The sequence below is a fragment of the Streptomyces pseudovenezuelae genome (genome assembly GCF_029892565.1).
Taxonomy (GTDB): domain Bacteria; phylum Actinomycetota; class Actinomycetes; order Streptomycetales; family Streptomycetaceae; genus Streptomyces; species Streptomyces pseudovenezuelae_A.
Genome location: NZ_JARXVH010000007.1, coordinates 449263 through 506933, shown reverse-complemented (window position 1 = coordinate 506933; position 57671 = coordinate 449263). Strand labels below are relative to the sequence as shown.

Here is a 57671-nt window from a genome sequence, read left to right as displayed (position 1 = left end):
CTCAATGGCCGCGACGGAATCGCGGGGCAGCTGCCACAGCTCTTCGGCAGGAGCCGGGGCGACGGCCGCCGCGTCCACACCGAGGACGAGCAGCCGCTGATCCGTCAACACGAACTCCGTGCGGTACTTCTTGGGCCGGCGAGCGAGGTCGAGCTGCCAGGGCAGCGTGCGCGCAGTGGTCCCCGGGTCCGCCCACATCACGGGGAAGTCGTCCACCTCGTTCTCGGATTCCTGCGGCTCGCCGGGACCGCTGGGTTCACCGAAGGGGGAGCCGCTGGGGGCGGCGACATTCGCGACCATGTTGAGCAGCCGCGGAATGCCGAGCAGGACGATGTCGATGGCGCGTACCCCGGCCCGGTCGACCTTGTCCCGGGGAGTGAACCCAGGGCCGGGCGGCCAGCCGAGATCAGCCTCGATGTCGTGCCGCTCACCGTCGCGGAAGGAACGGAGTCCCGCCACGCGCGGTGCCACTCCGGTCGCGAAAGCGGCGTTGGCCCGCATCAACAGCGTCTCGCCGGGGGGCGTATACCAGTCCACAGCCTCGAGTCCTCTCAGTGCGCCGCGGCCGACTCATCGAAACGATCCCCCAGATGCATCGCCTCGCCAATGTGCGACGGGATCGAATACGCCTTCGGGGCGATCTTGATGGCCGCGTCGATCCCGCGTCCCAGGGCGCTCATGGAGTCGATCTTCTTGAGACCTGGGATGCTACGGGTGCCGAGAAACTGCCCGTTACGGATATTGTTCTCGGCCACGAGGCTCATCCGGTTCATGATGCCTTCGGCCTTGATGAGACCTCCGGTCTTGGTGCCGAAGAGGCCGATCGTCTTGCCCTTGATCGTGTAGCTCACAGCTCCGGCGACGTTCTCGCCCACGCCGACGATGTTCCGTCCAGTAGTGGCCATACCCTCGAAGCCTCTGCCGAGTTCCGTCGCGCGGGCCAGTGCCGTGGCCTCGTCGGCGACCTTGACGCCCTTGCTGAAGGCACCGATGCCAGGGATGGATCCGAGCGCGTCGAAACCGATGCTCACCCAGCTGACGTCCGCTCCCGCTGCCTTCGCCACGAGGTGTGAAACGAGGGCCAGGCCGCTGGTGACCACCGTTGCGGCGGCGAAGATGGCGCCGATCGGCTCGAACGGCGCGGTGATGATGGCCAGCATCCCCAGGACGCCGCTCAGATCGCTCAACAGATCACCGACGAGCTTGATCATGTCGGCGTGTTCCTTGAGCCAGTCGCCGGTGGCGTCCCAGGCGTCCGCGATTCCGTGGCCGAGCTTGTCCCAGAAGCCGGGTTCGTCAGGGGCGATGTCGCCGGCCTTGTCGAGTTCCTTGCTTATCTTCCGGGCGGCTTGTCGGTAGTCCTCTTCCAGGTCGTGGACCTGTTGGATGACTCCGTCGACGGCGCTGGAGGTTTTGGCGAGGTCGTCGCTGCCTTTGCCGTCGGCCTTGGCTTCGGCCTTCGACTTGGCATCGAGTTTCTCACCGGCACTCTTCTCCAGGCGGTCGGCCCGCTGCTGGAAGTCCTGGAGTTCGCCGGCCCAGCGGTGCAGTGCGCGTGAGGCCTTGTCGAAGGAGTCGTGGCTCTTGCGGATGAGGGGAGTGACGTCCTGGCCGATGTACTCGGTGAACGCGATCGCGGTCTTGCCTTTCCAGGCGCCGCACTCGATGCGCTCCAACTCCCCCAGGGCCGTGCCCAGTTCACCGGCGAGTTTGCCGAGCTGCTTGGCGAGGTCCCGAGTGTCCTCCACGTTCCCCGGCGTGGGGTCCCAGCCTATGTGGGGGAAGGCAGGACGCTGCCCGGTCACGTCACTTGCCCTTCTTCTGGGGGGCCTTGAGGGATTCGGCCAGGTCGAGGTCGAGCTTGCCGAAGCTTTCCCCGATCTTGTTGATCATCTTCACGGCGCCCTGGGTGTGCTTGCCGAGCTGCTTGATCCCGTACTGCCAGTCGTCGGCGAAGTCCTGAACGTCCTCGACGAGCTTGCCCTCGCCGACGGCGGAGGCGTCCGTGCCGCGGAGGGTACGGCGGGTGGTCTCCATCCGGTCGCTGATGGACGAGAACGTCTTCTTCAGATCCTGGAAGATCGTGTCTTCGAGCCGTAGGTCACTCACGATGATCACTCACGATGCGCTCGGGGTGGCTCGGGGGTCGCGCCGGCTTCGCAGGAGCGAAAAGGTCGGCAGGGCGGCCAAGGGGCGAGGTCGGCCTTGGTGATCTTAAGTAGAACGCGAGAGCGATCGAACTGACCAACGGAGTGTTGGGGGTTAATTGGAGGAGAGATGAGGGGTGCTTTGCCTGTCCTTGGCGGAGTGAGGCTTCTGGATTCCGGATAGCGAAGAGGCGGTACGGACACCAGGGGGTGGCCTGGACCGGTCGGCTTTGCCCTTCGCGTAAGGCTCGCCGATGGAGTGGTCGGCGTTGAGCGTGCACACCCGGGAAGCCGGGTAGGTCTCGGCGTCGCCGGTGCCTGGCCTGAGCTTCAGGGAGATCGGCTCGGCGGTGGTCGTCGGCCTGGATGGTGAGGCCGGCGACATTGAGGGGACGCGGTCACGGATACGTCCCTGAACCGGTCCGGGCCGTACCCCCGAACTCCGCGACGGAGCGGGGCTCGTGCCAGCATGCGGGAGGGGTCCAGCCGGTGACCGGCTGGACGGAGGTCCCGCTGCCGCCGGAGCGTGTGGAGCGTACGGAGCCGGAATACGTCACCTTGGAGATCAAGGTGCCGGCGCTGGAACTGCCGGTCTGCTGGTGTCGCCCTGAGTGCCCTCGGCGGGTGGCCAGGTCGCGAACGACGTTTCCGATGCGGTGAGAGCGAGTCTTCCCGCGAGGAGGCCGGCCAAGGCGAATCGTCCTCGGGAGGTCACGGCGTGCACGACTTGTGACCCCGCGCTGAAGTGAGCTCCGTGGTCTGCCACACGCCCTGCGTCGTCTTCTCCAGGCGCGTTGAGTACATGACGTACGAGTCGTCGTTCACTTCGGTTTTGTAGACCTTGCTCGTCTTGCGGTCCTTTGCGAAGGCCCTGCTCTGGTCCTCGCAGTAGACGACGCCCGCCGACGCCGAGTCGAAGACGTCGACCTTGGCGTTGTAGTAGCGGTTGACGCCGGTGATCGAGTAACCGTCCTTCATCAGGGACTCCACCCAGTCCTGGGCGTCGGCCAGGGCGCCACCGCTGTAGTAGAACGTGAGCGCGGGCAGGTCGGGATTGCCTTGTGTGATGGCGTAGTTGGTGGCGTCGACCCGTTTGGCGACATCCTGAAGAACCGCGTCCTTGGGCGCGTCCCCGGTCGTCCAGCTCTCGAAGGTGTCGGTGAGGTCGCCCGGCAGGGTGATCTTGGGCCGGTCGGCTGCGTTGCTCGTGCTGGGTGACGCAGACGTCTTGGAGTCGCCGGTGGCGGCCCCCACGATCCTGTCGTTGGCCTTCGAGTTGTCATCCCTGCCCCCGTCTCCGCAAGCCGTCAGCAGCAGGCCTGCGGCCGCGGTGAGTGCGGCAGTGATGGGCAAAGTGAGGCGCTTCACTGTGAACTCCCCGTGAGACTGATGTTCAGCGACAGAGCGAACGGTACCGAGAGCAAACGGTATCGACAGGGTCCTGATTGTCGGCAGTGCGAAGTTCCTGCCAAGACGATTGTCTGGCGACGAACGGGTTGTGCTTGCGTGCGGTTGCGTCCTGATCGCACTCGTACGAGTGATGGCCCCGGTGTGGCCTTGTGCCACGGCCAGCGCTGGGGCGACGAGTTGCGAGCCGGGCGGCGAGCGGTCGTCGCGCCTGATCCGGGTGATCTCGGCTGCTTCTATCACGTCTGCTGCAACGAAACGACCGCAACCATCGTGCTCGGGAAGCCCAGTAGAATTCAACGGTTGAATTTCCGAAGGCAACTCGTACTGCGAACGCCTGTTCTGGTCCATTGGGGGAAACGGACATGGCTAAGGGTGACCTCGTCCTGAGCCTGGCAGGGCTCGACGCCTTGGCGGTCCAACTGCGGTCGATCAAGCGGCGCATGGACGACACCGGGCAGGTCGATCGCAAGCTGGGCCATGGGGAGCTCGGCTCGAACTCCGCGTTCGACGCCATGGAGGACTTCATGCGCGGCTGGAAAGACGGCCGCAAGGAGATCGACGTCGGCCTCGACAGCGTGGCGAAGACGGCGCAGGAGATCGTCGACAAGATGACCAAGCTCGACGTCGAACTCAGAAACTCCCTCCGCGAGCATGAGAAGGAGGTCAAGGGTGGGAAGTGAGCGGCTCCTCGCCGAGGACTCCTTCGTCGGCGCCCTCCCCGCAGATGTCATCGGCATCAACATCCAAGTCCCCAGCACGTGGTACGAGTTCGACGTCCGTCCCGCCACGGTGAAGCTCTCGATCCGTGATGTGGTGGCGGAGCGGGTCAAGGAGAAGCCTGAGTTGGCCGAGTATCAGGCCGATCTGGTCAGGACTTTGAAGAAGGTGGCCCGAGAGTCCAGGAAGAACAACGTCGTCTACTCCGGCTCCATGTGCGAGATCGTCGACAACGAGCCGATGGTGGCCAGCCTCGTGGTCAGTGTGACCGAGGCCCTGAACGAGACCACCGGCGAGACAGCCCCCACCAGTCTCGGCACACTCATGGGAGTGCTGACTCCGATCGCCCCCGGCCGTCGGCCCACGGATACCTGGCGCCGCGTGCAACCGGTGGATCTGCCCGAGGCAGGCCAGGCGGTGCGCACCGAAGGCATCGAGGACATCGAGATCCTCGATGACAACCGCAGCTATCGCGCAGTGATGATGCAGACCTTCGTGCCTTTCCCCGGGAGTAATCCGAAGGTCGCCGTCATCAGCGCCAGCACACCCCAACTAGCCCTGGTCGAGCCGATGCTGCAGCTCTTCGACGTCATCACCGGCACCTTCCGCTTCGTACACCGCGCTGACCTCGACACGGAGAACTGAGCTCGATGGCCCGCCCCGCCGACTGGCACAACCTCGACCTGCACGACGATCCGACGCCCGGTGATCCGTATGAGGTCAAACTCCAGGGGCAGCGGTACAAACTCTTCGTCGAGGACATCTCCACAGCGCTCAAGGGCATGCGCTCCGCCTCGAAGGACTCCGCCCTTCAGGACGCGGCAGGCAAAGCCATGGACGCGTTCAAGGGCCGGATCGGCAAGCTGCCCGGCCAACTGCAGAAGCTGCACGACTCGTACGACGTTGTCGCGAGCGCCCTGGCGACCTACGCCGGGAAGTTGGAGCACTGTCAGACGACGGCGGACCACGCGCTCGCCAAGGCCCGGACGCTGCGCGGTGACCTCTCCAAGGCGCAGTCCCGGCTGGCCGGCGCCATCGCTGCGGCGAGCAACGCCAAGTCGGCGCAGAGCAAACTGGAGAATCCCGCTGGCGACACCCCTGCGCCCGACCCGGACAAGGTCCGCAGGGCGACGCGCGACGCCCGGCATGCGAACGAGCACCGGCAGGCGACGCAGGGCCAAGTCGACCACTTGCACACCCAACTCGCGGAGCTGAGGACGAAAGCGGAGAACGCCGGAAAGGACCAGGACAAGGCTGTCACGAAGCTCGTCCAGGACATCCATGAGGCGTCTGATGCTGGCATTCACAACAAGAAGTGGTACGAGAAGGCCGACGAGTGGTTCGCGGATCACTGGGACGACATTGTCACCGGCTGCAAGTTCGTTGTAGCGATCGCGGGTATTGTCGCGCTCTTCGTAGCGGCCCCCTGGCTGGTGATCCTCATTGCGGCTGCGGCGTTGGTTGTTCTGGCCGATACGGTCGTCAAGTTCACGCAAGGCAAGGCCGGTTGGGGAGATCTGGTTTTCGCGATACTGGACTGCATCCCCCTGGTCGGCAAGCTGGCCATGCTGGCGAAGGCAGGCAAGCTGTTGGGTGGGTTCAAGATGGCGCTCAGGGTCAGGAAGGCGGAGATCGCCGCCAGCCGACTCATCAAGGTGTGGCGTATGGGCGAAGACCTCAAGGGCTTCCGCAAGATTGGCTACGCGTTTGCCGTGGGGGAGCTCAAGACCACGCTTAAAGACGCATTCAACGGTGGCTGGAGTGAGCTCCGGAAGAACGCACTCGGCAACCTTGTCGGAAATGCCATCGGAGCCGGCATGACCCCCTTGGTCAGCAAGGGCTTCAAGAGGCTTCCAAAGATCATCAACGACAGCAGCTTCACCAACCTAACCCGCAAGGAGTACAGCGAACTCAGCATGACCCTTGCTGGAAAGAACGCCAAAGGCGAGATGATCACGGGTGGCGCCGAAGGATTGGTGAAGAGCTTGACCCGAGCCACCGTGAGCTCGGCGTTCTTTGGTGCGGACTTCGACACGAACGGCGTCGTTCTGGATGGTTTGGGCGGTGCCGGTGGCAGCGGGGGATACCGTCCCGGAATCCTGCCTGCCAAGGCGCAGTTCAGCCGGTGAACGACTTGCGTGCGTCCTGGAATCTCGACATGGCCGCCGGTAGCTGTACGCGGAAGTCGATGTACTCGACTTCGCCGTCCGCCGTAATATCAGTGTGTTCAGTCGCTGTTGCGACGCGTGCCAGGTGACTGCCCGACAGTGTCTGCGCCGCGACCCACACCGCGTCCGCGACCGCTTGTGGTGACGACTCATCGATTACCGTCAAGCGCCGCCTGATCGACATGACCTGGCCTTTCAGCTTGAAGACCAGGGGTAGGCCGCTGTCGGAACAGGCGAATCTGCCGCGCCCGCGTCGTAGTAGACCTCCCACGCCGTCGAGGAGGTCCACCAGGGCAGGGAAGAGGATGATCCCCATGCCGTCGTCCGGCCGACGGGGGGTGCGCGTGGTGGCGGTCCCCGCATTTCCCGTGACGTCGAGGTGTCCCAGGAAGAGCCCGTCGTCGACGTCCTCCTGATCGGGAAGCGGGGTGTAGACGAACTCAGGCACCGGAACCCCGCTTCCCTGGGTTTTGCAGTTCCTTCAACTGCTCAGCGGTGAACGGCGATTCTCCGGAGATACCGGCCGCTCGGGCGCGCTGCCAGGCCGCCTCGCTGACGCCGTCCGGCCGGTCTCCCTTGCCCGCGCTGAGCGCATGCGCGGGCCGCGCGGTGCCCAGCTCGCCCGCTCCCTGGAGTGCGATCACCGTTGCGAACCGCGGATCTCCGGCGTACTTGAAGCCACTGGTACTGGCGTTGGCCACTGCGTCTCGCCGACGCTTGCTCAAGAGCCCGTATCGCCGGACAACGACACTGACGCTCTTGTCCAGGTCATCGGGGTTGGGGATTTTCAGACGGCTGAGATCTGCCGGAGCAATGCGTTTGAGCGGGGAGCGATCCTGCCAGGGGTAGGTGGCGAGGATTCCCCGCATGTTCTTGAGCTGCACCCGGCGGGAGTCGGACACGGTGATCCCGATGACCGAGACCAGGATGGGAACGACCATCACGTATGCCGGAAGTGAACCGCCCACCAATGATTCCCAGCCAATCGTCTCCAGTACAAAAAAGCCCGGAACGGACAACACCCAGAAAGTCGTCGCCGCGGTGGCCCGCCGTCGCGCACGCTGCCATGCGCGCAAGGTGTCCGGATCATCGAAGGCGGTACGAGGTGGCTCGTCCCCCATGGGGTAAGTCCTCCCTGCAGCTGATCAATTGTTCTGGTTCGTCGTGGGCTTGACGGGATCTGTGAATTCTCGGCTGCGACCGGCCGCGGTCCACTTTTCTATCATCGGTTGACGGCCTGGATCTCTTGGACGGTGACGTCCTGGGTGGTGCCGAAGGTGGCGTCGGGCAGGGCGTCGCCGGCGCCGCCGGTACCAGCCCAGTGGATCTTCCAGGTGGTGGTGGCCCTGAGAGGGTAGGAGCCGTCGCCCGAGGAACGCAGATATTTCACTCCGCACGGCGGGGTCTTGTCCGCCTTGCCCTTGGCGTACGGCTCGCCGATCTGTCCGTTCTTGATCTCACAGATGCCGGAGGCCGGGTAGACATCCGCATCTGTGGTGCCGGGGTGGATCTTCAGAGAGACCGGCTCGGCGGTCGTCGTCGCGGAAATCCCCAGAATGGGCACGGAGGCGGTGACGGACACCGGCTTGAACGCTGAGCCGTCCAGCCACGCCCAGGTCGGCAGATTGACCTTGGTCGCGCCGACCGGGGCGAGAGCCACTTTTCTGCCGGGGACGCGGATCTCGTTGTACGCGAGCTCGGCCAGGATCCTCGGGGTCACGGCGTTCTCGATGTCGGCCGGTGGAGGACTGCCCTTGTCCACCCAGAAGATGGGCTTGGTGCACCTGTCCCAGCCGGGAGGAAAGCTCTCATTGACATACGCGTCCCAGAAATAGCCCTTGCCGGATTTTTCCCTGTTGAATTCCTTGTACGTGCCGGCGGTCGTGCCGCCCTTCTCGTACTTGCTGCGCTGCTCCAGGTCCCACTGGGACCCTGTTGAGTCGGCCTCCCAGATCGGTTCCAAGTACGCCTTGAGCTGCGCGGGCGTGTACTTCGGGGCGTACCAGCAAGCAGGCGGGGTCCAGGAGGTGGTGGAGGTGACGGGGCCGACGGAGATGCCGGTGCCGTTCTTCGAGCGGTCGTAGACGATGGCGCCGGCGGCGACGGCGGAGAGAGTCCCGTCGTCAACGGCATTGCCATGCTGTTCGGTCTGACCGACGGTGCCGGCGCCATCGCGGTTGCCCGTATGGGCGACCGGGGAGACGAGCACGGGAGCACAGGTCAGCGAGACCACGATCGCGGTTCTGGCCAACTTCCTTACGGCTGGCAAGCCTTGTCCCCCCGATTGGACACGATGTTCGTGGTCTGCCAGACGTCCTGGGCGTTCTTGGCGAGCGAGGTGTGATACAGCACGTAGCTGTCGGCTGAAGTCGGTGTCTTGTCGACCTTGTGGGTCTTCGTGTTCTTGAGAAAAGACTTGCTTTCGTCGGAGCAGTAGGTCACGTACGCCTGACGATCTCCGGACAGAGTCACCTTGCGGTCGAAGTATCGGGTTTCACCGATCCAGACATCGTTCTTGTCGATATACCCCTGCACGTAAGTGATCGCGGCGTTCAGGGCTTTGTCTGTATTGAAGAAGCCGAGGACTCTCGTGCCCGTACTTCGCTTGAAGATCGCATCGTCCATGGAGTCCACGCTCATGGCGCTGTCGGCAAGAACCGCGTCCTTCGTCACGTCACCTGTCTTCTGATCCTCGAAGACGTTCTTGGCGTAGGACGGAAAGGCGATCTTCGGGCGATCGGCCCCGCCGGAAGCCGAAGTGCTCGGCGAAGCCGCTGCAGCGCTCCCTGTGTCCGCTCCCGCGATCTTGTCGTTGGAGGCGGAGCTGTCGTCTCCGCCCCCGCAAGCCGTCAGTAGCAGGCCTGCGGCTGCGACCAGCGCGGCGGCGGTGGGCAAAGTGCGGCGCTTCACAGTGGACTCCCCGTGAGACTGATGATCAGCAAGAGAGCAAACGGTATCGGTGGGGTTCTGCGCTTCGCCCCCGCGAACTCCCGAGCGAAGCTGGGCAATTGTGGACATAGTGGTCTCTTGTGGTGGTGTCGTGTACCCCGATCGTGCTCAAACGGTTGTTGGTGCCAGACACGATCGAGTGGCGACCGGTACCGGCCGGGACCTGCCTTGCCGGGAGATTCCGTATCGCGATCGCCGCGGCTCACCCCCGCTATCCCCAACCTCACCTCTGTCTTTGCGACCGCACCCCCAGCAACCCGTTCTAGACACTCCCTTTGCAGTCCATTGGTTGCTGCAACGACCCCCCGGAAGCACAGTGACCCTGGCCGTCCCTCAGCTCAGGGGGCGGGAGCGATGCACGGGGGTAGGCAGAACGGTGGCGGATCACGTCAAGGTGTCCACGGCCGAGCTGAAGGAGATCAGCCGGTCGGTGGGGAAGTTGAAGGCGAACTTCGAGCATGCGCGGGACCTCGTCGATTCCTACGACGCCGAGATGGGGTCCGGCGATGTCGCGTCCGCGCTCGACGACTTCGCGGATGACTGGAAGAAGAAGCGGAAGCAGCTGTGTGACGGGTTGGAGTTTCTCGGGAGGACCGCCGGTGCGGCGGCGAAGGCGTACGACGGGCTTGATCAGCATCTCGCCGGTGCCTTGTTGAACGCGCAGTCCGGAGGGACGAGGGCGCGGTCCGGGGGCGCGGGGGACAAGTGAGTGATCGCGACTTCTCCGGGGTGGACTGGCAGACGGCCCGGTACGACGACAGGGAGTTCGCGCCGGGGGACCCGTACGAGGTGGCCCGGCTCGGCAAGCGGATCGCCGATACCGCCAAGCTGATCGAGGAGCAGGCCGGCAAGCTGCGGAATCTCGTCGACGGGAACGGGTGGGACTCCGATGCCGGGCGGGAGTTCCAGAGGAAGACCGAGGACACCGTCGGGCTGCTCACCGCGTCGCATCAGCGGTACGCGGCTGCCGGTGCCGCGCTCGGTTCCTCGGTGGCGTACGAACCCGTCTCCGACCAGGCACGGGAGAACTGGGCCACCGCCCTCAACCACGCCCAGAACCTGGTGCGTTCGGCGCTCAAGAAGGCCGGGGACGCCGATGCCGACGGCAGTCGGTATCGGCAGCAGATCGACCAGCATCCTGGCTCTGACCAACACCCCGACAAGCAGAAGCTGAAGCGGCAGAAGGACGCCGCGGACGGGGAGTTGGACGCCGCGAAGCGGGATCTGCGGCATGCGCTCGACTATCGGGACACCCAGGCGGGGTACGCCGCGAAGGCCATCCGGGACGCCGTCGACCACGACGGACTGAAGGATCCCAAGCATCACTGGTGGGACAACTGGAAGGACTGGGTCGCGGAGGTCGGGCACTGGGCGGGAGCCATCGCCGGGGTGTTGTGCCTCCTGGCCCTGGTGCTGAGCTGGGTTCCCGTCCTCGGTGAGGTGCTCGCCGCGCTGGCCCTGATCGCCTCCGTCGTCGCCCTCGTCTGCGACACCGTCTCCGCCCTGGACGGCAAGGGCACCTGGCTGGACGTCGCCATCGACGTGGTCGGCGTGCTGTCGTTCGGCGCCGGACGGATTCTGGGGACGGCCGCGAAAGAGGCGGCCACCGCCGCGCGAGGATCGGCCGCGCTGCGGCAGTTTCTCGCCCTGAGAGATCTGGGCGTGGACGCGAAACTGGCCGGTGAGAGTGCCGAGGCGCTCACGGGGGTCAAGGCGGGCAAGATCGGCGAGGCGCTGGCGAAGGGCCCGAACGGCGTGCTGCCGAAGATGCGGTCGATCGTCAAGGACTCCCTCGACTTCAAGGCGTACTACAACGACGTCCGAGAAGCCGTCACGAAGACGGCCCAGGATGACGGAATCCTCGCCGAGGGCAAGCTGCCCAGGCTGAGCGGCCTCGCCGACTCCGCCTTCAAGACCGTGGCTCAGTCGCGGAACGCCCTCTACCAGGCGAGCCAGATCCTGCCGACGGCCGCGGGCATCCTGAACGTGTCCCCCATGCACGACTGGGAACCGAGCTGGTTGGAGGCCAACGCCTTCGACGGGCTCAAGCACACGGCCGGTTGGGGGGCGAACGGAATCCCCTTCTACAACGGGCACTTGAAGGTCGCCGGAGGCTGAGACACCGGACGAGGCCGGACCACCGCGAGGCCCGTGAGGGCGAGGAGAGTACAGAGATCGTGGCACGTGAAGACGGCCCGACAGCCGACGAACTGTTCGCCCGGCTCGAACCGGGCAAGCAACGCGCGTTCGAGGAAGCCGGGTTGGGGCTGCCGGAATTGCGGCGGATCTCCGAGCAGGACGGCGACACGCGGCGCGTGCGGCTCATTCTGGACCACGCCGACGCACGTCCCCCGGACGACAACTCCCGTGTGTGGCCCTGGATCCGGCTGCCGCTGATCGCAGTCGTGGGCGTGGTCGTCTGCCTGGCCTCCACGTATCTGATCGACAAGTACGCCGTGTTCGTAGGCGTGGTCCTGGGCCTGGCCGTGATCCGGGGGGCGGTCAGGGCCCCTTCGGCGCGCGGTGGTCTCGTCGTGCGGGTTCTGGTGGTCGCCGCCTATGTCGTACTGATCTGGCCGGGGTCCCAGCAGGCCGACAAGTGGTATCTCCAGGTACGCGGGCAGGAGACCGCGGTCACGTACGCGAAGCCCGTCGACCGTGGGTCGCACGGCGTGACCACCCTCTACTGCCGGGTCAAGCTCCCTGACGGATCGATCCATCAGGTGTTCGAGAACGACAAGTGGTGCACTGACGAGACCATGGTCGGTACGAGGGCACAGGCGGTGGTCGATCCGGCGGGCCACTACCGGCCGTTCCTCGGGCGCAAGTCGGACCTCGACGACGGCCTCATCGACTATCTCTGCCTGGGTGCCGCCGCCGTCCTCGTCCTCGCACCGCTGACCGCCGCCGCCATGAGCCGGGCGAGTGGGATGCGGGGCAATCGGGGCAATCAGGACGGCCGGGCGCGCGATGCGGGCGGGGCGGCCGTATGACCGACGGACGGGCGCCCGGCGGACGTACGATCCGCGATCCGCGGGCCCGAGACGCCGCCACCCCCACCACGACCCCTACCCACGTCCCGCCCCCCTCCGACTACCGCCTCGCCGTGCCCGACGGCTGGGAGCGGATCGTGCTCGACAACCCCGAGCGCTGGACGCACCGCGTCGACAAGCTGGTCAAACGGGGGCTGCGGCGTACGCAGGCCACCCCGCAGCTCGAAGCGGCGCTCGCGGAGCGGATGCGGGCGCAGGCCGAGGCCGCGTATGCCAACGGCGGCGTGGAGATGTACTTCGCCCAACTGGTCCTCGGCCAGGTCCCCGTGTCCGCCGGCCTGGTCGTGACCGTCCTGCGGCCCGCACCTGGCACCGACCCCGGTGACCTCGCCGACATCGCCCGCTCCCTCGCCGTCCGCGCTGCCGAGAACGACGACGTCACCCTCGTGGACCTCCCCGCGGGCCCGGCCGTACGCCACCGCTACCTCCGGCGGCCCGCGCCCGACGACCCCGACGGCAACAAGCTCGCCGTCGCTCACCTGGACGTCCACCTCGCCGTCCCGCACAGTGACCAGCGGCTGCTGTTGTCCTTCTCCACGCCCACCGCGCCGCCGATGGAGCCGCTCGTGGAGGCCCTGGTGACGCTGTTCGACTCCGTCGCCCGCACCTTGCAATGGATGGCCTGATGCCCGAGTTCGCCGCCGCCACCGTTCGTCTGCGGGCGCCGGAGGACTCCGTCGCGCTGCCCGTGCGTACGTCCGTCGAGCTGGGCGCCTGGGCCGCGGAGGCCGCCCGGCGGCTCGCCGGCCCCGACGACGAGCCGAAGCTGCTCGACGCCCTCGCCGCGGAACTCCACGAGGCCGCCGCCGACACCCGCACCCGAGCCCCGATCACGGCCCTCTCCTACGTCCCCGAGCCCCGCCTCGGCGAACTGGCCCGCATCGAGCTCTCCGCGCTGACCGCCGACGACACGCACCCGACGATGACGGTCGACCTCCTCCACCGCTACCTCACCACCCCCTCGCCCCTTTCCTACCGCCCACCCGCCTCCGAACTCCGCCCCCTCCCCACCGGCCCCGCGATCCGCGTCCGCCACGCCCACGTCCAGGACCCCGACCGCGGCGGCACGGGCACGGTCCTTGAGACCTGCGCGTACGGAATCGTCCCGGACGCGAACTGGGGCCTCGTGCTGGTGACTTCGTGGCGGGCGTTGGCGTACACGGACGCGTTGTGCGAGCTGACGGACCGGCTTGCGTTGACGGTCGAGGTGACCTGAGCCGAGGTCGTGGGGGGATCATCGCTCGGCGCGTCGTTCGTCTATCTCCGAGGACACACCGCGTTGATGCCAACCACGCGACGGGGGACGGCCGCGGCCTGCCTCCTTGTCGCCCTTGCCCTCTCCGCGACCGGTTGCGGAAGCGACTTGAGCAACAACGCGGCCGACGGTACGGGCCTGGAGGCGGCCAAGCATGGCGCGTCGGGTTCCGCTTCGCCGTCCGCCGCCTCCTCCTCCGCCGCTGAGGGGAGCGCGCCGAGTTTCGACCTTCCGTCGGACATCACGGTGGCCGTCGAGAGGAAGGCGACGGGGGACGCCGTCAAGGACGCGATCCTGCGGGACGTCGCGTATTCGGCCGTCGTGAACGGGAGGGCGGCGGCGGTCCGTTACTGCGAGGACCAGACCACGGCGTACAGCAAGGGGATCAAGACGCGGAAGGTGCTGCGTACCCGGCCGAGCGACAAGGACTTCATCCTGTTCGCTGTGCAGGCGCAGAAGGACTCCGCCGGTGACTGGCAGGTGACGCAGGTGAGTTGGAAGAAGGCGGACGTTGCGTGCGTGCGGGGTTAGGGCTTGTTCTCGGCGCGCTCCGTCGGCTGTCGGTGACGTTCCGTTCGCGGGGGAGTCGCGTCCGCGAGCCAAGGTCATCGCGCCGCGTTGCCTCAGTCTCGTGAGTGATTCGTGCAGGCCTCATGGCCACTCAGTGACGAACGTCCCGCTACGGGCAGGATGTCGGGGCGGGTGCGGATTCGCGACCGCACAGACGGTGGGCGCTTCGGGGGGCGGGCGTAACGGGGAAATGTGCACCTCGCGTTGCGGATGGATAACGGTGGGCCCGGGGCGGAGCGAGGGCTGGGACGCGCCTTGAGGGGCTTATGTGTGGCTGATACGGTGCGATGGCTTGACACTCACCCCCGGCGATGGCATTCGCCCAGGTCGCAAGGGGATCTGGTGAAGTGTCCGGTTTTGACGAGAGTTTGACAGACGTGGCAGACACCATCGTGGTGGCAGAAACCATCTGGGGCGTACGGGGAGCGGTTGCGTGAAGATCCAAGAGCGTACGGGGGCGGGCGCGGGGCGTTCCGCGGTTCCGGCTCAGGCGGGGGTCGGTGACCGGCTTCCCACTCCTCCTCGCGAGCGCAAACCCGCGCTGGCCGCGTTGGCGGTGCTGCTGATCCTGGTCGGCGCGCTGGGCGCGACGATGCTTGTGCTGCAGGCCGGCGACCGGATCGAGGTCGTCAAGGTGACCAAGGAGATCCCGGCCGGGCAGTCGGTCAGCAGCACCAACGTGACCTCGGTGATGGTCGCCCAGGACAGTGGCATCCACTACATCGAGTGGTCCCAGCTGGGTGACCTGAAGAAGCTGAAGGCCATCAACACCATTCCGGGCGGCGTCGTGGCCGTCGGCGAGATGTTCGGCAGCCAGACAGGCGTCGCGGCGGGCAAGGCCACCGTCGGCCTCTCCCTCAAGGAGGGCCAGTACCCCGCTTCCGGCCTGAAGGTCGGCTCTGTTGTGGCGGCGTACCGGGTCGGCAGCGACAGCGGGTCGTCCGACTCCGGCAGCTCCAGTTCCTCCTCGGCGAGCAGCAACAGCCTGATCGTCGACCAGGCCCGGGTGACCTACGTGCCCCAGGGGAAGAGCGACGACCTCGTCAGCAGCACCAACCTGGCCGTCACCCTGACCGTCGACAGCGACAAGGCCGCCGTCCTGGCCCAGGCCGCCTCCAACGGCGAAGTGGCCCTCGTGCTCGTCCCCGGCAACTAGAAGGCGATCCCCAGACCATGGCCCTCATCGCCCTCGCCGCCGACAAGGGTTCCCCCGGCGTCACCACCGCGGCCGTCGCCCTCGCGGCGGTCTGGCCGCGGCGTGTTCTGCTCGCCGAGACCGACCCGGCGGGTGGGGACCTCGTGTACCGCAGTGCCGCCGCGCACGGCGGGCCGCTCAATCCCAACACCGGGATGTTGTCCATCGCCGCCACCGCCCGGCGCGGACTGGTTCCCGATCAACTCTGGGACCACGTACAGCCGTTGAGCGGTGGGCTCGAAGTGCTCGTCGGGCTCGGGATCGCGGAGCACGCCGCCGGTCTGGCCGGGCTGTGGCCCACCCTCGGGCACGCCTTCTCCGCGCTCGCCGACTCCCCGAACGCGCCCGCCGACGTCATCGCCGACTGCGGACGCATCAGTGGGGACACCCCTGCCGCCGAGCTGTTCCCGCATGCCGCACTGGTGTTGTTGATCAGCCGGACCGAGCCGGAGGCCATCGCGCGCGTGCGCGACCGGGCCGCCGCCCTCACCAACAAGCTGCACGGCGGTCCGCGCGGTGCCGCGAGCCTCGGTACGCCGCTGATCGGTGTCGTCCTGATCGCCGACCCGAACAACGCCGGCAAGCTCGCCAACCAGGTCAACGACATGCTCGTACACGCGCAGACCGGTGCGCGCGTGGTCGGCACCATCGCCGACGACCCGGCCGGGGCCGACCAGTTGGCCGGTCGCAAGCGCGGGCGGCTTGAGAAATCGCTGCTCATCCGGTCGGCCCGCAAGGTCACCGCCGATCTGTACCAGCAGTTCGGCGCCACCTGGTCCGCGCCCACCCACGGTCATGTCAACGGGCATGCGGGGGCCGGGACATGACGGCTGTCGACCACCAACTGGTCAAGCGGTTCCGGCAGGACGCCGGTGACCGTATCTCCGAACAGCGTCGCCTGGACCAGACCGACGGCGTCACGCCGATGTCCAACGAGGACGAGCGGCAGTACGCCCGCGCGGTCATAGCCCAGATCCTGGAGGAACACGCGCGGACGGAGATCAACGCCGGCCGTACGCCCCTGGACGCGGAGACCGAGGAGCAGTACGCCGCCGCCGTGCACGCCGCGCTCTTCGGTGTGGGGCGCCTGCAGCCGCTGTTGGACAATCCCGAGGTCGAGAACATCGACATCAACGGGTGCGACCAGGTGTTCGTGGGATACGCCAACGGGCAGGAAGTGAAAGGCGATCCGGTCGCCGAGTCCGACGAGGAGCTCATCGAGCTCATCCAGGTGCTCGGCGCGTACTCGGGTCTGTCCTCCCGGCCCTTCGACTCCGCGAACCCGCAGCTCGACCTGCGGCTGCCGGACGGTTCGCGTCTGTCGGCCGTCATGGACGTGGCCCGGCGGCCCGCGCTCTCCATCCGTCGCGCCCGCATGGGCAAGGTCTTCATCTCCGACCTCGTCGGGAACGGGACAGTCACCCCCGAGGTCGCCCACTTCATGGCCTGCGCGGTCCGCGCCCGCAAGAACATCATGATCGCCGGTGCCACCAACGCCGGTAAGACGACGCTGTTGAGGGCGTTGGCGAACGAAATCCCGCCGCACGAGCGACTCATCACCGTCGAGCGCGCCCTTGAGCTAGGCCTCGACACCTTTTCCGATCTCCACCCGAACGTCGTGGCGTTCGAGGAGCGGCTGCCCAACTCCGAGGGCCAGGGCGCCATCGCGATGGCCGAACTGGTCCGCCGTTCGCTGCGTATGAACCCCTCCCGCGTCATCGTCGGTGAGGTGCTCGGCGACGAGATCGTGACCATGCTGAACGCGATGTCGCAGGGCAACGACGGCTCGCTGTCCACGATCCACGCCAACAGCTCCAGCGAGGTCTTCAACCGTATTTCCACCTACGCGCTGCAGGCCAACGAGCGACTGCCCATCGAGGCCAGCCAGATGCTGATCGCGGGCGCGGTGAACTTCGTCGTCTTCATTCAGCGGCGGAACGAATTCCAGACGGGCGGCCGGCTCCAGCGCATGGTCACCTCCGTCCGTGAGGTCAACGGCGTCGACGGACGCGTGCTGTCCAGCGAGGTGTTCGCCGAGACCCCGGACGGCCGGGTCGTCCCGCACGCGCCGCTGGCCTGCCTGGAGGATCTGATCGCACAGGGCTACCGGCCCTCGGGATGGGGGTGACATGACCAACGAGGCTCTCGGCTCGCTCGGTTCCCTGGGCGGCCTGTTCTCCACGACCGTCCTGTACTCGGTCGGCACCGGTGTCGCCGTGGGCGGCGGACTCGCGCTGCTCATGATCGCCGTACGCGGGCTGCCCGTGAAGCCCGCCCACGAGAAGCAGAAGGCGGCCGAACGCGCCAGTGAGCTGATCCGGTTCGCCGGACAGCGCGGCTCGCTCGCGGCCATCGTCGGACTCGTCGTGCTGCTGCTGACCCGCTGGGCGGTGGCCGGCATCGCGGCCGGCATCCTCGTCTTCTTCTGGGACCGCCTCTTCGGCGGCGCCGGGGAGGAACGGGCCGCCATGAAACGGGTGGAGGCCCTCGCCTCCTGGACGGAGTCGCTGCGCGACACCATCGCCGGCGCGGTCGGCCTGGAGCAGGCCATCCCGGCGTCCGCGCGCGCCTCCGCACCGGTCCTGCGGCCCCATCTGGACGCGCTGGTAGACCGGTTGCGCTCCCGCACCCCGCTGCCCGAGGCGCTCCAGCACCTCGCCGACGAGATCAACGACGCGTCCGCCGACATCATCGTCGCCGCGCTCATCCTCAACGCCCGCCTGCGCGGCCCGGGTCTGCGCCAGGTCCTCGGCGCGCTCGCCAAGTCGGCGCGCGAAGAGGTCGACATGCGCCAGCGCGTGATGGCCCAACGGGCCTCCACCCGCCGCTCGGTGCAGATCGTCGTCGCCGTCTCGATCGCCTTCGTGCTCGGCCTGTCCATCTTCAACCGTGAGTTCGTCTCGCCCTACGGGACGCCCGTCGGCCAGCTCGTACTCGCCTGCGTCTGCGGCCTGTTCGCGCTCGGCTTCTGGTGGCTGCGCAAACTGTCGACCATCGAGACACCCGAACGCTTCCTGGTCCGCGACGAGTCGGCCGTGCAGTTCGTCCGGCCGCGCACACCGGCCGGTCCTGCCGGGACGCCCGGGGCACCTGGGCCGGGTCACCAGGAAGAGGGGGTACGACGATGAGCCTGACGATGCCGATCGTCGTCGGCGCGGTCCTGGGCCTGGGCATCTACGCCCTCGTCCGCGCCCTGATGCCGTCCAAGCGCAGTGCGGTCGCGCAGGTCGCGCGGATCGACGCGATGCGGGCGCGCGGGGCGGCGTACGAGTCGTCCCGCACGGCTCCCGACACGGGCCGGATCGGCTCGCTGCGAGCCCAAGTCGGCGCGCGCGTCTCGGAGTTCTACCTTCAGCAGGGCTGGGAGCAGCGCTCCCTGCGCGCGGACCTGGCCGTCCTGGACCGCAGTTGGGAGAACTTCCTCGCGACGAAGGTGCTGCTGTCCGTGGCGGGGCTGTTCTTCGGACCGTTCCTGTTCGCGGTGGTCTGGACGCTGGGCGTGGGCAGCAGCCCGATGATCCCGGTCTGGCTGGCGCTCGCGTTCGCGCTCGTCTTCTTCCTCCTGCCCGATCTGGAGGTGCGGCGGGACGCCGCCGAGAAGCGGCGCGACCTGCGGCGCGTGATCGGGGCGTACCTGGACCTGGTGTCCATGAGCCTGGCCGGCGGCCGCGGTCTGCCCGAGGCGCTGATGGCCGCCGCCGAGGTCTCCGACGGCTGGGCCACCCAGCGCATCCGCAACGCTCTCGCCGACGCCCGCATCACCGGCATCAGCCAGTGGCAGGCGCTGGGCCAACTCGGCGAGGAGATCGGTGTGGAGGAGCTCAAGGACCTCTCCGCCTCCCTGGCCCTGGTGGCCGACGACGGCGCGAAGGTCCGCGAGTCCCTCTCCTCCCGCGCCGAGACGATGCGGCACCGCGAACTCGCCGAGATCGAGGGCAGCGCGGGCGAGAAGTCGCAGTCGATGCTCGTCGCGCAGCTGCTGCTGTGCGCGGGCTTCCTGGTGTTCCTGATCTTTCCGGCGGCGATGCGGGTGTTCCAGGTGTCATGACGCGAGCTGTGACAACAGCGACAGCCGACCGGCGGCAGTCCGCCGGCGACCTGCTTCCTAGAACTCCCGAGCTCTCCGAGATCTCCCGAGAGGACAACTCACCATGAACACACGGAACTTCAGCACCGGCATCCCGGCCATGGACTTTCTGGTCACGTTCCTTCAGGGCCGCGTCCAGCGGGCCCGCTCCGGCGAACTGGACCGCGGCGCCTCCGCGGTGGAGTGGGTCATCATCTCCGCCGTCGTGGTGGCGATCGTGGGCGTGGTCGCCGCGATCATCAACGCCGCCCTGAGCGACGGCGCCAACAAGGTCGGCAACTGCATCAAGGGCGCCGACGCGGGCAAGACCTGCTGAACGCCCCTACAGAGCCTGTCAGTTCTGCACATACGTCGAATTCTGCAACGGGGATGTCGGTGCGCGTACGTCGCTGGGTACGCCGTCGGGTGGAGGCCGCCTCCGCCCGCGGTGAGTCCGGCATGACCGCGATCGAGTTCGTCCTGCTCACGCCGGTGCTGTTCTTCATGATCTTCGCCACGGTCCAGTTCGCGCTGTACTTCTTCGCGGACCACGTGGCCCAGGCGGCGGCCCAGGCCGGTGCCCGCAAGGCCCGCGCCACCGCGCACGACCAGCCGGGCGCCTGGCGCGGCGAGGCACAGGACGTGGTCGACAGCTACATCAGCCAACTCGGCCCGCAACTGGTCCTGTCGCCGCGCGTGACCATGCTCCAGCCGGAGCAGAACACGGTCGGCGTGGAGATCACGGCACGGGTGCCCACGGTCTTCCCCGGACTGGATCTGACGGTGCACGCGCAGTCGCAGGGGCCGGTGGAGAGGTTTGTGCGGGAGGGGGACAACTGATGCGGTTCGCTGTCCCTCGCCGGGTTCTTCGGCGGATTCCTCGCCGGGACGACGACCGGGGCCTGTCCACCATCGAGGTCGTGATCCTGGCGCCGGTGATGATCCTGTTCATCCTGGTTTTGGTGGCCTTCGGGCAACTGGTCGACGGGCGGGGCGCGTTGGACGGCGCCGCCCGGGACGCGGCGCGCGCGGGCTCGATCCAGAAGGACCACGGGACGGCCATGGCCGAGGCGAAGAAGGCGGCTACGGCCGACCTGGAGGACGTCTGCTCCGGTCCGGTGACCGTCGTACAGACCAGCCAGGGCTTCGAGGCGGACACCATCTTCACCGTCGAGGTCAGCTGCGAGGTGCGGGGCCTGGCGATGCTCGGCCTGGACGTGCCGACGCGGCTCACGGCGAGCTTCAGTTCGCCGCTGGATCCGTTCCGGAGGACGGTGTGAGCGGCGTGAGGGGGCTGAACGGTGTGAGCGAGCACGTGCGTACGTGGCTGTCGTCCCGTCGCGCCCACCTGGACGACCGGGGTTCGGGCGCCGGCGCGGTCATCATCTTCGCGCTGGTCTTCCTCTCCCTGTCGGCCTTCGTCATCGACGGCGGCCTGTCCATCTCCAAGCGGGAACGCGCGGCGGACATAGCGGAACAGGCCGCCCGGTACGCCGCCCAGGACATCGACCGCGACGCCCTCTACGACGACGAGGGCGGCCCCGCACCGATCAACTACGAGGACTGCGACGCCCGGGTGAAGACCTTCGCCCGCGAGATGGACATGCGGGGCGCGGACATCGCGGCGACCCACTGTGTGCTGGCGGACGCCGAACAGGTCGAGGTCGAGGTGCAGTTGACGTACTCGCCCGTCTTCAGCGGCATGTTCTACGGCGGGGACGTGGTCGTGCACGGGCAGGCGGTGGCGCGGAACGAGGTGGGGTGAGGCGGAGGCGGGTGAAGCGGAGGCGGGGTGAAGCGGCGAGGCGCCGGGTGGCCCTGCGGGGAGCGGCCGGTCACTTCTTCTGCTCCTCCTCCTTGACCCCGTCCTTCACCTTCTTCTCCAGGTCGAGGTCCAGCTTGCGGAACTCCCGGACGACCGCGTCCGACATGTCGGCGAGGGAGTCGAGCTGCTGGGTGATGTCCTCGCGGCCGTCCTCCCAGTTGGACTCGAAGTCGCCGAGGGCGTCGTTGACACTGCCGTCGCCGATGTCGTCGCGGTAGGACTCGAAGAGCTTCTTGGTGTGGTCGAGCCGGGTCTTGAGGGAGCGCAGTTTGCCCCCGTACTCCTCCAGCTCGCTGAGCGGCAGCGCGAGATCGCTCTTGCCCTTGCCCATGTGACCTCCCCCGATCCCGATCTCGTAGTCTGGCGGCACCGTACAACGGAACGGAGACCGACGTCATGGCCCGATACATGGAAGCGCTCACGATCGAGCGCGGAGGGTTCCTGATCAAGGTGCCCGAGTCGTGGTGGGAGTTCGACGTACGGCCGGAGTCACGGGACGACTCGATCCGCCGCATGGTGACCGAACGGGTCGAGCAGCACCCGGAGTTGGCCCAGTACCGGGACACGTACACCGCCTTCCTGCAGAAGGCCGCCGCCGAAGCCTGGAAGTCCGGCGCGCTGTACTGCGGTTGCATGGCGGACACCTTCGGCGGCGCCACCCCGATCACCGCGTCGGTGACGGTCTCGATCGTCGGCGGCCGCACCCGCGACGGCGCCCCCCTCTCGACGGACCCGGCCGCGATCGCCGCGGGCCTGGCGTCCAAGGAGGCGAAGAAGGAGGGCGACTCCTGGCGCAAGGTGACGACGGTCGACCTGCCGGGAGTGGGGCCGGCGGCCCGTACCTTCGGCATCGAGGACATCGTCGTACCGGACGACGCGCTGAACCGCACGGTGCGTGCCGTACTGATGCAGACGTTCATTCCGGTGCCGGGGCAGGAGGGGAAGGCGGCGTTGGTGGCGGGGAGCAGTCAGGTGCTCGACCTTGCCGACTCGTTCTTCGACATCTTCGATGCGATCACGTCTACGTTCCGGTTCACGGGCTGATGGGTTGATGCGCTGATGAGGCATGGGTTGGTGGGCTGACGGGCCGATGGATGTCACAGGAGTCTCAGCACCGTGGGTCGTCTGCGTCCCGCACGGGGCGGCCGAGGTCCAACGGCAGTTGTCGGCGTTGGAGGCGAGGGGCGGGCGCGTCCACCACTTCGACGCGCGCGACCTGACGACCGAGCAGGGGATCCACGGTTCGTTCGCCGAAGTCCTGCAATTCCCGGCCTACTTCGGCAGGAACTGGGACGCCTTGGTCGACTGCCTGGGTGATCTGTGCGGTGCGGTCACGGGTGGTGGCGTGGGGATCGCGGGCGTCATCCGTGATGCGGATCGGCTCCTGGAGGCGGAGTTCTTCCCGCTGTTCGTGTCGGTCCTCTGCCAGGGGGCGGATCGGGCGAATGCCTCGGTGGACCTCGACGGCTTGCCGTTGGACCGACCCGCCCTTGCCGAGCACTTCGTTCTTGAGTTCAGGGACTTCGATCCTGGGGCGATCGAACTCCGGATCAGGCAGCCCGAGTTGGCCGTCACCGTGGGGGACGGGTTCGTCGGCGCTGCCCTCGATCCCGAGGAGTGGCGTTGACCCAGGTCGACTGGCTGACCGGCGAAGGGCTGTCCGGCATCGACGACCCCGCCGCGGTGGACGCCGCTTTCGAACGCCGTGAGGAGCATCTCGGTACGGCGGTGATCGGGCTGGCGCTGACGTGCCCGCCGGACGTGGCGTCGCCGCGCATCGTGCGGGCGATGCGAGTGCTGGAGGCCCCTCGGCGGGAGTTCGCGTTCACCGCGGCCGGCACCGTGGCGCGGCTTCACGGCACTCTGACACCGGAGTTGTACGCGGCACTGCGTGCGGAGGGCCCTGGTGGCGTCGCCGAGAACGCCATCCGGGACGTGCTGACCTTCGTACCGTTCCGACAGTTGCCACCGTGGTTCAAGTGGCGGTTGCTGTGGACGACAGTGCGGGACACAGCGCTGGGCTGGTGGCTCCGTTTGTCCTCTTCGCTTCGAACCTGAGTGCCGTGTAAGTTCGCGTGTGCATACGGTTGTTGATGGCGTTGTGCGCGTGACGGGGGTTGCGGGATGGTTGGGTATCGGCCGGCGGACTGGCATGTGCTGGATCTGGACAAGGACCCGACCCCTGGCGATCCCGATCGTGTGCGCTCGCTGGCCAAGGAGTTGCACGACTTTGCGGACGACGTCTCCGATGCCCTGCGTCTCGTCAAGGGGATGGCCGAGGATGACGCGACGTTGCAGTGGGCGGGGAAGTCGGCGGAGGTGTTCCGGGATCAGTTCTCGGGTGTGCCGAAGAATCTGAAGAAGCTGAAGAAGTCGTACGAGTTGTGCGGGAACGCTCTGACCGATTTCTGGCCGAAGTTGGAGCGGGCGCAGGCGCTGGCGGACAAGGCGTTGGTGAAGGCGCGGGAGGCTCGTAACAACCTGTCCTCCGCCCAGTCCCGGCTGTCCTCCGCCGACTCGTGGGTGACGCGGGCGTCGAAGGAGTCGGACAAGTACAAGGACGACCCGACGGGCAGTAAGTCGGATGCGGACAAGCCGGATGAGGCGAAGGTCCGTGCCGCGACGCGTGATGTGCAGAACGCCAAGTCGGCTCATACCAAGGCTCAGTCGGATGTCTCCGACGCTCAGGATGCTCTGGCTGCGGCGAAGAAGATGGCGGCGGATGCGCGCCAGATGCGGGATGAGGCTGCGCGAGACGCCAAGCGGAAGATCGATGAGGCGTCCGATGCCGGTATTCAGAACCGGTCGTGGTGGGAGGACGTAGGCGACTGGTTCGAGGACAACTGGGACACCATCGTCACGGTCTGCAAGGTCGTCGTGGCGGTGCTCGGCATCGTCGCGATGATTATCGGTGGGCCGATTCTGGGTGCGATCGTGCTGATCGCCGCGCTCGTCGTGCTGGCGGACACGCTCTATAAATACTCGAAGGGCCAAGCGTCTCTGTGGGACGTGGGCTTTGCCGCCTTGGACTGCATACCCGGCATGAAGGGCCTGACCTCGCTCGGCAAGCTCGCCAAGGGCATGAAGGTCCTCGGCAAGGGCGGACTCAAAGGTATGGCGCTCGGTGCGAAGGGCCTCGGCAAGGCCACCCGCTCGCTCGGCCGCCCGATGAAGAAGCTCATCACCTGCGGCGACCCGATCGACATGGCCACGGGACAGATGGTCATGTCGGAGACCGACATCCTCTTGGACGGCATCCTTTCGCTGGAGTTGGAGCGTCATCACCGCTCCGGTCTACGGTCCGGCCGGTGGTTCGGTCCCAGTTGGGCATCCACCTTGGACCAGCGACTCATCCTCGACCCGGACGGCGTCCGGTTCACCACGGCGGACGGGATGATCCTCATCTACCCGGTGCCGGAACCGGACATCGCCGTGCTGCCGGTCGAGGGTCCACGCTGGCCGTTGGAATGGGACGCGGCCGAGTCCGGCACCATGATCGTGCGGCAGCCGGACTCCGATCTGAGTCTCCGTTTCCGCCCGTTGCCCGGCAAGACGCTCGCCGAACTGCCCCTGGCTGCCGTCACCGACCGCAACGGCAATGCGATCACCGTGGCCTACGGGGCGGACGGGGCCCCGCAAGAGGTGGCGCACACGGGCGGTTACCGCGTAGGGGTGAGCGTCGACCAAGGACGCATCACAGCGTTCACCCTGCTCAGCGATCCCGAGCAGCCGGTCGTCGTGCGCTATGGATACGACGCCCACGGCAACCTCACGGAGATCTACAACTCCTCCGGGCTTCCGCTGAAGTTCTCCTATGACGAGCAACGTCGCATCACCGGGTGGGAGGACCGCAACCGGACGTGGTACCGCTACACGTACGACTCCGAAGGTCGCTGCCTCCGCACCGAGGGCACCGACGGAATCCTCGACTACGCCTACTCCTACGACCTGGAGAGCCACACCTCTGTGGCGACGAACTCCCTGGGACACAGGACCACTTACCACTTCAACGACGCCTACCAACTCGTGGCCGAGACGGATCCGCTCGGACACATCACGAGCCGGGCCTGGGACCGCTACGACAACCTCCTCTCGCTCACCGATCCCCTCGGCCGAACCACCGCCTACGAGTACGACGCGTCGGGCAACACCGTCCGGGTCGTCCATCCCGACGCCGGCTCCGCCCGCTACGCGTACGACGCTCACGGCCAACTCATTTCGGCCACGGAAGAGGACGGTGCGTACTGGCGGTACGACCACGACGACCGCGGGAACGTAGTCGGGATCACGGATCCTGTCGGGGCCACCACCGTCTACACGTATGACGAGCGCGGTGCCGTCGCATCGGTCACCGACGGGCTCGGCCACGAGAGCCGGGTGCGCAGCAACGAAGCCGGTCTGCCCACCACCGTTGTCACCCCCGTCGGAGCCGTCACCCGATTCGCCTACGACGCGTTCGGCCGTGTCCGTCAGGTCGTCGAGCCCGACGGTGGAACGACGGTGGTCGGCTGGACGATCGAGGGGCGTCCCGCCCGCCGGAGCTATCCCGACGGTCTCCGTGAGACCTGGGTGCACGACGCCGAGGGCAACCTCCTCACCCACACCGATGTCCGTGGTCGCGTCACCCGATTCGAACCTGCCCCCTTCGACCGGACCGCCGCCAGGGTCGACCCGGACGGTGCGCGGATCGAGTTCACCCACGACACGGAGTTGCGTCCCATCCGTGTTCGCGACGCGCAGGGACACAACTGGGCCTACGAGTACGACCCCTTGGGCAATGTCGTGCGCGAGAAGGACTTCAACGGCAGGACCGTCACCTATCGCTACGATGCCGCCAACCGGATCACGGAGCGGACCAACGGCGCAGGCCAGACGGTCCGTTACCACCATGACCTTCTTGACCGGGTCATCGAGCAGCGAGACTCGGAGGGCCGGGTCACGCAATTCGAGTACGCCCAAGGCGGCGGCCTCGTCCGCGCGGGCAACCAGGATGCCGAGCTGCTCTTCACGTACGACGCCCACGGCCGCGTCCTGACGGAGACCTGCAACGGTCGGGTGCTGACCAACACGTACGACATCCTCGGCCGACGCGTGCGACGACGGACTCCCGGTGAGGTGGTCAGCGAGTGGCGATACGACGCGGCGCACCAGCCGGTCGAACTACGCGGCTCCGGCAGGACCGTGGCGTTCGGGTACGACGTCGCCGGGCACGAGATCCTGCGCTCCCTTCCGTCGGGTGCATCGCTGGAGCAGGAGTGGAGCGCCGCCGGGCATCGCCTGGTGTCCCAGACCGTACGTGCTCCCGAAACGGCGTTCGGCTCCCGTGGCCGGTCGTACTCCTACCGCTCGGACGGCCTGCCCAACTCCGTCGTGGACTCCGTCACGGGGCCGGCTGCGTACGAACTGGACGCGACCGGCCGGGTCACGTCCGTCACCTCCGGCGACCGGCAGGAGAAGTACGCGTACGACACGGTGGGGAACCTCGTCCGTTCCGAGCTGTCGTCCGCGACCGAGGACCAGCCGAGCGGTGTCCAGGGGCGGATGACGTACAGCGGGACGCTGGTGCAGACGGCCGGGCGGTCCAGGTACGAGCACGACGCCCAGGGCAGGGTGGTGCGTCACACGCGGGTACTCCTGTCGGGCGGATCGCGGACCTGGCTGTTCACATGGGACGCCGAGGACCGTCTGAGGAGCGTCACCACCCCGGACGGAAGTCGCTGGCGTTACCGCTACGACCCGTTGGGCAGGCGCATCGCCAAGGAGCTTCTCGCCGCGGACGACGAAACCGTGGTCGAGCGTACGGATTTCGTCTGGGACGGCACTCGGCTGGCCGAGGAGAGCCGGTCGAGCACGATCGGGAGCGGCGAGAAGAGCGTCACCACCTGGGACTGGGAGCCGGGCGGAGACCGTCCTCTGGTCCAGCGCACCGGTTCCGGAGGGAATCCCGATGACGAGGCGTGGGTCGACGCGCAGTTCTATGCCATCGTCACCGATCTCGTCGGCACCCCCACCGAACTCGTCGACGACTCGGGGGACACGGTCTGGCGGTCCCACCACACCCTCTGGGGGCTGCCGCTGCGTACGCCGGCGCAGGGTCTCGCGAACTGCCCTCTGCGGTTCCCGGGTCAGTACTTCGACGCCGAGACGGGGCTTCACTACAACCTCCACCGCTACTACGACCCTGGCACGGCGCGCTATCACAGCCCAGACCCACTGGGTCTCGAACCCGCCCCGCACCACCACAACTACGTGGTCAACCCGCTCGTCTGGCTCGACCCGCTGGGGCTCGCGCCCTCTTGCAAGGCCGTCATCCGGCACTACACGGACAAGACGGGATACAACAAAATCATGGGCAGCGGCGGTAAGGACGGCATCACCCTCAAGGTCCCGAGGAGCACAAAGGGCAAGAACGCGGCGGCGGTTTATGTCAGCCCCATGAGCCCCGCCGACGTGGCGAAGAAGCCTGGCGGGTTCAAGTCCTACCTCGGTCTCACGAAGGAGAAGAGCGAGTACATGATCGAGTTCGAGGCCGAGAAGAAGTTGTTCTCGGGACGGCTGAGGGGCGGTCGTGAACATATCTGGTTCTCCAACAGCGATGTGGCCATCCCGCGTGACGCGATCAGGTATCACGGCCCGACCTCGGGCTGGAAAGGCTGAGTTCCATGGAACTGACCGGACACTCGACCGACTACATCGTGGACGGGTCCTTCCCACAGGCCATGAGTCGCTTCGTCCGGCGCGCGCACCAGCGATGGCCCGGGCTCTTCGTGTACGGGGAGCCGGTTCACCCCGCGGCAGCGGCGGACTGGCAACTTCCCGAAGCGGACGCCGACGACTACGCGAGCATCGTCACCTTCTCGTCGGGTTCGGATATGGAGGAATTCTGGGAGGAGAACGGCTACGCACTCGATGCCTCAAACCAAGGGCCGTACGCCGTCTTCTACCGACTCCACGCGGAGCCGTTGCAGGCCACGAAGGTCTCCGGGGTGCGGGTCGGCTCGCCGGAGGCGGCGGACACCGTCGAAGGGACGGCGTTGCTGATGTCCCAGTACTACGCCGTCAGCCTTGTCACACCTGCCGATCCCTCGGTCGACCAGTTCTCAAAGGCGGTCGTGGACGACTTCGCCGAGTCGTTTCGGGAGACTCCGCTCGCAGGTGAATAGGAGGTGGCGGGGTGATCGACGTAAGCGCCGAATTGGATCAGCTGCCCATCCTTGACGAACTCACCGGTCCGGGAGCCGGGATGACGCCAGTGCGTGGACTCAGGGTGACGGGCCGTCCGCGCGGGTGGAGTTCACGGTCTGGTACCGCGAGGTCGAGGACGAGTGGCCCGACCCGGATACGTACATCGACAGCCTTTACGACGCCGCCTGTGCCGAACTCCCGCGTGGTGTGTCCCAGTTGCGTCCGGTGCTGTCGGAGGGCGACTTGAGACGGTCGACGACGAGGACCGTCCTCGTCGGCGTCAAACACGATGACACCGAGGTGCAGGTGCAACTCGTCGTGGTGGTGGGGGAATCCTCCCGTTGCCGAGTGACCGGGTCGGCGAGTTCATGACCGGCGAATTCCTCATGCGTCTCGACGAGGGCATGCTCGCCTACTTCAGGGACATCGTGGAGGAGATGGTCGCGAGGTTCGGCATCTCCAGGGCCGAAGCGGTGGCGAGGGTCAACGAGCGGTACCGGCACGCGGAGATCTCGTCGTATCCCGACCTCATGTGCCACGAGTTTCCGGAGTACTGGGCCTATGGCCTGTACTACTACCCCGACGAGACCGGCCGGCTGCCGACCGGTGACGAGGACGATGACCAGGGCCTCGACGTCACCGCGTTGTCAGTACGACCGGCACCGCCGAAGGGCTCGCCGGAGGTATTCGATTCGAGGTTCATTGGGATGGCAGAGCAGTACGCTCCGGTGTCGGAAACGGGGCTCGGCTACGACGTGTTCGCTCCGCTGTGGGCGATCCTGGAGTTGGGGGCGGTCAGGGATGCGGGGGCGCGGCCCCTGCGGGACGCCTCACTCACCGAATTCGTGGCGGCTCGCCGGGACAAGGTGGATCGACTTCTCCAGGTGGTCCGGGACATCGGTGACTTCTCCGCCGAGACCATGTCCATTTTCGAGGGACAGGGCGGGTGGAACGACGGCCGTGAGGTGACGGCCGAGTACCTGATGATGTATTCGGGCTGCATCGAGGCCTACCCGCCCGACACCGATGACCCCGCCGTCCTGCGCCGCATGCTGGACATGGGCAGCGACCTCCAGTCGGCCACTCTCCTGCACGCCCTGGTGGCGACCGCCACCGTAAGAGGCCCCGGCCTGGCGACGGCACCACAACTCATCATCTCCGCCGTGCGTATGGCGGGGTCGCTGGTGGGTGCCGACGGCGACCGAGCGATGGCGGACACCTTCCGAATGTGGCGCGTCAAATTCCTGCCGGACCTCTTGCGCCCTGACGCGCCGGCGCGGCCGGGCGCCAAGGAGAGTCTGCGGAAATACGCGCACGAGTTGGGGCGGCTGGTCGAGGCTTAGGGCGGACGGGGTCAATGGTTGACGTAACCGGGGAATCGGATCGGTTGGTCGGGCTTGACGAGTTCACCGGCCGGCCGTGGAAGCGGTTCTCGCCGAGTCGGGGTGGATGGGCGAGCGCAGGTGCGGACTTTGTTGACCACACCGCGTGGAGGGTTTCGGGGATGGTGGTCCTGCTCGGCGTCAAGCATGACGACGCCGAGGCTCGTACGAGTGGTCTTCGCCGGCCTAGCGGTTGATCGCCTGGATCTCTTGGACGTTCATGTCCTGGGTCGTCTCGAAGGTGCCGTCGGGGAGGTCGCCGGTGGCGCCGTCGGTTCCTTCCCAGGTGATCTGCCAGGTGATGCTGGCCTTCAGGTGATACGGCTTGCCGTCCGTGGCGTGGAGGTAGGTGATGCCGCACGGCGGGGTCTTGTCGGCGCTGCCCTTGGTGTACGGGGTGCCGATCGAACCGTCGTCGTTGAACTTGCAGTTGCCCGAGGCGGGGTACGTCGTGGCGTCGTCCGTGCCGGGGTCGAGGTGGAGGGCGACCGGCTTGGCGGTCGTTTCCGCCCAGAGGTTCGTGCGGGGGAGTTCGGCGCGGACCTTGATCTCCTGGAAGGTGGCCTTGTCCAGCCAGACCCAAGTCGGCAGGTTCACCGTGGACTTGGCGGCGGGCTTCACCTCGATCTCGGTACTGGGGACCTGGATCTGGTTGTAGGCGTAGTCGGCCAGCATCTTCGGCGTGGGGGCGTTCGGGACCTTCGGGACCTGGCCGGGGTCCTGCCAGAACATGATCTTGCCGCAGTCCCAGGAGTCGGGGTCCTCGACGTCTGGCGCGACGCTGCGCCAGAAGTAGCCGTCCTTGCCGACGTTGTAGTCCTTGTACCCCGGGGCCGTCGACCAGGTGTCGTCGAAGTTCGTCTCGGGCTTGCCGTCCTGGTAGTGGTCGGTCCACAGCCCCTTGCCGACCCACGTCTCGTGGATGCCGACGTCGCCCACTCCGTCCGACTCGTCCACGAACGCTTTCAGCTCCTCGCCGGTGAAGACGGGCTCGTACCAGCAGGCGGGCGGCTTCCAGTTGACGTCGACGGAGGAGAGCCGACCGCGCTTGCCTCCGGTGGGGCCGCTGACTTGGCGGACCTTGATGCGGGAGTAGCTGGCGGAGGCGTAGATGTTCTTGCCGTCGGCTCCACCGTCGGTGGGGGCGGAGGGCTTGGTCGTCTTGCCAGGCTGGGTGTTGGCGTTCGAGACGCCCCCGCCGCACAGCGCCAGGGCGACGGCGGCGACCGGAATCAGAAGTCGTGCGGGAGTGGTCGACATCCTCATGCCTGGCACTCCTTGGCCTTGCCCGTCACCTCAATGACGGATGCCTTCCAGACCTTGGAGGAGCCGGACGGCGGGAGCATCAACACGCTGTACTTCAGGTAACTGTCCAGATTGGCGTCCGTGTAGAGGACTTTCCCGGACTTGATTTCCTTGCTGTAGAACTTGGCCTGGTTCTCGCAGAAACGGACGAGGACCCGCTTGCCGTCGTTCAGCGTCTTGACGTCCTGGTCGTAGAACCTGTCGGTTCCGGAGGGAGTCCAGCCACCCTTGACCCAGGCCTGGATCTGCTGCTTCGCGTACGTCGCGGCCTGACCGCCCGAGTAGTACTGGTACGCCGGGTCTTCCGGGTCCTGCTTGACGATGCCGTGGTTCAGCGCGCGCAGGTAGTTCTGGGTGTTGGTGAGCGCTGCCGCCTGCTTCGCATCGGACGGCTCGGTGAAGTCGAAGACCAGCTTCACGTCCGAGGGAACACTCACGTCGGGCGCGTTGCCGTCGGCTGCCGCCGAAGCCGACGGACTGCTCGACCCCGTATCCGCCCCCTTGATGTCCCCCGAAGACGAGTCATCCCCGCCACCACACGCACTGAGCAACAGGCTCGCTGCGATGGTGACGGCGGCGGCGGTCGTGGTCAGAGCGCGGCGGGCCACGTTTGATCTCCCCCGAGGTTGGCGTGTGTGCAACAGAGAACGAAGCTATCAGGGGTGGGTAAGGGGGCCTTGGGGGCCGGTGGGGGGATTGTGTGGGGAACGTGGGGGGTGAGTCGGGCTTTTGGGGCGGGCGGTGCGGTATCGGGCAGGGGCGGGTCTCACCTCCGTATCAGACCTTCGACGATGCAAATAAGAGTCAATAGGATCTCTGTAGGCTCAGTACCCACCCCGAACCCCGCCTCCGCACCACAGCCACGCACCACAGCCACGTACGACCCACACACCTCGACACGACCCAGGACACCCGCCATGCCGCGACGCCGCACCTCAAGCTCATCAAGCTCGACGGGCAACTCGACCGGCAACTCGTCGGCACCCAGGAATCGGACGCCGCAGCCTGTCCGGATCCGGCGGCGCAGTTTCGGGGACTTCGTCAAGGCGTTCTTCGCGTTCGTGGCGCTGCTCGTGCTGGTCGTCGGGGTGCCGGGGGCGCTCGCGATGTTCATCGGGTGGCCGTTGCCGAACGGGGCGCCGAGCCTGGACTGGTTGCAGAACGAGATCACCGTCACGACCTTTCTGCACATCCTTACGGTGATCGTCTGGCTCGCCTGGGCGCAGTTCACTGCGTGCGTGCTCGTGGAAGTCAAGGCCGCGATGTCCGGCGTCGGGGTGCCGGGGCGGGTGCCCGGGGCCGGGGCCAGTCAGTTGCTCGCCCGGCAGCTCGTCGCCGCGTTGCTGCTCGTCGGGGCCACCGCGGCCAGCCTCACGCCGGGGCTCTCGCAGCTCGGGCACAGCATCGAGGGGAACCAGAAGCCGTCGGTCGCCGCGGCGCAGCAGACCCCGGGGCTCTTCGCGCAGCAGCAGGAGCAGGCGGCCGGTACCGCCGCCGCGCTCGCCGAACAGGCCTCCCACGCGGCCGCGCAGGCCGACGCCGACGGCACCGCCAAGCACGCGGACACGAAGTACTACCGGATCCAGCCGCCCGAGGGGCGCCACCACGACTCCCTCTGGGAGATCGCCCAGCGCCACCTCGGCGACGGCCGCCGGTACAAGGAGATCTACCAGCTCAACAAGGACCGGGTGCAGCCCGACGGGTCGAAGTTGTCCGAGGCCAGTCTCATTCGGCCCGGCTGGATCATGGAGATGCCCGGCGACGCCCACGGCGGCGAGCTCGTCGAGATGCCCGACGCGGCGGCGCCCGACGGGGCCCATGCGTCCAACGCGTCGCAGCAGGTTCAGCAGCAGATCCATGACTACGCGAAGAGCGGCGATCATGCCCAGGGGAGCGGGGGTGAGCAGGCTCAGGGGAGTGGCGGTGAGGGTGCCGCGCACGTCTCCGTGCCCTCGCAGCGGCCCGCCGGCGACGCTGGTGGCGGACAGCAGCACGCCGGTTCCACCCAGGGCAGTAGCAGCAGTGACTCCTTCGGGCTGCCCGAGGCTCTCCTCGGTGCTCCCCTCCTCGCCGCCGGTCTTCTCCTCGCCCTCGGGCGCCGGCGCAGGCAGTCCCTGTGGCAGTCGGCGTTCGGGGCCGTCGGTGGGCGGCGCGGGATGGAGCCGCCCACGCCGACCGGTGACGCCGCCGACGCGCAGGACGCCCTTCTCGTCGGCGCCGACCCCGAGGGCGTACGACTGCTCGACCGGTCGCTGCGGGGGCTGTCCGCGCAACTCGCGGCCGAGTCACGGGCGTTGCCGACCGTCTACGCCGCCTGGCTCACCAATGGTGATCTGCATCTGCAACTCGCCCAGCCCGCGGGCAAGCCGCCGGCTCCCTGGCAGCTCGGGCAGGACCAGACGTTCTGGATGCTGTCCCGTACGGACGGCGAGCGGTACGAGGACGTCGACACGGCCGCGCCCTACCCCGGGCTCGTCAGCCTCGGCACGATGGACGACTCGCGGCTGCTGCTGAACCTGGAGTCCGTGCCGGGCATCGTCTCGCTGAGCGGGCGGGAGGCCGACCGGGCCGCCGTATTCGCCTCCGTGGCCGCCGAGTTGGCGACGAACGGGTGGTCGGACCGGATGACCATCACCCTCGTCGGGTTCGGCGAGGACCTCACCCCGCTCGCGCCGAACCGGCTGCGCCACCTCGACGGCATCGACGATCTGATCGAGACGATGGAGGCGGAGACCCGGCAGCGGCGCGGGGCGCTCGGCGCGGCCGGGCACCACTCCGTACTGACCGGACGCACCGGGCCCGCCCAGCACACCCGTTGGGCCCCGCACCTCGTCCTCCTCGCCGCCACGCCGTCCGCCGAGGACGCCGTCAAGCTGGCCGAACTCGCCTCGGGCGCCGGTCACTTGGGCATCGGATACCTCGTCGGCACCGAGACCGGCGAACTGCCCGGCGCCGCCTGGGAGATGGAGATCACCGGCGAGGGCAAGCTCCTCGCGCCCCTCCTCGGGCTCGAACTCGACGCCCAGATGCTGCCGTCGGCCCAACAGCGCGCCGTCGTCGACCTGTTCGTCGAGGCCGACCCCGAGCGCGATCCCCAAGGGCCCACGACCACACCGCCGTTCCTCGTCGACATCAGCGAGCAGGGACGGCCGGCGGTGTACGCGCGGCTCGTCGGCCCGTACGAGATCATCGGTCTCGACACCCCGGACGGCGAGCGGAGCGCACTGCTGCACGAGGCGCTCGCGCTGCTGCTCCTGCACCGCGAGGGCGTGCACCCGCGCGTGCTGTCCTCCGCTCTGTGGCCGCGGGGCGTCACCGAGGACGTACGGGACTCGCTCCTCGACCGGCTGCGCGCCTGGCTCGGCGCCGACCCCGACGGCACCCCGCGGCTGACCGCCGACTCCACCGGGCGGCTCGTGCTCGCCAAGTCCGTCGTCTCCGACCTCGACGTACTGCGCTCGCTCTACCACGAGGCCACGCAGGGCAAGGGCGTCGACAGCCGGGCCGTGCGCGGGCGCCTGCTGACGGACGCGCTCGTGCTGGTGCGCGGGCCGCTGCTCGCCGACCGGCCCGAGGGCCGCTACCGCTGGCTCACCCACGAGATCATCGACGCCCAACTCCCGCTGCTCGTCGCGGACATCGGGCTCGCCCTCTCCGCGTTCCACCTGGAGAAGAACCGCGCCGAGAAGGCCATCGAGGCCCTCAACGCCGCCCTCAACTCCGCCCCCGGCGACGAGCGTCTCTGGAACGAACTGCTCCGCGCCACCCACGCGACCGGCGACACCGCCCGCCTCCAGTCCGTCGCCGCCGACCTCATCAACCGCAGCGGCGCCCGCGGCCTCCCGCCGCGCACCGAGGCCCTCCTCGACGAACTCCTGCCGACGTGGCGCAACGGCGTCGCCGCCGTGGGATGAACGCCGGGTCGAGCAGCGAATGAGTGACGGATTGAGTACGGGGGTGCTGATCGCCGTCGCCGCACTGTGGGGCGCGGCGACGGGAGCGCTGCTGCCGCGAGCCGCCTACCGTTTCGCCGCGCCGATGGGCGAGGCCTGGCGGGACACGTGCCCGCACGGGCACGCGATCGGCGGGTGGATCGGGCGCGCGCGGTGCGGGCGGTGCGCCCCTGAGGAAGCGGCCTACGGCGCCCGTACCCCTACCACCGCCCTGGCCACCGCCCTCGTCTGCGCCGCCCTCGCCGCCGCCACCGGTACCCGGCCCGAGCTCGGGGCGTGGCTGCTGCTCGCGCCGGTCGGGGTGCTGCTGACGATCGTCGACTTCCGGGTGCAACGGCTGCCCGATCCGCTGACCCTGCCCCTCGCGGGCGCCGCGCTCGCCCTGCTGGGGATCGTGGCGTTCGTACCGGAGCATGCCGGGGACTGGTGGACGGCGCTGTACGGCGCCCTCGCGCTCGGTGGTGGTTTCTTCGTGTTGTTCCTGATCAACCCCGGTGGCATGGGCTTCGGCGATGTGAAGCTGGCGCTCGGGCTGGGGGCGGTGCTCGGGTGGTACGGGTGGGCGACGGTGATGCTGGGCACGTTCGCCGCGTTCCTGTTCGGCGGGTTGTACGGCGGTGCGCTGGTCGTCGGGCGGCGGGCGGGGCGCAAGACGGCGATCGCGTTCGGGCCGTTTCTGATCGCGGGGGCGTTCGTGGGGCTGCTGATCGGGGCGTACGCCGCCTGACGTCGGGCTTGTCGGAGGGCTGGCGTAGGCTGGCTTGGTCCGTGTACCGCGGATGGAACTGCCCACAACCCTTGACGAAAGGGACGCCACGGTGACCGAGAAGGCCGACCTCCAGTCCGTGCTTGACCGTGCCGCCGCCGGCGGGCGGATCACCCCGGAAGAGGCCCTCGACCTCTACCGCGACGCCCCGCTGCACGCGCTCGGCGCCGCCGCCGACGCCGTACGCAAGCGCCGGTACGCGGGAACCGAGCACATCGCGACGTACATCATCGAGCGCAACATCAACTACACGAACGTGTGCGTCACGGCGTGCAAGTTCTGCGCCTTCTACGCCGCTCCCAAGGACACGGCCAAGGGCTGGACGCGGGACATGGACGACATCCTGCGCCGGTGCGCGGAGACCGTCGAGCTCGGCGGCACGCAGATCATGTTCCAGGGCGGCCACCACCCGGACTACGGCGTCGAGTACTACGAGGAGCACTTCGCCGCGATCAAGGGCGCGTACCCCCAGCTGGTCATCCACTCCCTCGGCGCGTCCGAGGTCGAGCACATGGCCCGGATCTCCAAGGTGAGCGTGGAGGAGGCCATCACCCGGATCCACGCGGCCGGTCTCGACTCCTTCGCGGGCGCCGGCGCCGAGCTGCTCCCCGCGCGCCCCCGCAAGGCGATCGCGCCCCTCAAGGAGTCCGGCGAGCGCTGGCTGGAGATCATGGAGGCGGCGCACAACCTGGGCGTCGAGTCCACGTCGACCATGCTCATGGGCACCGGCGAGACCAACGCCGAGCGCATCGAGCACCTGCGGATGATCCGTGACGTACAGGACCGGACGGGCGGCTTCCGCGCCTTCATCCCGTACACCTACCAGCCCGAGAACAACCACCTGAAGGGCCGCACCCACGCCACGCTCTTCGAGTACCTGCGCATGATCGCCATCGCACGCCTCTTCATGGACAACATCGCCCACATCCAGGGCTCCTGGCTGACCACGGGCAAGGAGGTCGGCCAACTCTCCCTGCACTACGGCGCGGACGACCTCGGCTCGATCATGCTGGAGGAGAACGTCGTCTCCTCCGCCGGCGCCAAGCACCGCTCCAACCGCATGGAGATCATCGACCTGATCCGCAAGGCCGGCCGCGTGCCGGCCCAGCGGGCCACGACGTACGAACACCTCGTCGTCCACGTCGACCCGGCGAACGACCCGGTCGACGAGCGGGTCATGTCCCACATCTCGTCCACGGCGATCGCGGGCGGCACGGCTCACCCCGAGTTGAAGCTCCTCGCCTCCAACTGACGTTCCCGTGCTGACGATTCACACGGCGGACGAAGGCGGCGCGGTCGCGGTCGAGGGCAGCCGGATCGCGGGTGTGGGGACACTGGCGGAGGTCCAGGAGCGGTTTCCCGGTGCACGGGTGCGGAGTTGGCCGGGCGTCCTGGGCCCGGCCCGCATCCACGAGGGCCCGCTTCCGGACGCCCCGAGCCCGCGCGAACGGATCCACGGGGTACTGAAGTTGGGGGCGACGGCCGTCTTGGAACGGTACGTCGATTCCGTCGAACTCCGAGCGGCGGCGACCCGAAACGACGTGCTGGTTCTTCCGGCGACCCGTCCGACGGCCATCGCGGTGGACGCCCGTGCCGACTTGGCAGTACTGGACGAGACGGGCGCCTGCATCGCGACAGTGTGCGCAGGCCGACTGGTCCACAGGCGCCGCTGACAACGCCCTGCTTCTTGCTTGGGGGCGCGGGGCTGTATCGATGTGCGGCTCCGCCGCGTGGGCGCGACCAGCCACACACAACCCGCACCCACCCACTCAGCCCGCGAACGCTTCCCCGAACGCCCCCGCACTCTGATCAACCCCACTGCAATCGGTAGCCGCATCGTCAGACGCAGAGTCCCCGTCGTCACACTGCTGATCCCGAAACGTCGACCACATGGACACCCACGCGATGTCCTTCTCCTCGGAGAACGTCCGTACTTGCGCGGCATCCGAGAGGGTAAGCGTCTCCCCGTCCACGTCATTGACCCCGATCATCGAAGTCAGCGCCATCCCCCGCCACGCATCCGCGTCAGACAGCCCGAACACCTTCTTCAACTGCGTTTGCGCGGCCTTCGCCGAGGTGACGGCGTAGTCCCCCATGTCCTCGTCGTACGACTCGCCATAGTTCATGGTCATGAGATTGACCGTGGAGACCTGAACGTCGTACTTGTTCGCGGACTCCAGCAGCGCGACCCCGTCGGCGTCCAGCCCGTTCGGCATCACCGGCAGCGTGAACGTGACCTGGAGATCGCTCCGTTCCTTCTGCAGCAACGCGATCGCCTCCGACCGCAGCGCAACCCCGTCGGAGTCGGTCAACTCATCGCCCTCGATGTCGAAGTCGGCCTGAGAAGACCCGGCCGCGTCCAGCGCCTTCCCGTACGCAGCGGCCAGCGAAGACGCGCTGTCGCAGGTCGACGCCAGTTCCTTCCCGGAGGCCCCGCCGAAGGAGACCCGGACGGTCGCGTCGTCCGTCTTGAGTTGCGAGATCCGGGACTTCACAGCCGAATCGCCGACGGCCTCCGTTCCGTTCCACTTCGGCGTGCACGTGCTGCCGGAGGCGATCACGAAGGCCAGGTTGTACGTCGTCGGTGAGCCGGCCGAGTCGTTGTCGGACGCGTCCGTCGCGCTGACGTAGGGGGCGTACGAGGTACTGGACGTCGCCGCCTGCGAGGGGGTCGGACTGGTGGCCGTGGCCTGTTTCGGGGGATCCGACGCCGCGGTGGAGCATCCCGTCGTGGCCAGGGCAAACAGACATGTGACCCCGGCCGCCGGCTTCAGGAAACCCCGCATTGAACATGCACCCGCTCTCGTGATTTCTGTCTCAGGCGTGAAACAAAGTCCCATTCAAATAGAGAACGTCTCACAAGAGGCCGCTGTTCATGAAGACGGTCAACACACAGGAAACACATGGGAGATGCGGCGTGAATCGGGTCAATCGGGCGGAATAAATGGGGCATTGGGCCCCTACTCCCTCGGGTGGAGCCATGCAGGCGTTCATGGAATCTCATAGGCAAGAGACAGGTTAAGAGGTCTCTCATATGCGCCTCACAAGAAAACTGGTACCGGACACATAAAGACTCTCTAATGTCCGGGGAATGCATTCCGAGCCTGCCATCGAAAACCGCGTGACCGCACGCGGTCGCCGCCGCAAACGCGGCAACGAGTCCGCCGAGGGACCCGTGTTCGTTGACAACTCCGGACGCCGCTCGAAGCTGCTGCGCCGGATCGGTCTCTTCGTCAGCGTCCTGTGTGTCGGGTACGCGGCCGTGCTCGTCCTGGCCTTCATGGGCATCGGCACGTCGATCAACCCGTCCTCGCTCCTGCCCTTCGGCAACGGCCAGGCGGGACCGGCCGGCAACGGCAACGCCCCCGGCGGCTACCGCCAACAAGGCGGCATCGGCGACCAGGTGGGCGGCCGCCCCAGCGACGCCCCCTCCGCACCGCCCTCGGGCATCCCGTCCTCGTCCCCGTCCCCCGCCACGTCCCCCTCCTCGTCCGCGTCCGTCGCCGCGAACGCCAACTGAGCGGAACGCACACCCACATGACCACGACGACGACGTCCTCACGCGGCCGTCGGCGTGCCCCCTCCCGCATCGAGCGGGCGGCGGGCAAGGCCGCGGCGTTGCAGAAACCGCGAGTCATCCTCGCCCTGCTGCTCCTTCTCGCGCTGACCAGCATCATGCTGCTCGACGGCTATCTGCGCGCCGAGGTCGGCGGCGACCAGCGGGTGCGCGACGGGGCCAGTTCCAGCAAGGTCCCCGACAAGATCCTCAACGGCGGGCCGATCGTCACCTTCCGGGGCGGTCAGGCCACGACGGTCTCCGTACCGAAGAAGACGATCGCGCTCACCTTCGACGACGGCCCGAACCCCACGTACACGCCCCAGGTCCTCAAGATCCTTGAGGAGAACGACATCACGGCCACGTTCTTCCTGGTCGGCTCGATGGTCTCGCGCTATCCGAGCATCGTGGAGGACATGGTCCAGCAGGGCAACGAGGTGGGGATCCACACCTTCACCCACGTCGACCTGTCGTACCAGAGCGATGCCCGCATCAAGCGGGAGATGGAGCAGACGCAGCTCGCGCTGGCGGGCGCGGCCGGCATCACGACCACGCTCTTCCGGGCGCCGTACTCCTCGGAGACGGACGCCATCGACAACTACAGCTGGCCCGTCTACAAGAAGCTCGGCGCCGACGGCTACACCAGCGTCTTCGTCGACACCGACAGCGACGACTGGAAGAAGCCGGGCGTCTCGAAGATCGTCAGCTGGGCCACGCCCAAGGGCACCAAGGGCGCGGCGGTCCTCATGCACGACGCGGGCGGTGACCGCGAGCAGACGATCAAGGCGCTGCCGACGTACATCAAGAAGATGAAGGCGAAGGGCTACACCTTCACCACCATCAGCGGTGTCGTCGAGAAGGACAACACGAGCAACCGCCGGGCGGCGGCGGCCGGTTCGACGACGAGGACGGCTCCCGGCGCGAGCGGATCGCAGCCTGCGAGCGGAGCGCAGGCGGCGGGCGGCGAGCAGGCCGCGGGCGGGCCGAACGGCGCGGAGGGGAACGCCGGTTCGGGCACACAAGGCACCCAGGGCACCCAGGGCGCGCAGGGGAACGGCAACGGGAACGCCGCCGCCCTGGCGCGGGCCCGGCTCCAGGCCGCCCACCGCACCGCCACCGGCGCGACCCTCTACGAGGGCAAGGCGCTCGTCATGGCCGTCGCCGTCGCCGAGTGGACCGTACCCGCGCTCTCCGTCGGGCTGATCATCGTGGGCGTGGCCGTCATGGGCCGCTTCGGGATGATGCTGATCCTCGCCCGGCGCCACTACAGACACCGCAACAAACGCCGGTTCAGCTGGGGGCCGACGGTCACCAGGCCGGTGAGCGTGATCGTCCCGGCGTACAACGAGAAGGAGTGCATCGCCAACACCCTCAAGTCGCTGGCGAAGAGCATCCATCCGATCGAGGTCATCGTCGTCGACGACGGCTCGACCGACAACACCTCCGAGATCGCCCGCGACGCGGCCAGGGAACTGGGCATGACGAACGTCCGGGTCATCCGCCAGGAGAACGCGGGCAAGCCGGCCGCCCTCAACAACGGGGTGCGCAGCGCCAGTTACGACATCGTCGTGATGATGGACGGCGACACCGTCTTCGAGCCGGAGGCCGTGCACCAACTGGTGCAGCCGTTCGCCGATCCCGAGGTCGGCGCGGTCGCGGGCAACGCGAAGGTCGGCAACCGCGACACGATCATCGGCGCCTGGCAGCACATCGAGTACGTGATGGGCTTCAACCTCGACCGCCGCATGTACGACCTGCTGCGCTGCATGCCCACCATCCCGGGCGCGATCGGCGCGTTCCGCCGGGACGCGGTGCTCCAGGTCGGCGGCATGAGCGAGGACACCCTCGCCGAGGACACCGACATCACCATCGCGATGCACCGCGCGGGCTGGCGGGTCGTCTACCAGGAGCACGCCAGGGCTTGGACGGAGGCGCCCGGTTCGCTCAAGCAGCTGTGGTCGCAGCGCTACCGCTGGTCGTACGGGACCATGCAGGCGCTGTGGAAGCACCGCAAGTCCCTTACGGACAAGGGTCCTTCGGGCCGCTTCGGCCGGGTCGGCATGCCGCTCGTGGTGATCTTCCAGATCGTCACGCCGGTCTTCGCCCCGCTGATCGACGTGTTCACCGCGTACTCGATGATCTTCGTCGACTTCCAGGCGGCGCTCTACGCGTGGCTCGCGGTCCTCGGCATCCAGCTCTTCTGCGCGGCGTACGCCTTCCGGCTCGACCGCGAGAAGTACCGGTACCTGCTGATGATGCCGCTGCAACAGCTGGCCTACCGCCAGATGATGTACCTCGTCCTCATCCACTCCTGCATCACCGCCCTCACCGGCGGCCGCCTGCGCTGGCAGAAACTCAAGCGCACCGGCGAGGTCGGGACTCCGGCGGGGGTGAGCTGAGTTGGGTTCACACAGACGAGGGGCGCTTGCGAACACGACTGCGCCTGCGAATGCGACTGTGCCGGCGGCCGAACCGGACGCCCTGAGCACCGCCCCGCTCCCGCTCGCTCAACCCCCCGCGCGCGACCGCTACTTCGACACCCTGCGCGCGGTCGCCCTCATCCGTGTCGTCACCTATCACACCTTCGGGTGGGCCTGGTGCGGGCTGGTCTTCCCGTCCATGGGCATCATGTTCGGCCTGGCCGGCACGCTCATGGGGAAGTCGCTGGAGCGGCCCGCGGCGAAGGTGATCAAGAGTCGGCTGCGCAGGCTGCTGCCGCCGTTCTGGTTCTGGGGCGTCTTCGTCGTCCTGGCGATGCTGGTGCACGACTGGATGCCGGGCTGGGAGATCGTCTACTGGGTCGTGCCGCTCGGCGACCCGCCGGGCAACGCGTGGGGTCAGCAGGCCTGGGAGATCCTCTGGTACCTGCGGACGTACCTGTGGTTCGTGCTTCTCTCCCCCCTTCTCCTACGGGTCTTCCGGCTCGCCCCGATCCCCGTGCTGCTGCTGTCCCTCGCCCCGATCCTGGTCCTGAACCACGTGTGGGCCGGGCCGGACAACCGCTTCGGCAGCGCCCTGTGGGACCTGTCGACGTACCTCTTCTGCTGGTTGCTCGGCTTCGCGCACCGCGACGGCGTGCTGGAGCGGCTGAAGCCCGCCCTGGTGGTCGTGCTCTCGCTGACCGCGCTCGGCTACGGCGGCTGGTACGCCTTCTCGCAGCAGGACGCGGTCGGCACGTACGACCTCGACGAGATCCCGCTCGCCCAGGCCTTCTGGTCGGCCGGCTTCGTGCTGCTGCTGATGTGGGCCAAGGCGTATTTCCGGATCGACTTCGCCTGGCTGACCCGTTTCCGGCGGCTGGACCGGACGGTCACGATCTTCAACGCGCGTGCCGTCACGATCTACCTCTGGCACGAGATCGCGCTGATCCTGGCGGTGCCGCTGATCGACCAGTTCTGGAACGTGCCCGCGTTCGAGAAGTGGCTGCCGCTGGACAGTCAGTGGTTCATGTTCGGGATCGGCTGGATCCTGATCGCGGTGTTCGTGCTGGCGTGCGGCTGGGTGGAGGACGTGGCCGGGAGGAAGAAACCGAAGCTGCTTCCCTGAGTCGCGGGCGGGTGCCGGAGCCGGGTGGCGGGGGCCGGGCTGCAAGAATGGCCGGGTGACCCGCGCCTCTCTGAACAAGCAGCCGCACGAAGTCGCCTCGATGTTCGACGACGTGGCGGAACGGTACGACCTGACCAACGACGTGCTGTCGCTCGGCCAGGACCGGGTGTGGCGCAAGGAGGTGGCGAGGGCGGTCGACGCGCGGCCCGCGCAGAAGATCCTCGACCTGGCCGCCGGTACGGCGACCTCGTCGCTGCCCTTCGCCCGCACGGGCGCGTACGTCGTCCCGTGCGACTTCTCGCTCGGCATGCTCCGGGTCGGCAAGAAGAACCACTCCTGGCTGCCGTTCACCGCGGGCGACGCGACGAGGCTGCCGTTCCGGGACGACGTGTTCGACGCCGTCACGATCTCCTTCGGGCTGCGCAACGTGCAGGACTACGACTCGGCCCTGCGCGAGATGTACCGGGTGACCAAGCCGGGCGGACGGGTCGTGATCTGCGAGTTCTCGCACCCGACCTGGGCGCCCTTCCGCACCGTCTACACCGAGTACCTGATGCGGGCGCTGCCGCCGGTGGCCCGCGCGGTGTCCTCGAACCCGGACGCGTACGTCTATCTCGCCGAGTCCATCCGCGCCTGGCCCGACCAGCCCGCGCTCGCCGGCCACCTCCAGAAGGCCGGCTGGTCGAAGGTGGCCTGGCGCGACCTCACGGGCGGCGTGGTCGCCCTGCACCGGGGCTTCAAACAGAGCTGAGGAACGGGGCTTCGGGCAGAGCCGCGAACGGGGCTTCAGGCAGAGCTGACGAAGGCGTACGGGTCGTTTCCGCCCGGCTCGTTCAGTTCGCGCTGCAGTCCGCCGCCGGGAGGCCTGGGCAGGCGCGGCTCGCGCACTCCGCCGCCGCCGTCGCCCTCACCGAAGTCGAACCACACGTAGATCACGGAGTCCCGGGGCACCTCGGCGTTGGGCTGCGGGTACTGCCGTACGACGTACTCGACCACGGTCTGGTGGAAGTCGGGCCGGTCCGGCGCGTTCAGGAAGAGGCCGGTGTCCTCGGCCGTCCTGCGCGCGTCCATGGCCATCAGACCGACCAGCCGTGGCACTCGCACTTCGGGTGTTTTGGGTGTTAAGCGCACAGATGTCACCCCCAGCGGTACTGGCAGAGTAACCGCCCGGGGGTGGCGATCGGAAGGTTCAAGTGTCTTTCTGTAGCAGTCAGTTACTGTGAGTAATATTTCGCGATCACTTACGATCGTGGATCGCGCCGGGGACTCACAGGTCGAGCCGGTAGCAGTGCCCCTCCCGCTCCGACGACGGCGTCCGGAAGACCTCGTCGAGCCGCATGCCCAGTCGCCGGGTCACCGCGATGGACCGTTCGTTGTCGGCGATGACCATCGCCACCACCGTCGGCACGCCCGCCGCGCGCAGCCGTTCCAGGGTCATCTGCGCGGCCGTGGTCGCGTACCCCTTGCCCCAGAACTCCCGGCCCAGCCGCCAGCCGATCTCGATCTCGCCCTTGGGGCCCCAGTCCTGCGGCCAGGGCTGGGCGCCGGTGAAGCCGATCACCCGGCCGGTGTCGTCGACCATGGTCCACAGGCAGAAGCCGTGCTCGGCGTCGTGCCGGCGCTGGCGGGCGGTGAGCTCCTCGTAGACGGACAGCTCCGCGGACCGGCCGCCGTGGAACTCCATCACGTCCGGGTCGTCGAAGATCCGGTGCCAGGCGAGGGCGTCCTCGTCGGTGGGGACGCGCAGCCGTACGACGGGCAGAGCTCGGTTCACGGGGGCAGCCCTTCAGCCGGGTGATCAATTCTGCTGAATAGACTGCCCTTGTCCAGTGCCGGTCGGCACGCAGATTCCGAACTTGGGGAGATCCCGCCGTGACCGTCGTGACTGAGCCGCTCTCCGAAAACACCGCCGATGTGATCGTCGTCGGCGCGGGGCCGGCCGGCTCCACGACCGCGTACCACCTCGCCAAGTCCGGGCTCGACGTACTCCTTCTGGAGAAGACCGAGTTCCCGCGCGAGAAGGTGTGCGGCGACGGCCTCACCCCGCGTGCCACCAAGCAGCTCGTGGCCATGGGCATCGACATCTCCGAGGAGGCCGGCTGGCTGCGCAACAAGGGGCTGCGCATCATCGGCGGCGGCGTCCGCCTCCAGCTGGACTGGCCGGATCTCGCCTCCTACCCCGACTACGGCCTGGTCCGTAAGCGCGACGACTTCGACGAGCAACTCGCGCGCAACGCCCAGAAGGCCGGCGCCCGTCTGTACGAGCGCTGCAATGTCGGCGCCCCGATCGTCGACGACCGCACCGGCCACATCACGGGCGTGCACGCCAAGCTGGGCGAGGAGAAACGCGAAGTCACCTTCCACGCGCCCCTGGTGGTCGCCGCCGACGGCAACTCCACGCGCCTGTCGCTGGCGATGGGCCTGCACCGTCGCGAGGACCGCCCGATGGGCGTCGCCGTCCGGACGTACTTCACCTCGCCCCGCCACGAGGACGACTACCTGGAGTCCTGGCTGGAGCTGTGGGACCGCCGCGGCCCCGAGGACCGTCTGCTGCCCGGCTACGGCTGGATCTTCGGCATGGGCGACGGCACGTCCAACGTCGGCCTCGGTGTGCTCAACACCTCCGACTCCTTCAAGGAGCTGGACTGGCGCGAGGTCCTCAAGGCCTGGTGCGCGTCCATGCCGGAGGACTGGGGCTACACCCCCGAGAACATGACCGGCCCGATCCGCGGCGCCGCGCTCCCGATGGCCTTCAACCGCCAACCCCACTACACCAAGGGCCTGTTGCTGGTCGGCGACGCCGGCGGCATGGTGAACCCCTTCAACGGCGAGGGCATCGCCTACGCCATGGAGTCCGGCCAGATCGCCGCCGACGTCATCGTCCAGGCCCACGCCCGCCCGACCCCCGCGAGCCGCGAACTGGCCCTGCAGCGCTACCCGCGCGTCCTGAAGGACACCTACGGCGGCTACTACACGCTGGGCCGCGCCTTCGTGAAGCTCATCGGCAACCCGAAGGTCATGAAGATCGCGGCCCAACGCGGCCTGACCCACCCGCTCCTGATGAAGTTCACCCTCAAGATGCTGGCCAACCTCACCGACCCGACGGGCGGCGACGCGATGGACCGCATCATCAACGGCCTGAGCAAGGTGGCCCCGAAGGCGTGACGGCCGGGGTCCGTCCGCCGGGCAGGCCCTAGCTGCTCAGCGCCTCGATGTTGGCGGCCCGGCGGGCGAGTACCTCCTCCCGGCGGTCCGCCACCTGCCGCAGGGCGTCCCGGCGTTGGCGCTTGGAGAGGCGGTCCAGGTAGACGTGGCCGTTGACGTGGTCGGTCTCGTGGGCGAGGCAGCGGGCGAAGTACCCCGTGCCCTCCACGACGATCGGCTCACCGTCCTTGTCGAGGCCGCGCACCACGGCCAGGTCCGGGCGTGGCAGTTCCATGATGGCGCCCGGTACGGACAGGCACCCCTCGTTGTCGTCGAGCAGCCGGCGTCCGGCGGGGTCGAGGGCTTCGAGGACCGGGTTGACGATGTGCCCGACGTGCCGGACCCCGTCGTCGTCGGGGCAGTCGTACACGAACAACCGCAGATCGACGCCGACCTGGTTCGCCGCGAGCCCGGCCCCCTCGGCGACGTACATCGTGAGGAACATGTCGTCGATCAGCGCGGCGAGGTCGGGCCCGAACTCGGTGATGTCCCGGCAGGGCCTGTGCAGAACCTCTTCGCCCACCTCGGTGACGCGCCGCACCGACCCGCGCCGGGCCTCGGGCGCGAGCGGCGGATACGAGTCGACGGGCTTCCCCTGGACGAAAACACTGGGCATGGCTGTCTCTCCTGCTTCTTTTGAGGATGCTGCTCCTGTGAGGGCGCAGCTCTTGCGAGGGCGCTGCTCCTGTGAAGGTGCTGTGGTCGGGCGGGAAACGGTCTTCCGGCTTCCGGCGCCCCTCCCTACCCTCCGGGAGCCATGACAACAGAACACGTCCAGCAGCCGCAGGAGAACCCCGGCCCCACCCGCAGACGCTTCCTCGCCGGCACCGGGGGAGCGGTCGGCGCAGCCGCCGGCGCTCTCGCCTTATGGCCGGCCACAGCCGCCCGCGCCGCCTCCGCCAAGCGCGTCGCCGTCCTCGGCGGCGGGGTCTCGGGCCTCAGCGCCGCCCACGAACTCGCCGAGCGCGGCTACGCCGTCACCGTCTACGAGTACTACGACGTCCTCGGCGGCAAGGCCCGCTCCATGGACGTCCCCGGCACCGCGGCCGGCGGCCGCAGACCCCTCCCCGGCGAGCACGGCTTCCGTTTCTTCCCCGGCTTCTACCGGAACCTGCCGGACACGATGCGCCGCATCCCCGTCCCCGGCAACGCGCACGGCGTCCACGACAACCTCCGTAGCGGCACCGAGGAGTTGTTCGCCCGCGCGGCCGGCCGCCCCGACCTGCACTTCCCGCTGCGCCGGGTCACCACCCCGCCCGCCCCGGGCGACATCACCCCGTCCTGGATCCGCGACCAGATCCTGTCCGTCCTGGACCTCGGCACCCGCCTCCCCGCCCACGAGGCCGCCTACTTCGCCGACCGGCTCCTGGTCCACCTCACCAGCTGCGACGCCCGCCGCGAGGACCAGTGGGAGAAGACGGCGTGGTGGGACTTCATCCGCGCCGAGCGGATGAGCGAGGAGTACCGGACCCTCCTCGGCATCGGCCAGACCCGCAACCTGGTCGCCACGCGCGCGGAGGTGGCGTCCACCCGGACCGTCGGCCGGGTGATCATCGAGGCGCTCATCCTGTGGGGCCTGCTCGGCCGCGGCATGGACGGCGACGCCGACGTCGACCGCGTCCTCAACGCCCCCACGAGCGAGGCCTGGATCGACCCCTGGGAGACGTATCTGCGCTCCCTCGGCGTCGAGTTCGTCCTGGGAACCGAGGTGAAGGAGGTCGTCCACGAGGGCGGGCGCGTGTCCGGCGTCCGCGTCTCGGCCCGCGAGGGCGGCCAGGAGCGCACCGTCACCGCCGACCACTACATCTCCGCGCTTCCCGTCGAGCACGCTCGCGTGACGTGGGGTCCCGCTCTGCGCGCCGCGGACCCGCAGCTCGGCCGCTGCGACGCCCTGCGGACGGACTGGATGACCGGCGTGATGTTCTACCTGCGCACGCCCACGCCCGTCGTGCACGGTCACATCAACTGCCTCGACTCACCGTGGTCGGTGACCGCCGTCGGTCAGGCGCAGTTCTGGGACGGACGCGACTTCCCCCGCGACTACGGCGACGGCCGCGCCCGCGACTGCCTGTCCGCGATCATCTCCGAGTGGGACAAGCCGGGCATCCTGTACGGCAGGACGGCCAAGGAGTGCACCAAGGAGGAGGTCGTCGCCGAACTCTGGGCCCAGTTGAAGGACGGCCTCAACGACGCCGGGAAGACGACCCTCACCGACGAGGACCGCCTCGGCTGGTTCATGGACCCGGCCGTGACGGGCCTGGGCGGCCCTGAGCCGCGCAACCGGGAGCAGCTGCTCATCCACCCCACGGGCACCCTCTACAACCGCCCCACGGCCCGCACGAGGGTGCCGAACTTCTTCCTCGCGGGCGACTACGTCCGTACGGATGTGGACCTGGCGACGATGGAAGGCGCCAACGAGTCGGCGCGACAGGCCGTCAACGCGGTCCTGGACGTGGACAATTCGGACGCCGAGCGGTGCCGGGTGTGGGAACTGTTCCGGCCGCCGGAACTGGAGCCCCTCAAGCGGGTCGACGAACTCCGGTACCGGCTGGGGCTGCCGAACACCTTCGACCTGGGCTGAGGGTTCGGGCGCGGGTCGAAGACGACCCACGCCGGGAGGGCCGCTGCCCCCGAGCGGCTGCGGCCCTCACAAGCTGTCCGAATCTCCGAGGTTCAGAGCACCCGCACCGCTCCGGTCGGCGGGTCGTACGACAGCGGCTTCTCGACGACACCCGTCGAGGAGTTCTGCGCACCGACGAACATGCCGCCACCGACGTACACGGCAACGTGGTACGCGCTGCCCGCGCTGCCCCAGTAGAGGATGTCGCCCGGCTGCAGGTTGCTCAGCGACACCTGGGTGCCGGCCGTCGACTGGTCCTGTGAGACGCGCGGCAGGCTGATGCCGACCTGCTTGAAGGCGGTCTGCACCAGACCCGAGCAGTCATAGGCGGACGAACCGGTCGCGCCGGACACGTATGCCTTGCCGACCTGCGCCTTGACGAAGTTGACGATGGTGGCCGCCGAACCGGTGGCCGTCGACGAACTCGTCGTGGTGGTCGAGGGAGTTGACGCGGCGAGGGTGGTCCGCTCGGTGCTGCGGCTGGCGGCTCGCGCCGCAGCTGCCTTGCGGGCGGCCTCCGCCTTCTTCTTGGCCTCCGCCTTCTTCTTGGCGTCCGCGAGGTCGACCTTGGCCTGCTTCGCGGCCTTTGCGGCGGCCGCGTCACGCTCGGCACGCAACTGGTAGTTCGCGGCTGTCTGCTGCGTGGCATCCGCGGACTGGGCGACCTGAGTGGACAGGTCGGCGGTCAGGGTGGGCAGTTCGAGGGTCTGGGTCACCGGCTCGGCGGCGCTCGCCGAGGCCGACGCGCCCGCCGCTGCCAGACTGAGTACGCCACCGGCGACTCCGGCACGCACCGCGATCGAAGTCGTCGCGTTGCGGCGGGGTTTCCGGTGGCTGCGTATGTGAGCGGTGTGGGACATGAGTCCAACCGGTATCAGGGGCTCCTCCATACCTACAAGAAACGTGCGGTGCGCCACATTTACTCAATGGGTGCCCCGAATCCCGGGCGTGGCGTTCCTTATTGACGCCGTAACGGACATTGCGGGCGGAGCCCGACCGGCCCGTGATCACGCTCTTTCGTCGTTACGCCCGAATTGCCCTTGACCTACCACCGGTTGAGACAAGTGGCCAAGCCCCGCTCTCAGACGCCTCTCATGGATGTGGCGGAGGTCACGCAACGGTCACAGCGGCGGCTGCGTCAGGCGCACGCCTCCGTCCTCACTCGCTCGTGAATGTGTGCACGTGTCCACATCGCGCCGCGCGCCTCCCTCTGACGTGTGAATGCCATCCACTACCAAGGCGCCCCGTCCAGCACCAATTTGCATGCAAGGGAAGCCTCTTGATATGGAGACGCCTGCCCCGAACTGCGCCGACGAGCGGAAATGTCACCTCTGGTGATCACTCGGACGCTTCACGTACGAAGATCACTGCTCATCCGACTTCATGATCCTTCGTCAGGTGGTGGAGATCACAAAGCTTGTGCAATACCCCGTGTCGCAGATCACAGAGCGCCGGGCATAAGATGCGAGGCAGTTGGGCTTGTGACCTGCTTCACATGTTCTCGATCTTCGCTGGGACGCGAGGTGTTCGGGCAACCGGTGGGGCGGCAGCGGGCCCGGTGACATCGCCAGCAGTCAGTGCCGACTGAGAGGAGCGAGGAGCGGTGAACGCGTATGCGCCCATCCTCGTACTGGGAGCCCTCGGGGCAGGCTTTGCGATCTTCTCCGTGGTCATGGCCACGCTGATCGGTCCGAAGCGGTACAACCGGGCCAAGCTCGAGGCCTACGAGTGCGGGATCGAGCCGACCCCCACGCCGGCCGGCGGCGGGCGTTTCCCCATCAAGTACTACCTGACGGCGATGCTCTTCATCGTCTTCGACATCGAGATCGTCTTCCTCTACCCCTGGGCCGTCACCTTCGACTCCCTGGGGATCTTCGGGCTCGTGGAGATGCTGCTCTTCGTGCTCACCGTCTTCGTCGCGTACGCGTACGTATGGCGGCGCGGCGGCCTGGAATGGGACTGAGGGGCCTTTAAAACATGGGACTCGAAGAAAAGCTGCCGAGCGGCTTCCTGCTGACCACCGTCGAGCAGGCCGCGGGCTGGGTGCGCAAGTCGTCCGTCTTCCCGGCCACGTTCGGCCTCGCCTGCTGTGCCATCGAGATGATGACCACCGGCGCCGGCCGCTACGACCTCGCGCGCTTCGGCATGGAGGTCTTCCGCGGTTCGCCCCGCCAGGCGGACCTGATGATCGTCGCGGGCCGGGTCAGCCAGAAGATGGCGCCGGTGCTGCGGCAGGTCTACGACCAGATGCCGAACCCCAAGTGGGTCATCTCCATGGGGGTGTGCGCCTCGTCGGGCGGCATGTTCAACAACTACGCGATCGTCCAGGGCGTCGACCACGTCGTCCCGGTCGACATCTATCTCCCGGGCTGCCCGCCACGGCCCGAGATGCTGATGGACGCCATCCTCAAGCTGCACCACAAGATCCAGACCTCCAAGCTCGGCGTCAACGCCGAGGAGGCGGCCCGCGAGGCCGAGGAAGCGGCGCTCAAGGCCCTGCCCACGATCGAGATGAAGGGGCTGCTGCGGTGAGCGACGCGAACGGCACCGGCGGTGCGAACGGTGCGTCGAACGGCGTGAACCCCGAGAAGGATCTCGCCGCCGACAACCTCCCCGGCCAGCGCGGTCAGGGCGGTGAGGAGATCCGCGTCCAGCGCGGCATGTTCGGCGCCAACAACGGCGGCGACACCTCCGGTTACGGCGGCCTGGTCCGCTCGGTCCGCCTCCCGGGAGCCTCCAGCCGGCCCTACGGCGGCTGGTTCGACGAGGTCGCCGACGAGCTGGAGGGCGCCCTGGAGGAACAGGGCCTGCTGCCCGACAACGCCATCGACAAGACGGTCGTCGACCGCGACGAGCTCACCTTCCACATCGAGCGCGAGCACCTGCTCCGCGTCGCCCAGACCCTGCGCGACGACCCGGCCCTGCGCTTCGAGCTCTGCACGGGCGTGAGCGCGGTCCACTATCTCCACGACAAGGGCCGTGAGCTGCACGCCGTCTACCACCTGCGCTCGATCACCCACAACCGGCTGATCCGCCTCGAAGTCAGCGCCCCGGACAGTGATCCGCACATCCCCTCGCTGGTCTCGGTCTATCCGACCAACGACTGGCACGAGCGCGAGACCTACGACTTCTTCGGAATCGTCTTCGACGGTCACCCGGCGCTGACCCGGATCATGATGCCGGACGACTGGCAGGGCCATCCGCAGCGCAAGGACTACCCCCTCGGCGGCATCCCCGTCGAGTACAAGGGCGCCCAGATCCCGGCTCCGGACCAGCGGAGGTCGTACTCGTGACCACACAGCCAACATCCGCGGCCGCCGCCGCGTCGGCCCGCGAGACCACCGAGGGCACCGTATATACGGTCACCGGTGGCGACTGGGAAGAGGTCGTCCAGTCGGCCGCCCGCGCGGATGACGAGCGCATCGTCGTCAACATGGGGCCGCAGCACCCGTCCACCCACGGAGTGCTCCGCCTGATCCTGGAGATCGACGGCGAGACGGTCACCGAGGCCCGCTGCGGCATCGGCTACCTCCACACCGGCATCGAGAAGAACCTCGAGTTCCGCACGTGGACGCAGGGCACCACGTTCGTGACGCGCATGGACTACCTGACGTCCTTCTTCAACGAGACCGCCTACTGTCTCGCCGTCGAGAAGCTCCTCGGCATCGAGGAGCAGATCACCGAGCGAACCAAGATCATCCGGGTGCTCCTGATGGAGCTGAACCGGATGTCCTCGCACCTGGTGTGCATCGCCACCGGCGGTATGGAACTCGGCGCCACCACGATCATGATCTACGGATTCCGCGATCGTGAAATGATTCTCGACATCTACGAGCTCATCACGGGCCTGCGGATGAACCACGCGTACATCCGCCCCGGCGGACTCGCCCAGGACCTGCCGCCCGGCGCGGTGGACCAGATCCGCGAGTTCGTGAAGAAGATGAAGAAGAACCTCCCGGAGTACGACAAGCTCGCCACCGGGAACCCCATCTTCAAGGCCCGTATGCAGGACGTCGGTTACCTCGACCTGGCCGGCTGCATGGCCCTCGGCGCCACCGGCCCGATCCTGCGCTCCACCGGTCTGCCGCACGACCTGCGCAAGTCGCAGCCCTACTGCGACTACGAGACCTACGACTTCGAGATCCCGACCGCCGACACCTGCGACTCCTACGGGCGCTTCCTGATCCGCCTTGAGGAGATGCGCCAGTCGCTCGCGATCGTCGAGCAGTGCCTGGACCGGCTGCAGCCCGGCCCGGTCATGGTCGCCGACAAGAAGATCGCCTGGCCCGCCCAACTCGCCCTGGGACCGGACGGACTGGGCAACTCCCTCGACCACATCAAGCAGATCATGGGCACCTCCATGGAGGCCCTGATCCACCACTTCAAGCTGGTCACCGAGGGCTTCCGCGTCCCGCCGGGACAGGCGTACGCGGCCGTCGAGTCGCCCAAGGGCGAACTCGGGGTGCACGCTGTCTCCGACGGAGGCACCCGCCCCTACCGGGTCCACTTCCGGGACCCGTCCTTCACCAACCTGCAGGCCATGGCGGCGATGTGCGAGGGCGGCCAGGTCGCCGACGTCATCGTCGCTGTCGCCTCCATCGACCCCGTGATGGGAGGCGTCGACCGGTGACCACCAGTTCCTCGGAGCAGGGCGTCAGCCTGGGCATGCCCCAACTGCCCGCGCCCGCCTACCCGGACGACGTCCGAGCCCGGCTGGAGGCCGACGGGCGGGAGATCATCGCCCGCTATCCGGACTCCCGCTCCGCGCTCCTGCCGTTGCTGCACCTCGTGCAGGCGGAGGAGGGTCATGTCACGCGCACAGGACAGCAGTTCTGCGCGGAACTGCTGGACCTGACGACGGCCGAGGTCGCCGCGGTCGTGACCTTCTACACCATGTACCGGCGCCGGCCGAGCGGCGACTACCAGGTCGGCGTCTGCACCAACACCCTGTGTGCGGTGATGGGCGGCGACGCGATCTTCGAGGAGCTCCAGGAGCACCTCGGTGTCGGCAACGGCGAGACCACAGGCGACGGCAAGGTCACCCTGGAGCACATCGAGTGCAACGCGGCCTGCGACTTCGCGCCGGTGGTGATGGTCAACTGGGAGTTCTTCGACAACCAGACCCCGGCCAGCGCCAAGCGCCTCGTCGACGACCTGCGCGCGGGAGCGGACGTCCGGCCCACGCGCGGGGCGCGCCTGTGCACCTTCAAGGACACCGCCCGCATCCTGGCCGGCTTCCCCGACGAGCGGCCAGGGGCCGTCGAGGAGAGCGGCGGCGCGGGCCCCGCCTCGCTGGTGGGCCTCCGCCTGGCCAAGGGAGAGACCGCACCCGCGCGCGTGGTGCATCCGCGTGCCGGCCGACCGCAGGACGAGCCTCGGGACGGGGCGGCGCACGACCCGTCGCCGTCCGAGCACCTCAGTTCACACGATGCGCCACAGGACACGTCGGCCTCCGACCCGGCCCATCCGGCCGGGCCCGCCGCCGAGGAGGGGGAGTGATGACCTTGGCACCCGAACTGAAAGACACCAGCCCCGAGAAGCTGCTCGCACCCGTGCTGTCGGCCTTCTGGGACGAGGACGAGTCCTGGACTCTCGACGTCTACCGAAGGCACGAGGGATACGAGGGACTTCGCAAGGCGCTGGCCATGTCGCCGGACGATCTGATCGCGTATGTGAAGGAGTCCGGACTGCGGGGTCGCGGCGGCGCGGGATTCCCCACCGGAATGAAATGGCAGTTCATTCCCCAAGGGGATGGAAAGCCGCACTATCTAGTTGTCAACGCCGACGAGTCGGAGCCCGGGACCTGTAAGGACATCCCGCTCCTCTTCGCGAACCCGCATAGCCTCATCGAGGGCATTGTCATCGCGTGTTATGCCATCAGGTCGTCGCATGCCTTCATCTATCTGCGTGGTGAAGTCGTCCCTGTTCTGCGGCGGTTGCACGAGGCCGTGCGTGAGGCCTACGCGGCGGGCTACCTGGGCGAGAACATCCTGGGCAGCGGGCTCGACCTCGAACTCACCGTGCACGCGGGCGCCGGCGCGTACATCTGCGGTGAAGAGACCGCACTGCTCGACTCGCTCGAAGGCCGTCGTGGTCAACCGCGGCTCCGTCCCCCCTTTCCTGCGGTGGCGGGCCTCTATGCGTGCCCGACTGTTGTGAATAACGTCGAGTCGATCGCGTCGGTTCCCGCGATTCTCAATCGGGGCAAAGAATGGTTCCGGTCGATGGGCAGCGAGAAGTCCCCGGGCTTCACGCTCTACTCGCTCAGCGGCCATCTCACCAGCCCCGGCCAGTACGAGGCACCGCTCGGCATCACGCTCCGCCAGCTCCTCGAAATGAGCGGCGGGATGCGATCCGGGCACCGGCTCAAGTTCTGGACCCCGGGCGGTTCCTCGACGCCGATGTTCACCGAGGAACACCTCGACGTGCCCCTCGACTACGAGGGTGTCGGCGCCGCCGGTTCCATGCTCGGCACCAAGGCCCTGCAGTGTTTCGACGAGACGACCTGTGTGGTCCGTGCCGTCACCCGCTGGACCGAGTTCTACGCCCACGAGTCCTGCGGCAAGTGCACCCCGTGCCGCGAAGGCACGTACTGGCTCGTGCAGTTGCTGCGCGACATCGAGGCCGGCAAGGGCGTGATGTCCGACCTCGACAAGCTCAACGACATCGCCGACAACATCAACGGCAAGTCGTTCTGCGCCCTCGGTGACGGTGCCGCCTCGCCGATCTTCTCCTCGCTCAAGTACTTCCGCGACGAGTACGAGCAGCACATCACGGGCCGCGGCTGCCCCTTCGACCCGGCCAAATCGACGGCCTGGGCCGACCGCACGGAGGTGAACGCATGACCGTGACCACCAACGCTCCCTCGGGAGGGGGAGAAGCGGCGGTCCCGCCGGAGGACCTCGTCTCGCTGACGATCGACGGCGCCGAGATCAGCGTGCCCAAGGGCACCCTGGTGATCCGCGCCGCCGAACAGCTCGGCATCGAGATCCCCCGGTTCTGCGACCACCCCCTCCTCGACCCGGTCGGCGCCTGCCGCCAGTGCATCGTCGAGGTCGAGGGTCAGCGCAAGCCGATGGCGTCCTGCACGATCACGTGCACCGACGGCATGGTCGTGAAGACCCAACTCAGCTCGCCCGTGGCCGAGAAGGCCCAGCACGGTGTGATGGAGCTGCTGCTCATCAACCACCCGCTGGACTGCCCGGTCTGCGACAAGGGCGGCGAGTGCCCGCTGCAGAACCAGGCGATGTCCCACGGCCAGGCCGACTCCCGCTTCGAAGGAAAGAAGCGGACCTACGAGAAGCCCGTCCCGATCTCCACCCAGGTGCTCCTCGACCGCGAGCGGTGCGTACTGTGCGCCCGCTGCACCCGCTTCTCCAACCAGGTCGCGGGCGACCCGATGATCGAGATGGTCGAGCGGGGCGCGCTCCAGCAGATCGGCACCGGCGAGGGCGACCCCTTCGAGTCGTACTTCTCCGGCAACACCATCCAGATCTGCCCGGTCGGCGCGCTGACCTCGGCGGCGTACCGATTCCGCTCGCGCCCCTTCGACCTGGTCTCCTCGCCGTCCGTGTGCGAGCACTGCGCCGGCGGCTGCGCCACCCGCACCGACCACCGACGCGGCAAGGTCATGCGGCGCCTGGCGGCCAACGAGCCCGAGGTCAACGAGGAGTGGATCTGCGACAAGGGGCGGTTCGGCTTCCGGTACGCGCAGCAGCGTGACCGGTTGCAGACGCCGCTGGTGCGCAACCCCGAGGGCGAGCTCGTCCCGGCCTCCTGGCCGGAGGCGCTGGAGATCGCCGCACAGGGGCTGCTGGCCTCGCGCGGCCGGACCGGCGTGCTGACCGGCGGCCGGCTCACCATCGAGGACGCCTACGCCTACAGCAAGTTCGCGCGCGTGGCGCTCGACACGAACGACGTCGACTTCCGCGCACGCGTGCACAGCGGCGAGGAGGCCGACTTCCTGGCGGCCCAGGTCGCAGGACGCGGCTGTGACCTCGACGGTACGGGCGTCACGTACACCCTCCTTGAGAAGGCGCCCGCCGTCCTGCTGCTCGGCTTCGAGGCCGAGGAGGAGGCGCCCGGCGTCTTCCTGCGGCTGCGCAAGGCCTGGCGCAAGCACGGGCAGAAGGTCTTCTCGCTGGCCACGCACGCCACGCGCGGCCTGGAGAAGGCCGGCGGCACGCTGCTGCCGGCGGCCCCCGGCACCGAGACCGCCTGGCTGGACGCGCTCACGAGCGGGGTCGGACTGGACGAGCCCGGCACGCTGGCCGCGGAGGCGCTGCGCGCCGACGGCGCGGTGATCGTCGTAGGAGAGCGGCTGGCCGCCGTGGCCGGCGGGCTCACCGCCGCCGTACGGGCCGCGTCCGCGACCGGCGCCCGGCTGGTGTGGATCCCGCGCCGGGCCGGAGAGCGCGGCGCCGTGGAGGCGGGTGCGCTGCCGGCGCTGCTGCCGGGCGGACGCCCGGCCACCGATCCACGCGCGCGTGACGAGGTCGCCGCCGTCTGGGGACTTGCCGAACTCCCGCACCGCTACGGCCGCGACACCAGCCAGATCGTCGAGGCCGCCGCCACAGGCGAACTGCAGGCCCTGCTGGTCGCCGGCGTGGAGGTCGCCGACCTGCCCGATCCGGCACGCGCGCGTGCTGCGCTGGACGAGGTCGGCTTCCTGGTGTCGCTGGAACTGCGTCCCAGTGAGGTCAGCGAGCGGGCGGACGTCGTCCTTCCGGTGGCCGCGGTCGCCGAGAAGGCCGGCACCTTCCTCAACTGGGAGGGCCGGGTGCGGTTCTTCGAGGCCGC

At 68.1% G+C, this 57671-nt stretch carries 58 protein-coding genes (2 of these 58 only partly in view); 42 read left to right on the top strand and 16 right to left on the bottom strand.

What is annotated here, in order from left to right; translation table 11 throughout:
• The 4 genes from M2283_RS25315 to M2283_RS25300 form a co-directional block, all read right to left on the bottom strand.
• Positions 1-537, bottom strand: the 5' portion of a protein-coding gene (locus M2283_RS25315) for a hypothetical protein (RefSeq protein ID WP_280878635.1). Its footprint begins 375 nt before the window's first position; 537 of the gene's 912 nt are visible here — the first part of the coding sequence; it begins with the start codon at positions 535-537; its stop codon lies off the left edge, out of view.
• Between the two features lie 14 nt (positions 538-551).
• Positions 552-1805: an enoyl-CoA hydratase/isomerase family protein gene (locus M2283_RS25310; RefSeq protein WP_280878634.1), complete on the bottom strand. Its 1254-nt coding sequence runs from the start codon at positions 1803-1805 to the stop codon at positions 552-554.
• A gap of 1 nt (position 1806) precedes the next feature.
• A complete protein-coding gene (locus M2283_RS25305; RefSeq protein WP_280878633.1) occupies positions 1807-2109 on the bottom strand; it encodes a hypothetical protein in 303 nt (100 codons plus the stop codon).
• Positions 2110-2858: 749 nt separating this feature from the next.
• Positions 2859-3515, bottom strand: coding sequence for a hypothetical protein (locus tag M2283_RS25300; RefSeq protein ID WP_280878632.1), 657 nt, complete (start codon positions 3513-3515; stop codon positions 2859-2861).
• Positions 3516-3919: 404 nt separating this feature from the next.
• Between M2283_RS25300 and M2283_RS25295 the strand changes: the two genes are divergently transcribed.
• From M2283_RS25295 to M2283_RS25285, 3 genes are read left to right on the top strand one after another with little or no spacing between them, the layout of a single operon-like run.
• Positions 3920-4237 carry a hypothetical protein gene (locus M2283_RS25295; protein WP_280878630.1) on the top strand — a complete coding sequence of 106 codons (318 nt, stop codon included), beginning with the start codon at positions 3920-3922 and terminating at the stop codon, positions 4235-4237.
• The gene (locus M2283_RS25290; protein WP_280878629.1) at positions 4227-4919 is read left to right on the top strand and encodes a hypothetical protein; all 693 of its coding nucleotides are present in this window, start codon (positions 4227-4229) and stop codon (positions 4917-4919) included. The genes M2283_RS25295 and M2283_RS25290 overlap by 11 nt, the downstream gene beginning before the upstream one ends.
• A gap of 5 nt (positions 4920-4924) precedes the next feature.
• Positions 4925-6403, top strand: coding sequence for a hypothetical protein (locus M2283_RS25285; RefSeq protein ID WP_280878628.1), 1479 nt, complete (start codon positions 4925-4927; stop codon positions 6401-6403).
• Here M2283_RS25285 and M2283_RS25280 read toward each other — a convergent pair.
• The 4 genes from M2283_RS25280 to M2283_RS25265 form a co-directional block, all read right to left on the bottom strand.
• Positions 6393-6890, bottom strand: a complete 498-nt coding sequence (locus tag M2283_RS25280) for a hypothetical protein (RefSeq protein WP_280878627.1) — start codon at positions 6888-6890, stop codon at positions 6393-6395. The two genes, M2283_RS25285 and M2283_RS25280, sit on opposite strands and share 11 nt — an antisense overlap.
• Entirely contained in the window at positions 6883-7563 is a 681-nt protein-coding gene (locus tag M2283_RS25275) for a hypothetical protein (RefSeq protein ID WP_280878626.1), read from the bottom strand. Before M2283_RS25275 ends, M2283_RS25280 begins: the two co-directional genes overlap by 8 nt.
• A 101-nt stretch (positions 7564-7664) precedes the next feature.
• Complete coding sequence (locus M2283_RS25270; RefSeq protein ID WP_432423120.1) at positions 7665-8711, bottom strand: hypothetical protein; 1047 nt, start codon at positions 8709-8711, stop codon at positions 7665-7667.
• Positions 8699-9352 carry a hypothetical protein gene (locus M2283_RS25265; RefSeq protein WP_280878625.1) on the bottom strand — a complete coding sequence of 218 codons (654 nt, stop codon included), beginning with the start codon at positions 9350-9352 and terminating at the stop codon, positions 8699-8701. Before M2283_RS25265 ends, M2283_RS25270 begins: the two co-directional genes overlap by 13 nt.
• A gap of 433 nt (positions 9353-9785) precedes the next feature.
• Between M2283_RS25265 and M2283_RS25260 the strand changes: the two genes are divergently transcribed.
• From M2283_RS25260 to M2283_RS25190, 15 genes are all read left to right on the top strand, one after another.
• Entirely contained in the window at positions 9786-10100 is a 315-nt protein-coding gene (locus M2283_RS25260) for a hypothetical protein (protein ID WP_280878624.1), read from the top strand.
• Complete coding sequence (locus M2283_RS25255; RefSeq protein WP_280878623.1) at positions 10097-11509, top strand: hypothetical protein; 1413 nt, start codon at positions 10097-10099, stop codon at positions 11507-11509. The genes M2283_RS25260 and M2283_RS25255 overlap by 4 nt, the downstream gene beginning before the upstream one ends.
• A 59-nt stretch (positions 11510-11568) precedes the next feature.
• Entirely contained in the window at positions 11569-12384 is an 816-nt protein-coding gene (locus tag M2283_RS25250; RefSeq protein ID WP_280878622.1) for a hypothetical protein, read from the top strand.
• Entirely contained in the window at positions 12381-13070 is a 690-nt protein-coding gene (locus tag M2283_RS25245) for a hypothetical protein (RefSeq protein ID WP_280878621.1), read from the top strand. Before M2283_RS25250 ends, M2283_RS25245 begins: the two co-directional genes overlap by 4 nt.
• On the top strand, positions 13070-13660 hold the full coding sequence (locus M2283_RS25240; RefSeq protein ID WP_280878620.1) for a hypothetical protein: 591 nt from the start codon (positions 13070-13072) through the stop codon (positions 13658-13660). The genes M2283_RS25245 and M2283_RS25240 overlap by 1 nt, the downstream gene beginning before the upstream one ends.
• A gap of 147 nt (positions 13661-13807) precedes the next feature.
• Entirely contained in the window at positions 13808-14230 is a 423-nt protein-coding gene (locus tag M2283_RS25235) for a hypothetical protein (RefSeq protein ID WP_280878619.1), read from the top strand.
• A 472-nt stretch (positions 14231-14702) separates the two neighbouring features.
• Positions 14703-15425 (top strand): hypothetical protein, encoded by a 723-nt coding sequence (locus M2283_RS25230; protein ID WP_280878618.1) that lies wholly within the window; start codon positions 14703-14705, stop codon positions 15423-15425.
• A gap of 17 nt (positions 15426-15442) precedes the next feature.
• On the top strand, positions 15443-16291 hold the full coding sequence (locus M2283_RS25225; protein ID WP_280878617.1) for a hypothetical protein: 849 nt from the start codon (positions 15443-15445) through the stop codon (positions 16289-16291).
• Positions 16288-17592, top strand: coding sequence for a CpaF family protein (locus M2283_RS25220; RefSeq protein WP_280878616.1), 1305 nt, complete (start codon positions 16288-16290; stop codon positions 17590-17592). The genes M2283_RS25225 and M2283_RS25220 overlap by 4 nt, the downstream gene beginning before the upstream one ends.
• 1 nt (position 17593) lies before the next feature.
• Positions 17594-18592 (top strand): type II secretion system F family protein, encoded by a 999-nt coding sequence (locus tag M2283_RS25215; protein ID WP_280878615.1) that lies wholly within the window; start codon positions 17594-17596, stop codon positions 18590-18592.
• Positions 18589-19512, top strand: coding sequence for a type II secretion system F family protein (locus M2283_RS25210; protein ID WP_280878614.1), 924 nt, complete (start codon positions 18589-18591; stop codon positions 19510-19512). The genes M2283_RS25215 and M2283_RS25210 overlap by 4 nt, the downstream gene beginning before the upstream one ends.
• A 103-nt stretch (positions 19513-19615) precedes the next feature.
• Positions 19616-19867 (top strand): hypothetical protein, encoded by a 252-nt coding sequence (locus tag M2283_RS25205; protein WP_280878613.1) that lies wholly within the window; start codon positions 19616-19618, stop codon positions 19865-19867.
• 53 nt (positions 19868-19920) lie between these two features.
• Entirely contained in the window at positions 19921-20370 is a 450-nt protein-coding gene (locus M2283_RS25200) for a TadE family protein (protein WP_280878612.1), read from the top strand.
• Complete coding sequence (locus tag M2283_RS25195; RefSeq protein WP_280878611.1) at positions 20370-20810, top strand: TadE/TadG family type IV pilus assembly protein; 441 nt, start codon at positions 20370-20372, stop codon at positions 20808-20810. The genes M2283_RS25200 and M2283_RS25195 overlap by 1 nt, the downstream gene beginning before the upstream one ends.
• 23 nt (positions 20811-20833) lie before the next feature.
• Positions 20834-21295 carry a TadE/TadG family type IV pilus assembly protein gene (locus M2283_RS25190; RefSeq protein WP_280878610.1) on the top strand — a complete coding sequence of 154 codons (462 nt, stop codon included), beginning with the start codon at positions 20834-20836 and terminating at the stop codon, positions 21293-21295.
• A 70-nt stretch (positions 21296-21365) separates the two neighbouring features.
• On the opposite strand, the gene M2283_RS25185 is transcribed toward M2283_RS25190, so the two are convergent.
• Positions 21366-21686 carry a hypothetical protein gene (locus tag M2283_RS25185; RefSeq protein WP_280878609.1) on the bottom strand — a complete coding sequence of 107 codons (321 nt, stop codon included), beginning with the start codon at positions 21684-21686 and terminating at the stop codon, positions 21366-21368.
• A 65-nt stretch (positions 21687-21751) separates the two neighbouring features.
• Here M2283_RS25185 and M2283_RS25180 point away from each other — a divergent pair, with 65 nt between their 5' ends.
• From M2283_RS25180 to M2283_RS25150, 7 genes are all read left to right on the top strand, one after another.
• A complete protein-coding gene (locus tag M2283_RS25180) occupies positions 21752-22399 on the top strand; it encodes a hypothetical protein (protein WP_280878608.1) in 648 nt (215 codons plus the stop codon).
• Positions 22400-22445: 46 nt separating this feature from the next.
• Entirely contained in the window at positions 22446-22982 is a 537-nt protein-coding gene (locus tag M2283_RS25175; RefSeq protein WP_280878607.1) for a barstar family protein, read from the top strand.
• Positions 22979-23413, top strand: coding sequence for a hypothetical protein (locus tag M2283_RS25170; RefSeq protein WP_280878606.1), 435 nt, complete (start codon positions 22979-22981; stop codon positions 23411-23413). The genes M2283_RS25175 and M2283_RS25170 overlap by 4 nt, the downstream gene beginning before the upstream one ends.
• 96 nt (positions 23414-23509) lie before the next feature.
• The gene (locus tag M2283_RS25165; RefSeq protein WP_280878605.1) at positions 23510-28012 is read left to right on the top strand and encodes a DUF6531 domain-containing protein; all 4503 of its coding nucleotides are present in this window, start codon (positions 23510-23512) and stop codon (positions 28010-28012) included.
• A 5-nt stretch (positions 28013-28017) separates the two neighbouring features.
• Entirely contained in the window at positions 28018-28518 is a 501-nt protein-coding gene (locus M2283_RS25160; RefSeq protein WP_280878604.1) for a hypothetical protein, read from the top strand.
• Positions 28519-28642: 124 nt separating this feature from the next.
• Entirely contained in the window at positions 28643-28912 is a 270-nt protein-coding gene (locus M2283_RS25155) for a hypothetical protein (protein ID WP_280878603.1), read from the top strand.
• A complete protein-coding gene (locus M2283_RS25150; RefSeq protein ID WP_280878602.1) occupies positions 28882-29883 on the top strand; it encodes a hypothetical protein in 1002 nt (333 codons plus the stop codon). Before M2283_RS25155 ends, M2283_RS25150 begins: the two co-directional genes overlap by 31 nt.
• Positions 29884-30108: 225 nt before the next feature.
• Here M2283_RS25150 and M2283_RS25145 read toward each other — a convergent pair whose 3' ends face one another.
• Positions 30109-31182 carry a hypothetical protein gene (locus tag M2283_RS25145; protein ID WP_432423124.1) on the bottom strand — a complete coding sequence of 358 codons (1074 nt, stop codon included), beginning with the start codon at positions 31180-31182 and terminating at the stop codon, positions 30109-30111.
• 2 nt (positions 31183-31184) lie between these two features.
• The gene (locus tag M2283_RS25140) at positions 31185-31835 is read right to left on the bottom strand and encodes a hypothetical protein (RefSeq protein ID WP_280878600.1); all 651 of its coding nucleotides are present in this window, start codon (positions 31833-31835) and stop codon (positions 31185-31187) included.
• A 309-nt stretch (positions 31836-32144) separates the two neighbouring features.
• Here M2283_RS25140 and M2283_RS25135 point away from each other — a divergent pair, with 309 nt between their 5' ends.
• The 4 genes from M2283_RS25135 to M2283_RS25120 all read left to right on the top strand — a co-directional run bounded on the left by M2283_RS25135 (position 32145) and on the right by M2283_RS25120 (position 37619).
• Positions 32145-35141 (top strand): BTAD domain-containing putative transcriptional regulator, encoded by a 2997-nt coding sequence (locus tag M2283_RS25135; RefSeq protein ID WP_280878599.1) that lies wholly within the window; start codon positions 32145-32147, stop codon positions 35139-35141.
• A gap of 19 nt (positions 35142-35160) precedes the next feature.
• Positions 35161-35907, top strand: coding sequence for a prepilin peptidase (locus M2283_RS25130; protein ID WP_280878598.1), 747 nt, complete (start codon positions 35161-35163; stop codon positions 35905-35907).
• A 91-nt stretch (positions 35908-35998) separates the two neighbouring features.
• Positions 35999-37198 carry a cyclic dehypoxanthinyl futalosine synthase gene (gene mqnC, locus M2283_RS25125; protein ID WP_280878597.1) on the top strand — a complete coding sequence of 400 codons (1200 nt, stop codon included), beginning with the start codon at positions 35999-36001 and terminating at the stop codon, positions 37196-37198.
• A gap of 7 nt (positions 37199-37205) precedes the next feature.
• Entirely contained in the window at positions 37206-37619 is a 414-nt protein-coding gene (locus M2283_RS25120; RefSeq protein ID WP_280878596.1) for an imidazolonepropionase-like domain-containing protein, read from the top strand.
• Positions 37620-37715: 96 nt separating this feature from the next.
• Here M2283_RS25120 and M2283_RS25115 read toward each other — a convergent pair whose 3' ends face one another.
• Complete coding sequence (locus M2283_RS25115; RefSeq protein ID WP_280878595.1) at positions 37716-38732, bottom strand: chitinase; 1017 nt, start codon at positions 38730-38732, stop codon at positions 37716-37718.
• 335 nt (positions 38733-39067) lie between these two features.
• On the opposite strand from M2283_RS25115, the gene M2283_RS25110 reads away from it, so the two are divergent.
• The 4 genes from M2283_RS25110 to M2283_RS25095 are packed head-to-tail and all read left to right on the top strand — an operon-like array spanning position 39068 to position 43799.
• Positions 39068-39466: a hypothetical protein gene (locus tag M2283_RS25110; RefSeq protein ID WP_348538919.1), complete on the top strand. Its 399-nt coding sequence runs from the start codon at positions 39068-39070 to the stop codon at positions 39464-39466.
• A gap of 17 nt (positions 39467-39483) precedes the next feature.
• Positions 39484-41901, top strand: coding sequence for a bifunctional polysaccharide deacetylase/glycosyltransferase family 2 protein (locus M2283_RS25105; RefSeq protein WP_280878593.1), 2418 nt, complete (start codon positions 39484-39486; stop codon positions 41899-41901).
• 58 nt (positions 41902-41959) lie between these two features.
• Complete coding sequence (locus tag M2283_RS25100) at positions 41960-43048, top strand: acyltransferase family protein (RefSeq protein WP_432423119.1); 1089 nt, start codon at positions 41960-41962, stop codon at positions 43046-43048.
• A gap of 55 nt (positions 43049-43103) precedes the next feature.
• Entirely contained in the window at positions 43104-43799 is a 696-nt protein-coding gene (locus M2283_RS25095; protein WP_280878592.1) for a demethylmenaquinone methyltransferase, read from the top strand.
• 35 nt (positions 43800-43834) lie between these two features.
• Here the strand turns inward: M2283_RS25095 and M2283_RS25090 are convergent, their stop codons facing one another.
• Both M2283_RS25090 and M2283_RS25085 read right to left on the bottom strand, forming a co-directional pair.
• Positions 43835-44152 (bottom strand): PASTA domain-containing protein, encoded by a 318-nt coding sequence (locus tag M2283_RS25090; protein WP_280878591.1) that lies wholly within the window; start codon positions 44150-44152, stop codon positions 43835-43837.
• Between the two features lie 163 nt (positions 44153-44315).
• Positions 44316-44822, bottom strand: coding sequence for a GNAT family N-acetyltransferase (locus M2283_RS25085; RefSeq protein ID WP_280878590.1), 507 nt, complete (start codon positions 44820-44822; stop codon positions 44316-44318).
• Between the two features lie 98 nt (positions 44823-44920).
• Between M2283_RS25085 and M2283_RS25080 the strand changes: the two genes are divergently transcribed.
• Complete coding sequence (locus tag M2283_RS25080) at positions 44921-46213, top strand: geranylgeranyl reductase family protein (RefSeq protein WP_280878589.1); 1293 nt, start codon at positions 44921-44923, stop codon at positions 46211-46213.
• Between the two features lie 28 nt (positions 46214-46241).
• Here the strand turns inward: M2283_RS25080 and def are convergent, their stop codons facing one another.
• A complete protein-coding gene (gene def, locus M2283_RS25075; protein WP_280878588.1) occupies positions 46242-46868 on the bottom strand; it encodes a peptide deformylase in 627 nt (208 codons plus the stop codon).
• A 141-nt stretch (positions 46869-47009) separates the two neighbouring features.
• On the opposite strand from def, the gene M2283_RS25070 reads away from it, so the two are divergent.
• Positions 47010-48833, top strand: coding sequence for a hydroxysqualene dehydroxylase (locus tag M2283_RS25070; protein ID WP_280878587.1), 1824 nt, complete (start codon positions 47010-47012; stop codon positions 48831-48833).
• Positions 48834-48925: 92 nt separating this feature from the next.
• Here the strand turns inward: M2283_RS25070 and M2283_RS25065 are convergent, their stop codons facing one another.
• A complete protein-coding gene (locus M2283_RS25065; protein ID WP_280878586.1) occupies positions 48926-49732 on the bottom strand; it encodes a C40 family peptidase in 807 nt (268 codons plus the stop codon).
• Positions 49733-50475: 743 nt separating this feature from the next.
• On the opposite strand from M2283_RS25065, the gene M2283_RS25060 reads away from it, so the two are divergent.
• The 7 genes in view from M2283_RS25060 to M2283_RS25030 are tightly spaced (at most 14 nt apart) and all read left to right on the top strand, a layout consistent with a single transcriptional unit that may run on beyond the window.
• Positions 50476-50835, top strand: coding sequence for an NADH-quinone oxidoreductase subunit A (locus M2283_RS25060; RefSeq protein WP_030379754.1), 360 nt, complete (start codon positions 50476-50478; stop codon positions 50833-50835).
• 14 nt (positions 50836-50849) lie between these two features.
• Positions 50850-51404: a NuoB/complex I 20 kDa subunit family protein gene (locus M2283_RS25055; protein WP_280878585.1), complete on the top strand. Its 555-nt coding sequence runs from the start codon at positions 50850-50852 to the stop codon at positions 51402-51404.
• Positions 51401-52165 carry an NADH-quinone oxidoreductase subunit C gene (locus tag M2283_RS25050; RefSeq protein WP_280878584.1) on the top strand — a complete coding sequence of 255 codons (765 nt, stop codon included), beginning with the start codon at positions 51401-51403 and terminating at the stop codon, positions 52163-52165. Before M2283_RS25055 ends, M2283_RS25050 begins: the two co-directional genes overlap by 4 nt.
• The gene (locus M2283_RS25045) at positions 52162-53502 is read left to right on the top strand and encodes an NADH-quinone oxidoreductase subunit D (RefSeq protein WP_280878583.1); all 1341 of its coding nucleotides are present in this window, start codon (positions 52162-52164) and stop codon (positions 53500-53502) included. The genes M2283_RS25050 and M2283_RS25045 overlap by 4 nt, the downstream gene beginning before the upstream one ends.
• Positions 53499-54371: an NADH-quinone oxidoreductase subunit NuoE gene (gene nuoE, locus M2283_RS25040; protein WP_280878582.1), complete on the top strand. Its 873-nt coding sequence runs from the start codon at positions 53499-53501 to the stop codon at positions 54369-54371. Before M2283_RS25045 ends, nuoE begins: the two co-directional genes overlap by 4 nt.
• Positions 54371-55717: an NADH-quinone oxidoreductase subunit NuoF gene (gene nuoF / locus M2283_RS25035; RefSeq protein ID WP_432423118.1), complete on the top strand. Its 1347-nt coding sequence runs from the start codon at positions 54371-54373 to the stop codon at positions 55715-55717. Before nuoE ends, nuoF begins: the two co-directional genes overlap by 1 nt.
• Positions 55714-57671: the 5' portion of an NADH-quinone oxidoreductase subunit G gene (locus M2283_RS25030; protein ID WP_280878580.1), read on the top strand. The gene runs 547 nt beyond the window's last position; only the first 1958 of its 2505 coding nucleotides appear in the window; the start codon lies at positions 55714-55716; its stop codon lies beyond the right edge, outside the window. Before nuoF ends, M2283_RS25030 begins: the two co-directional genes overlap by 4 nt.

Bases quoted from the DNA above. Each gene is read 5' to 3' on its own strand.
- M2283_RS25180 (WP_280878608.1), top strand. From the start codon at position 21,752: ATGGCCCGATACATGGAAGCGCTCACGATCGAGCGCGGAGGGTTCCTG.
- M2283_RS25215 (WP_280878615.1), top strand. From the start codon at position 17,594: ATGACCAACGAGGCTCTCGGCTCGCTCGGTTCCCTGGGCGGCCTGTTC.
- M2283_RS25220 (WP_280878616.1), top strand. From the start codon at position 16,288: ATGACGGCTGTCGACCACCAACTGGTCAAGCGGTTCCGGCAGGACGCC.
- M2283_RS25175 (WP_280878607.1), top strand. From the start codon at position 22,446: ATGGATGTCACAGGAGTCTCAGCACCGTGGGTCGTCTGCGTCCCGCAC.
- M2283_RS25195 (WP_280878611.1), top strand. From the start codon at position 20,370: ATGCGGTTCGCTGTCCCTCGCCGGGTTCTTCGGCGGATTCCTCGCCGG.
- M2283_RS25055 (WP_280878585.1), top strand. From the start codon at position 50,850: ATGGGACTCGAAGAAAAGCTGCCGAGCGGCTTCCTGCTGACCACCGTC.
- M2283_RS25225 (WP_280878617.1), top strand. From the start codon at position 15,443: ATGGCCCTCATCGCCCTCGCCGCCGACAAGGGTTCCCCCGGCGTCACC.
- M2283_RS25210 (WP_280878614.1), top strand. From the start codon at position 18,589: ATGAGCCTGACGATGCCGATCGTCGTCGGCGCGGTCCTGGGCCTGGGC.
- M2283_RS25285 (WP_280878628.1), top strand. From the start codon at position 4,925: ATGGCCCGCCCCGCCGACTGGCACAACCTCGACCTGCACGACGATCCG.
- M2283_RS25245 (WP_280878621.1), top strand. From the start codon at position 12,381: ATGACCGACGGACGGGCGCCCGGCGGACGTACGATCCGCGATCCGCGG.
- M2283_RS25200 (WP_280878612.1), top strand. From the start codon at position 19,921: ATGTCGGTGCGCGTACGTCGCTGGGTACGCCGTCGGGTGGAGGCCGCC.
- M2283_RS25070 (WP_280878587.1), top strand. From the start codon at position 47,010: ATGACAACAGAACACGTCCAGCAGCCGCAGGAGAACCCCGGCCCCACC.
- M2283_RS25115 (WP_280878595.1), bottom strand. From the start codon at position 38,732: ATGCGGGGTTTCCTGAAGCCGGCGGCCGGGGTCACATGTCTGTTTGCC.
- M2283_RS25105 (WP_280878593.1), top strand. From the start codon at position 39,484: ATGACCACGACGACGACGTCCTCACGCGGCCGTCGGCGTGCCCCCTCC.
- M2283_RS25295 (WP_280878630.1), top strand. From the start codon at position 3,920: ATGGCTAAGGGTGACCTCGTCCTGAGCCTGGCAGGGCTCGACGCCTTG.
- M2283_RS25145 (WP_432423124.1), bottom strand. From the start codon at position 31,182: ATGTCGACCACTCCCGCACGACTTCTGATTCCGGTCGCCGCCGTCGCC.
- M2283_RS25065 (WP_280878586.1), bottom strand. From the start codon at position 49,732: ATGTCCCACACCGCTCACATACGCAGCCACCGGAAACCCCGCCGCAAC.
- M2283_RS25240 (WP_280878620.1), top strand. From the start codon at position 13,070: ATGCCCGAGTTCGCCGCCGCCACCGTTCGTCTGCGGGCGCCGGAGGAC.
- def (WP_280878588.1), bottom strand. From the start codon at position 46,868: ATGCCCAGTGTTTTCGTCCAGGGGAAGCCCGTCGACTCGTATCCGCCG.
- M2283_RS25130 (WP_280878598.1), top strand. From the start codon at position 35,161: ATGAGTGACGGATTGAGTACGGGGGTGCTGATCGCCGTCGCCGCACTG.
- M2283_RS25160 (WP_280878604.1), top strand. From the start codon at position 28,018: ATGGAACTGACCGGACACTCGACCGACTACATCGTGGACGGGTCCTTC.
- nuoF (WP_432423118.1), top strand. From the start codon at position 54,371: ATGACCTTGGCACCCGAACTGAAAGACACCAGCCCCGAGAAGCTGCTC.
- M2283_RS25205 (WP_280878613.1), top strand. From the start codon at position 19,616: ATGAACACACGGAACTTCAGCACCGGCATCCCGGCCATGGACTTTCTG.
- M2283_RS25275 (WP_280878626.1), bottom strand. From the start codon at position 7,563: ATGGGGGACGAGCCACCTCGTACCGCCTTCGATGATCCGGACACCTTG.
- M2283_RS25135 (WP_280878599.1), top strand. From the start codon at position 32,145: ATGCCGCGACGCCGCACCTCAAGCTCATCAAGCTCGACGGGCAACTCG.
- M2283_RS25185 (WP_280878609.1), bottom strand. From the start codon at position 21,686: ATGGGCAAGGGCAAGAGCGATCTCGCGCTGCCGCTCAGCGAGCTGGAG.